Origin of the sequence: Christiangramia aquimixticola (assembly GCF_048285835.1) — a bacterium.
In the GTDB taxonomy this organism is placed as follows: domain Bacteria; phylum Bacteroidota; class Bacteroidia; order Flavobacteriales; family Flavobacteriaceae; genus Christiangramia; species Christiangramia aquimixticola.
Window position 1 is genome coordinate 18,268 of record NZ_JBLVTL010000004.1, and the last position, 46,828, is coordinate 65,095.

Annotated in this window: 37 protein-coding genes; 8 read left to right on the top strand and 29 right to left on the bottom strand. The window is 39.1% G+C overall.

Going from position 1 to position 46,828, the window contains the following annotated elements; translation table 11 throughout:
• Positions 1 to 50: 50 nt before the first annotated feature.
• Positions 51 to 500 (bottom strand): GatB/YqeY domain-containing protein, encoded by a 450-nt coding sequence (locus ACNKXV_RS09310; RefSeq protein WP_417907453.1) that lies wholly within the window; start codon positions 498 to 500, stop codon positions 51 to 53.
• Positions 501 to 625: 125 nt separating this feature from the next.
• On the opposite strand from ACNKXV_RS09310, the gene ACNKXV_RS09315 reads away from it, so the two are divergent.
• Positions 626 to 1,846, top strand: coding sequence for an Imm65 family immunity protein (locus ACNKXV_RS09315; protein ID WP_417907454.1), 1,221 nt, complete (start codon positions 626 to 628; stop codon positions 1,844 to 1,846).
• 133 nt (positions 1,847 to 1,979) lie between these two features.
• Here the strand turns inward: ACNKXV_RS09315 and bglX are convergent, their stop codons facing one another.
• From bglX to ACNKXV_RS09360, 9 genes are all read right to left on the bottom strand, one after another.
• Positions 1,980 to 4,247, bottom strand: coding sequence for a beta-glucosidase BglX (gene bglX / locus ACNKXV_RS09320; RefSeq protein ID WP_417907455.1), 2,268 nt, complete (start codon positions 4,245 to 4,247; stop codon positions 1,980 to 1,982).
• A 36-nt stretch (positions 4,248 to 4,283) separates the two neighbouring features.
• Positions 4,284 to 6,089: a family 43 glycosylhydrolase gene (locus tag ACNKXV_RS09325; protein ID WP_417907456.1), complete on the bottom strand. Its 1,806-nt coding sequence runs from the start codon at positions 6,087 to 6,089 to the stop codon at positions 4,284 to 4,286.
• Between the two features lie 57 nt (positions 6,090 to 6,146).
• Entirely contained in the window at positions 6,147 to 6,947 is an 801-nt protein-coding gene (locus ACNKXV_RS09330) for a carboxylesterase family protein (RefSeq protein ID WP_417907457.1), read from the bottom strand.
• The gene (locus ACNKXV_RS09335; RefSeq protein WP_417907458.1) at positions 6,937 to 8,316 is read right to left on the bottom strand and encodes a glucoamylase family protein; all 1,380 of its coding nucleotides are present in this window, start codon (positions 8,314 to 8,316) and stop codon (positions 6,937 to 6,939) included. The genes ACNKXV_RS09330 and ACNKXV_RS09335 overlap by 11 nt, the downstream gene beginning before the upstream one ends.
• Positions 8,317 to 8,341: 25 nt before the next feature.
• On the bottom strand, positions 8,342 to 9,685 hold the full coding sequence (locus ACNKXV_RS09340) for a glucoamylase family protein (RefSeq protein WP_417907459.1): 1,344 nt from the start codon (positions 9,683 to 9,685) through the stop codon (positions 8,342 to 8,344).
• Between the two features lie 117 nt (positions 9,686 to 9,802).
• The gene (locus ACNKXV_RS09345) at positions 9,803 to 11,512 is read right to left on the bottom strand and encodes a LamG-like jellyroll fold domain-containing protein (protein WP_417907460.1); all 1,710 of its coding nucleotides are present in this window, start codon (positions 11,510 to 11,512) and stop codon (positions 9,803 to 9,805) included.
• 32 nt (positions 11,513 to 11,544) lie between these two features.
• The gene (locus ACNKXV_RS09350) at positions 11,545 to 13,074 is read right to left on the bottom strand and encodes a RagB/SusD family nutrient uptake outer membrane protein (RefSeq protein WP_417907461.1); all 1,530 of its coding nucleotides are present in this window, start codon (positions 13,072 to 13,074) and stop codon (positions 11,545 to 11,547) included.
• 11 nt (positions 13,075 to 13,085) lie between these two features.
• A complete protein-coding gene (locus tag ACNKXV_RS09355) occupies positions 13,086 to 16,112 on the bottom strand; it encodes a SusC/RagA family TonB-linked outer membrane protein (protein WP_417907462.1) in 3,027 nt (1,008 codons plus the stop codon).
• Positions 16,113 to 16,338: 226 nt separating this feature from the next.
• The gene (locus ACNKXV_RS09360; protein ID WP_417907463.1) at positions 16,339 to 19,080 is read right to left on the bottom strand and encodes a helix-turn-helix and ligand-binding sensor domain-containing protein; all 2,742 of its coding nucleotides are present in this window, start codon (positions 19,078 to 19,080) and stop codon (positions 16,339 to 16,341) included.
• A 92-nt stretch (positions 19,081 to 19,172) separates the two neighbouring features.
• Between ACNKXV_RS09360 and ACNKXV_RS09365 the strand changes: the two genes are divergently transcribed.
• From ACNKXV_RS09365 to ACNKXV_RS09385, 5 genes are all read left to right on the top strand, one after another.
• Positions 19,173 to 20,843 carry a sulfatase family protein gene (locus ACNKXV_RS09365; RefSeq protein WP_417907464.1) on the top strand — a complete coding sequence of 557 codons (1,671 nt, stop codon included), beginning with the start codon at positions 19,173 to 19,175 and terminating at the stop codon, positions 20,841 to 20,843.
• Between the two features lie 116 nt (positions 20,844 to 20,959).
• Positions 20,960 to 22,219: a putative DNA modification/repair radical SAM protein gene (locus tag ACNKXV_RS09370; RefSeq protein WP_417907465.1), complete on the top strand. Its 1,260-nt coding sequence runs from the start codon at positions 20,960 to 20,962 to the stop codon at positions 22,217 to 22,219.
• On the top strand, positions 22,219 to 22,995 hold the full coding sequence (locus tag ACNKXV_RS09375; RefSeq protein WP_417907466.1) for a TIGR03915 family putative DNA repair protein: 777 nt from the start codon (positions 22,219 to 22,221) through the stop codon (positions 22,993 to 22,995). Before ACNKXV_RS09370 ends, ACNKXV_RS09375 begins: the two co-directional genes overlap by 1 nt.
• Before the next feature lie 47 nt (positions 22,996 to 23,042).
• Positions 23,043 to 23,291, top strand: a complete 249-nt coding sequence (locus ACNKXV_RS09380; RefSeq protein ID WP_417907467.1) for a hypothetical protein — start codon at positions 23,043 to 23,045, stop codon at positions 23,289 to 23,291.
• 70 nt (positions 23,292 to 23,361) lie between these two features.
• Positions 23,362 to 23,598 (top strand): hypothetical protein, encoded by a 237-nt coding sequence (locus ACNKXV_RS09385; protein WP_417907468.1) that lies wholly within the window; start codon positions 23,362 to 23,364, stop codon positions 23,596 to 23,598.
• 52 nt (positions 23,599 to 23,650) lie between these two features.
• Here the strand turns inward: ACNKXV_RS09385 and ACNKXV_RS09390 are convergent, their stop codons facing one another.
• The 14 genes from ACNKXV_RS09390 to ACNKXV_RS09455 all read right to left on the bottom strand — a co-directional run bounded on the left by ACNKXV_RS09390 (position 23,651) and on the right by ACNKXV_RS09455 (position 38,339).
• A complete protein-coding gene (locus ACNKXV_RS09390) occupies positions 23,651 to 24,628 on the bottom strand; it encodes a polyprenyl synthetase family protein (RefSeq protein ID WP_417907469.1) in 978 nt (325 codons plus the stop codon).
• Between the two features lie 47 nt (positions 24,629 to 24,675).
• Positions 24,676 to 25,719: a dual-specificity RNA methyltransferase RlmN gene (rlmN, locus tag ACNKXV_RS09395; RefSeq protein WP_417907470.1), complete on the bottom strand. Its 1,044-nt coding sequence runs from the start codon at positions 25,717 to 25,719 to the stop codon at positions 24,676 to 24,678.
• A 116-nt stretch (positions 25,720 to 25,835) separates the two neighbouring features.
• Positions 25,836 to 26,885, bottom strand: a complete 1,050-nt coding sequence (gene queA / locus ACNKXV_RS09400) for a tRNA preQ1(34) S-adenosylmethionine ribosyltransferase-isomerase QueA (RefSeq protein WP_417907747.1) — start codon at positions 26,883 to 26,885, stop codon at positions 25,836 to 25,838.
• A gap of 90 nt (positions 26,886 to 26,975) precedes the next feature.
• The gene (locus ACNKXV_RS09405; protein ID WP_417907471.1) at positions 26,976 to 28,193 is read right to left on the bottom strand and encodes a 3-phosphoshikimate 1-carboxyvinyltransferase; all 1,218 of its coding nucleotides are present in this window, start codon (positions 28,191 to 28,193) and stop codon (positions 26,976 to 26,978) included.
• Between the two features lie 26 nt (positions 28,194 to 28,219).
• On the bottom strand, positions 28,220 to 28,474 hold the full coding sequence (locus tag ACNKXV_RS09410; RefSeq protein ID WP_417907472.1) for a hypothetical protein: 255 nt from the start codon (positions 28,472 to 28,474) through the stop codon (positions 28,220 to 28,222).
• Complete coding sequence (locus ACNKXV_RS09415; protein ID WP_417907473.1) at positions 28,474 to 28,800, bottom strand: nucleotide pyrophosphohydrolase; 327 nt, start codon at positions 28,798 to 28,800, stop codon at positions 28,474 to 28,476. Before ACNKXV_RS09415 ends, ACNKXV_RS09410 begins: the two co-directional genes overlap by 1 nt.
• Complete coding sequence (locus ACNKXV_RS09420) at positions 28,766 to 30,814, bottom strand: DUF3857 domain-containing protein (RefSeq protein ID WP_417907474.1); 2,049 nt, start codon at positions 30,812 to 30,814, stop codon at positions 28,766 to 28,768. The genes ACNKXV_RS09415 and ACNKXV_RS09420 overlap by 35 nt, the downstream gene beginning before the upstream one ends.
• Positions 30,815 to 30,818: 4 nt before the next feature.
• Positions 30,819 to 32,735, bottom strand: coding sequence for a DUF3857 domain-containing protein (locus ACNKXV_RS09425; RefSeq protein WP_417907475.1), 1,917 nt, complete (start codon positions 32,733 to 32,735; stop codon positions 30,819 to 30,821).
• 48 nt (positions 32,736 to 32,783) lie between these two features.
• Complete coding sequence (dtd, locus tag ACNKXV_RS09430) at positions 32,784 to 33,236, bottom strand: D-aminoacyl-tRNA deacylase (protein ID WP_417907476.1); 453 nt, start codon at positions 33,234 to 33,236, stop codon at positions 32,784 to 32,786.
• Positions 33,236 to 34,183 (bottom strand): ribosome small subunit-dependent GTPase A, encoded by a 948-nt coding sequence (gene rsgA / locus ACNKXV_RS09435; protein WP_417907477.1) that lies wholly within the window; start codon positions 34,181 to 34,183, stop codon positions 33,236 to 33,238. The genes dtd and rsgA overlap by 1 nt, the downstream gene beginning before the upstream one ends.
• 230 nt (positions 34,184 to 34,413) lie before the next feature.
• A complete protein-coding gene (locus ACNKXV_RS09440) occupies positions 34,414 to 35,502 on the bottom strand; it encodes a chorismate mutase (RefSeq protein ID WP_417907478.1) in 1,089 nt (362 codons plus the stop codon).
• Complete coding sequence (locus ACNKXV_RS09445; RefSeq protein ID WP_417907479.1) at positions 35,492 to 36,376, bottom strand: prephenate dehydrogenase; 885 nt, start codon at positions 36,374 to 36,376, stop codon at positions 35,492 to 35,494. Before ACNKXV_RS09445 ends, ACNKXV_RS09440 begins: the two co-directional genes overlap by 11 nt.
• On the bottom strand, positions 36,373 to 37,518 hold the full coding sequence (locus tag ACNKXV_RS09450; RefSeq protein WP_417907480.1) for a pyridoxal phosphate-dependent aminotransferase: 1,146 nt from the start codon (positions 37,516 to 37,518) through the stop codon (positions 36,373 to 36,375). The genes ACNKXV_RS09445 and ACNKXV_RS09450 overlap by 4 nt, the downstream gene beginning before the upstream one ends.
• Positions 37,515 to 38,339: a prephenate dehydratase gene (locus ACNKXV_RS09455; RefSeq protein ID WP_417907481.1), complete on the bottom strand. Its 825-nt coding sequence runs from the start codon at positions 38,337 to 38,339 to the stop codon at positions 37,515 to 37,517. The genes ACNKXV_RS09450 and ACNKXV_RS09455 overlap by 4 nt, the downstream gene beginning before the upstream one ends.
• A gap of 344 nt (positions 38,340 to 38,683) precedes the next feature.
• On the opposite strand from ACNKXV_RS09455, the gene gldA reads away from it, so the two are divergent.
• Entirely contained in the window at positions 38,684 to 39,601 is a 918-nt protein-coding gene (gldA, locus tag ACNKXV_RS09460; RefSeq protein WP_417907482.1) for a gliding motility-associated ABC transporter ATP-binding subunit GldA, read from the top strand.
• Here the strand turns inward: gldA and ACNKXV_RS09465 are convergent.
• The 5 genes from ACNKXV_RS09465 to ACNKXV_RS09485 form a co-directional block, all read right to left on the bottom strand.
• Positions 39,598 to 40,350, bottom strand: coding sequence for a head GIN domain-containing protein (locus ACNKXV_RS09465; RefSeq protein ID WP_417907483.1), 753 nt, complete (start codon positions 40,348 to 40,350; stop codon positions 39,598 to 39,600). The two genes, gldA and ACNKXV_RS09465, sit on opposite strands and share 4 nt — an antisense overlap.
• Positions 40,347 to 41,450, bottom strand: coding sequence for an acyloxyacyl hydrolase (locus tag ACNKXV_RS09470; RefSeq protein WP_417907484.1), 1,104 nt, complete (start codon positions 41,448 to 41,450; stop codon positions 40,347 to 40,349). Before ACNKXV_RS09470 ends, ACNKXV_RS09465 begins: the two co-directional genes overlap by 4 nt.
• 25 nt (positions 41,451 to 41,475) lie before the next feature.
• Positions 41,476 to 41,898 carry an OsmC family protein gene (locus ACNKXV_RS09475; RefSeq protein WP_417907485.1) on the bottom strand — a complete coding sequence of 141 codons (423 nt, stop codon included), beginning with the start codon at positions 41,896 to 41,898 and terminating at the stop codon, positions 41,476 to 41,478.
• A gap of 47 nt (positions 41,899 to 41,945) precedes the next feature.
• Positions 41,946 to 43,004: an alpha/beta fold hydrolase gene (locus ACNKXV_RS09480; protein ID WP_417907486.1), complete on the bottom strand. Its 1,059-nt coding sequence runs from the start codon at positions 43,002 to 43,004 to the stop codon at positions 41,946 to 41,948.
• 61 nt (positions 43,005 to 43,065) lie between these two features.
• Positions 43,066 to 44,358 (bottom strand): O-acetylhomoserine aminocarboxypropyltransferase/cysteine synthase family protein, encoded by a 1,293-nt coding sequence (locus ACNKXV_RS09485; RefSeq protein WP_417907487.1) that lies wholly within the window; start codon positions 44,356 to 44,358, stop codon positions 43,066 to 43,068.
• A gap of 996 nt (positions 44,359 to 45,354) precedes the next feature.
• Here ACNKXV_RS09485 and metK point away from each other — a divergent pair.
• Positions 45,355 to 46,620 carry a methionine adenosyltransferase gene (metK, locus tag ACNKXV_RS09490; protein ID WP_417907488.1) on the top strand — a complete coding sequence of 422 codons (1,266 nt, stop codon included), beginning with the start codon at positions 45,355 to 45,357 and terminating at the stop codon, positions 46,618 to 46,620.
• Positions 46,621 to 46,828 lie beyond the last annotated feature (208 nt).

A 46,828-nucleotide genomic window follows, 5' to 3' on the forward strand; every position in this document is an offset into this window, starting at 1 on the left:
TTTATTTTAATGATTCACATTTCGACTGCGCTCAATGTGATTACTTTATATTAAGCCAATTTCTTTTTTACGATCATAGAAATGGTCTTTCCGTCTGCCTTCCCTGCAAGTTCTCCGGAAGCCATTCCCATTACTTTTCCCATATCCTGCATTACTGTAGCTCCGGTTTTCGCAATGATCTCTTCCACCTTAGCTTCGATCTCTGCTTCACTCATTTGCTCCGGCAAAAACTGTTCTATAACTGCTGCCTGTGCCAATTCCGGTTCAGCAAGATCTTCTCTCCCCTGTTCCTTATAGATCTGGGCACTGTCTTTACGTTGTTTTACAAGTTTTTGCAATAACTTCATTTCTTCCTCATCAGAAAGTCCGTCTTTGGAAGCTGACTCAGTATTGGCTAAAAGGATCGCGCTTTTTACTGCACGTAAAGCTTCTAACTTCACACTGTCTTTTGCCCGCATTGCCGCTTTCATTTCGGCCATTACATTTTCCTGTAAACTCATTGTTCCAATAATTATGCTGCGAAGATAAAATATTCTAAAGGAAAAAACCATATAATTTGCGCCTCAAAAATCAGATACTTTTCCGGGACCTAATAAAATTTTCAAAATTCAATTATCTTGGTAAAATGTTTAATATTCACCATCATTTTCAAATCACTGGAACACAGTTAAAAGCTCTTCTTCCTTTAACTTTTTGTCTGCTTATTTCAACTCTGGTTAATGGTCAGGAAATGAACTGGTATAAAGGAAATTTACATACCCACTCCTACTGGAGCGATGGGGATGAATTTCCTGAAATGATTATGGAATGGTATAAAGATCACGACTATCAGTTCGTCGCATTATCAGACCATAATATTATTGCTGAAGGTGTGAAAGCAAAGACAATTTCAGAAGAAGATCTTTATCAAAAGGCTTTTGAAAATTACCTCGCAAAATATGGAGAAGACTGGATCAACTATAGAAGGAATAAAAATGGATTGCAGGTGCAGTTGAAAACCCTGGAAGAATTCAGGCCGCTATTCGAAGAGCCAGAAAAGTTCATGATCTTCAAAGCCGAAGAGGTCACCTCTTATCTTGATGAAAAAGCCGTGCATATGGGGGCGATCAATGTTCAGCAGGTCATCCAGCCGGCTGACGGCAACAGTATCCCGGAGCTCATTCAGAATAACCTTGATGCGATCAAAGCTCAGGCTGAAGAGACTGGTGAACCTATCCTGCAACACCTCAATCATCCAAATTTCACCTATGCTATAACTGCCGAAGATATTATTGAGCTGGATGGAGAAAGATTTTTCGAAGTTTTTAATGGGCATCCTTATGTGAACAATTATGGGGATAGCATTCATGACAGTACCGAGCAAATGTGGGATCAGGTAAATATCGCCTATCATGCCATGAAAAAGCCACTCCTGCTTGGGATCGCTACAGATGACAGCCATCATTATCATAAATATGGCGCTAAATTCAGCAATGCCGGCCGTGGATGGGTGGAGGTGAGAGCTGCTGAACTTTCTCCCCGGGCGATCATTGAAGCTATGGAAGCCGGGGACTTTTATGCCAGTACCGGCGTGGAATTGAAGACTATTGAGTTTGAAAATGATGAGCTTTCGGTACTTGTTAAGCCGAAAAAGAATGTTCAATACAGTATTCAATTCATCGGCGTTAAAAAAGGTTCCACACAAAGCGAAGTACTAAAAGAGGTTGAGGGAAGTGAGGCTACCTATCATTTGTCTGATGACGTTCTGTTTGTAAGGGCTAAGATCATTTCAGATAAAATAAAGAAAAACCCATATCGCGAAGGGGATACCGAAGTCGCCTGGACTCAGCCAGTTTTAAAAAATTAATTTGACCAATAAATCTACTTAGATTCAGGCCAAGAGTGGTAAACCTGTACTTTCAGGAATTCGTCTGGAAAAACTATAAAAAAGCCCCGGAAACATTTCGTCCCCGGGGCCCACTACCTAACTCAAAATCTTATTATTTTAAAGTAAACGAGCCTTTAAATTCGGAATCTGAAGAACCTGCAATAAAGAATTCAAACTCTCCCGGTTCAAATACATGTTCCAATTGGGAATTATAGAATTTTAGATCTTCCGCAGTAACTTTAAAAGTTACGGTCTTAGACTCTCCTTTCTTCAGGCTTATCTTCTGGAATCCTTTTAATTCTTTTCCCGGAGGAGTCACGCTTCTAACTTTATCACGTATATATAGTTGCACTACTTCTTCCCCGTCAAAATTTCCAGTATTGGTAAGGGTGGCTGATAGTTCAATAGAACCATAGGCAGTAAATTCTGTTGAACTGGCCTTTACATCACTATATTCGAAAATTGTATAACTCAAGCCGTAACCAAATGGCAATAATGGGGAATTTGGAGCATCCAGATAATTGGTCTTAAACTTTGCGAATTCTGAAGTTGGAGCTGGTCTTCCGGTAATTTTCATGCTGTAATAAACCGGTACCTGTCCTACATTTCTTGGCCAGGTTGCCGTTAATTTTCCTGAAGGATTATAATCTCCAAAAACAACATCGGCCACCGCATTTCCAGCTTCTACACCCGGGTGCCATATCTGCAAAATACTTACTGGAAGCTGCATTTCTTCTGAAATATCCAAAGGTCTTCCACTCATTAATAGCAGTACCACCGGCTTCCCGGTTTTGGAAAGTTCTTTTATCAGTCTTTTCTGGCTGGCCGGGATTGTTATATCTGTTCTGCTGGCACCTTCTCCACTCATCTCGGTTGCTTCACCAACCACTGCAACGATTACATCTGAAGTTTTTGCTATATCCAGTGCTTCTTTTAAAAGAGCATCCGGTGACTTATCTGAAATCGCGATCCTCTCTCCAAACACATTCACTTTTTTAGCAAATGAAGTATCATTGGAAATATTGGCTCCTTTAGCGTATTGAATTTTTGCATTAGGAGCAACATTTTTAAAGCCTTCTAAAATTGGTACAGACAGATCCGGGTTCCCGGTTGGAGCCCAGGTACCCAGCATGTTATTCTTATTATTCGCCAAGGGTCCAATTAGAGCGATCTTCGCATTTTTAGCCAAAGGCAACGTATTATTATGTTTTTTAAGCAGAACAAAAGATCTTATAGCTGCTTTACGCGCAAGCGCTCTGTTCTCTTTAGTCAGGATATCTGCTTCGGGGCGATCATTATCAAGGTAACGGTAAGGATCTTCAAAAAGTCCCAATTTGTGCTTTGCTTCAAGTATCCTTCTGGCCGCAGTGGTAATTTCTTCCTCGCTTACTTTTCCTTCTTTTACAGATTTACTCAGGGTAGTTAAGAATCCTTCTCCTACCATATCCATATCCAGACCGGCTTTCAAAGATAAAGCTGAAACCGCCTGCAGGTCTCCAAGGCCGTGAGCGATCATTTCGTTCACAGAGGTATAATCTGATACTACAAAGCCGTCAAATCCCCATCTGTCTCGTAAAATATCGGTTAACAACCATTTATTTCCTGAAGCAGGAATCCCATCAACATCATTAAAAGAACTCATTACACTGGCAACATTTGCATCTATAGCCGCTTTATAAGGAGGAAAATATTCGTTGAACATTCTAAGACGACTCATATCAACCGTATTATAATCTCTCCCGGCTTCAGCAGCTCCATACAAGGCGAAGTGTTTAACTGTTGCCAGCATGGTTTCCGGTTTGGTGAGGTCGTCACCCTGATAACCTTTAACTACTGCTTTGGCAATTTGTGAACCCAGATATGGGTCCTCTCCTGCACCTTCAGCTATTCTTCCCCATCTTGGATCGCGGGCAATGTCTACCATTGGTGAAAAATTCCAATTGATCCCATCTGCCGTAGCTTCTTTCGCAGCCATCTGAGCCAGTTCTTTGGTAAGGTCCATATCCCAGCTTGAAGCTGTCCCCAATGGGATTGGATAGGTGGTCTTATAACCATGTATAACATCTGAACCTATTAATAACGGAATTCCCAAACGAGTGTCATTAACAGCAAATTCCTGAGCGATCCTGATTTTCTCGGGACCGGAAACTCCGAACAAACCACCAACGTTTCCGGCTTTGATCTTGGTTTCCACATCCTCACTCACTACAGCACCGGTGGCAATCCCGCCACCAGGAGTAAGCAGATTTAACTGTCCGATCTTTTCTTCCAGACTCATTTTTTTTAGCAACTCCTCTACTTCAGGGATACGTTCCTGAGCAGTCATTACTGAAGTCCCCAAACAGAACAGGAGTATAAACGATAGATAAATTTTTCTCATTTTCCTTCTACTTTATAATTGTTACTGAATTTTACTTTAATCAATTGGCAGGATCTCCGATCTTCCGGATATTCCATTTTCGTTAAATGCTTCAATACTGAAGTAATATTTGGTATCACGATCCAGGCTTCGCATAAAATGTTGGGTCTCGCCATATACTAACCAGGACTGATATAATTTGTCCGGAGCGATTCCCCACCGAATATTATAACCCTGAGCACCTTTTACCGGCTGCCATGAAAGCGCTACATCTCTGCGGTCTTCCTGCCGTTCTACTTTAAAACCATTTACTCGGGCAGGCTTTTTTCCAAATCCTTTTCCAAAAACCCTTATTTCTGATAAAGCCAGGTTATTCCCCGGTACTTTTACATTATTATAGCGAACGAATTCAGCTTTTACTGGCTGGTTTAAAGTGATGTATGCATTGGGAGCATCTTTATAACTATTACTTCTATCTACGACCGTTTTCCAGTTTTTCCCATCTTCTGAAATTTCCAGAGTAAAACGATGTCTTAAACCTTCAGTTCTGGTATAAATTCCGGCCTCGTGATCATGAAAATTCAACTGAAAAGCATAAATATTGCCCGGAGCCTTCATCTCAATTTCAACCCATTGCTTATCATCATTAGCTTCAGCAACCCAGAAGGATTTAGGGCTTTCATCTGTTAAGACTTCAGAAATAATCTCGCCCTGTTCATTCTTTTTCAGGGGCATTTCTGTGATCTCAAAATCCTTATCTGTAGAGGTACTTTTTTTGATCTGCATCTGCGATGAAGAAACTGTAACCTTTCCTTTATAAGAAAGCAACATCCAGCCGGTATGCTGACCTGCTTTAGTTGAGTGATCAGGTCCAAAAAGCGGATAATCGCCATAACTGGTGTTGGTATACATCAAACCATCCTCATCAAAATAAGTTGGAAACATGGCCAGCCGGCGTTCCCAATGAGAATTCGATGCCAGCGCCATCGTGGCAAAATGCCAGTATTGGCCGTTAGTTTGTTTCATCGTGATCCCATGACCCGCCCCGTTAGTAAAACCTCCGGGTTTAAAACTCATGGGGTTATTCTTCATATATTTAAACGGTCCCAGGGGAGAATCTCCCACATAAGCGGCATCTGCATACACATTAAACTGAGTCCCGGGAGCAGCATATTGTAAATAGTATTTACCATTGTGTTTGGTCATGGAAGCTCCTTCCATGTAGCCTTCCTTTAATGTTGGATGAAAATTATTTTCACCAAATCGTTCCCAGCCGTGTTCCTCTTCTACAAGATTGATTAATTCCTTTTGAACCCCGGTTTCAAGAAATCGGTCATCTTTATCCAGCATTTTTACCTTTAGCGGATAAAGATTGGAAGAGCCCCAATACAAATAAGTTTTACCATCGTCATCAATGAATAATTCGGAGTCCTGAATATTATTTGAGATGGAAGCCGTTGGGGTCCATTCGCCTTTTTTAGGATCATCGGTATAAAGGATACTTCCATAACCCGCAGGATCACCTGCAAAGTATACCAGGGAATCTTTATAATTGAAAGCTGTTGGCGCATTAGAGCCCTCAAAAAACCATTGTTTTGGTTTTATGAATTCCCAGTTGATAAGGTTTTTGGAATGCCAGTAACCAAAAGATCTAGTGACGAACATATAATATTCTCCCCTGTATTCGATCACCGCAGGATCGGCTCCTGAACGATACGAAATATTCTTGCTGGAATTATAAACCATATAGGTATAATCTATATCCAGGGGATTGCAATAAGTTTTGGGCACCACCTCCTGAGCCTTTAATATAAAGCTGAACAGGATGGCTATAGGAGTAATTATATATTTAAAATTCTTCATTTAGTATACTATAGATCGGTTCGTTACTCTTATTTATAAACCGAATGCTTTATTTCACTATTCTTTCTCCTGAGAAAATAACCAGGTTAAAAAATAAGGTTCCGCAAATGCCGAATCCCAGCTGTTATGATTATCATCGGGATATAGCGACAATTTCGCATTACCACCATAATGATTTATAGCTCGTGCCATTTCTTTGGAAAGTGCCGCAGGAACTATATCATCTTTTTCTCCATGAAAGATCCAGATAGGGAAGCCTTCCGGATAAACTGAAGCTATTTCGGGGTTTGCTCCGCCGCAAATCGCAAATGCGGCAGCGAACATTTCAGGTTTCTTATAGATGATCTCATAGGTCCCCATGCCACCCATAGACAATCCACCAACATATACCTGGTGGTTATTTATATATTTTTCAGAGACCAGTGAATCCATTAAATGCATTACCAATCTCAATGATTTGGTGGGAGCTTCTTCATTTTTAAATTCGAATTGATAAGGCATGGAATCGCGTTTCACCTCAACTTTTGCCCAGTAATCCCTCTGTGGAGCCTGCGGAAAAACAACTACTGCCGGGAAGTTTTTACGATTTTCATCTTTCAGGAACAAATCGCTGCCATGAACCAATTGAGATTCATTATTATCACCCCGTTCACCAGCCCCATGAAGCACAAGCACGAGGGGATATTTTTTTTCTTCTGAAAAATCTTCCGGATATAAAATCCGGTAATTTAGGGTATCAGTTTCAGTATAAAACTGAGCTTTTTCAAATTGATCCCTTGATTGAGCTACCACCGAAAATGAGACACTCAGTAGAACTGCCAGCAATAAAAAAACAAGATATTTCAGTCTATTTTTCATAAGTAAAGCCCAGATTTTTTAGTCCGTTTTGTACTTCCGGAGCCTGCATGAACAGATCCCAGATTAATCCGCTGCGATAATTCTCAATCATCACCACAATTGGTCCCTGATCTATTGCCAGATATTTTTTAGCAGCCCAGGCATCTCCTTCCAGACTAAAGGCATCATAAAAACCGGCCGGTCCCCATAGAAGGTCATTTTGTTCAGTAAAGAAATACTTCATCGCAGCCAGTGATTTTTCAGGAGTGTAAGGAATAGAGCTTAAAGCCGCCGTTGGAGAAACCACACCTTTGTCAGTATCCGGAGAATGGGCATTATATCCAATTCCGTCATCTGGATTTCGGGTATAACTTGCCGTCAAGCCCCAGGAATTTGGTTTATAGGTTTTAAAATTATTGGGATTTTCCTGAGCGTATTCATAATTGATCAAAGTGTGATTTACATTGAGATCCCAGTAATTCGCATATTTGTCTTTTAATCCTTTAGGATTCAATCCCAAATAGGAATAATGCGCCCAGAATAAAGGTCCACCTTTGCTACCGCTGGTATTATGTTTTAAGATCAGCGGGAGTCCATAAGCTTCTTCATTGGTGGTGATTTTCCCACTTCTGGCCCATCCATCATGATAAACTTCAGGATTTATAGCATGATCTGGTGAGGAAGCGGCAAGGACGTAAGTGATCAAACATTCGTTATAACCTTCGATCATAAAGTTCATTTCCCATTGATAATTTGGCGACCAGTGCCAGAAAATTCCGTATTTATTATTGGTATACCAGTCCCACTCTATTCCTTTCCATAGCTCATCATATTTATTGGCAACGATTTTTTCTTTTTCTGAACCATTTTTAAGGTATTCCCTAACCACAATAAAGCCCTGAGCCAGGAATGAAGTTTCTACTATATCGCCGCCATTATCCTTTTCACTGAACGCCTGAACCTTGCCTGTTTCACCATTCAGCCAATGTGACCAGGCTCCATGAAAACGCTGAGTTTTTGCCAGAAAATCGGCTATTTTTTCAAATCTAACTACTGCCAAATCTCTCGGAATAAAACCTCTTTCTACCCCTGCAACGATTGCCATTAATCCAAATCCCGTTCCTCCGGTTGTAACCACATGCGCATCATCCTTTGGATAAACACCATCAGGGTGAAATCTTTCCCGAGCCATCCCGCTGTTAGGTTCAGCAAAATCCCAGAAATATTTTAGGGTTTGCTTTTGTACGGTATCCAGTAATTCTTCTTCAGTCAATTCAACTGAATTCTCCTTATTTTCAACTGTATTTGCTGCTAATTCCTTCTTCTCATCTTTACATGATGTAAATATTAAGAAGGTAAAAATCAGCAGGAGATATTGGTTTTGTAACATTTTCAACTAATGGTTTGATTTACACTTAGTAGGAGAAATTTAATTTATCAAGGCCTGATCTCACTTCAGGAATATTCATAAAAAGCTCCCATAATAATCCGGTTCGATAATTTTCTATCATCCCAATGATCGGGCCCTGATCTATGGCCAGGTAACCATCGGCATACCAGTTATATTCTTCAGAAAAAGCATCATAGAAGCCATAAGGCCCCCAGAGTTTATTTCCTTTTTCTTCATAAAAATAGCGAAGTGCTGCCATGGATTCTTTTGGAGTATAAGGAAAAGAGGATAATGCGGCAGTAGGAGTTATTACTCCAAGATCATTGGTAGGGCTATGTGCCGCATATCCGTCTTTACTGTCTGAGGCGGTTAAACCCCAGGAATTTTCCCCGTAACCTGTAAAATTTTTAGGGTTACGTACGGCATATTCATAATTGATCTGAGCATGTGCCGTATTTTGTTGCCAGTAATTGGCATACTGGTCCTGAAGATTTCTAGGGTCAAGACCAATAAAAGAATAATGACTGAAGAAGAGCGGGCCACCATACGAAGGTCCCAGCGGCATATTTATCCCGTAATGTGACCTGCTTGTAATGATGTTTCCATTAGATGCCCATCCTTGGGTACAGACCTCTTTTTCAATTGGGTGTGTGGGAGACGAAGCAGCCAGCACATATACTATCAAAGATTCGTTCCAACCTTTGATCCTTAACCCAATTTGAAAATTAAATTCCGGAGACCAATGCCAATAAAGTACTTTATCTTCATTGGTGTACCAGTCCCACTCAACATTTCTCCAAATTCTGGTAATCCGGTTATCGAGTTCGTCATTATTAAAGTATTCTCTGCAAATTAAAAGTCCCTGAATAAGAAAAGCTGTTTCTACCAGATCTCCGCCGTTATCCAGCTGACTAAATGCTCTGGTTTGAGCAGTACTTCCTAAATACCAGTGTGAAAACGCGCCGTGATAGGTTGGAACTTTTTCCAGAAAGTCGAGGATTTTGGATAGCCTTTGTTCAGCTTCAGCTTCACTTATCCAACCACGTTCCACGGCTACCGGAAAGGCAGCCAGACCAAATCCTGTCCCTCCACTGGTTACAATATCTGCACCCTGACCTCCATAAGCCTCATCCTGCGATCTTTCTCTGGCCATTCCGCTATTAGGTTCGGCAAAATCCCAGAAGTACTTAAAGGTTTGTTCCTGCACCAAGCCCAGCAACTCATCGTCGCTAAGTTCAGGTGTTTCAGTTTGACCATCATCTGAAGGATCCGGAATGTAAGGTTCCTGATATCCGGGTCCTGTATCACCAGTACAGGCCACAAACATATTCAGAAGGATTAAAAAACCGGAAAGTTTCAATCTGGTCATATGAAATGATTTATCTGTAACCCGAAGCAATTTCTCTCTGGGATAATAAATTAATTTTAAATGGTAATTCGTTTAAGAATAAGCTCCGGATTGACCTCCGGAGCTCAACTAATATTTCTACTGAGCCATAATGGCTTCAATTTCATCTTCGGTAAGCACCTTGTTATAGAAAGTAAGCTCATCCATAAAACTCGCATCGGCAAGATGACCCCAACCGGTGAAACGTGGTGCTCCGGACATTACAGATACCATATCTGCACCGGTCCAATCTATTGGAGATGCCATACCGCCGGTATTTACAGCTTCCCCGTTAAGATAGATCGTAGATTCTGTTTCAGAAATTGTAAAGGCGACATGTACCCACTCTCCTGCAGCAACATCGATAACTCCACCATCATTCCAGCTCTCACCGTCTCCTGTACCAACATTTAATTTAATACGCTGTTCAGCTGCATTTCCTTCACGAAATAATCGGAATCCGCTCGTTCTTAAATTCTGAGCATCCGGATTCGCAGTATCTTCTGGTCCTATTACAATGATCCCTGCACGATCCGGGCTGGCATTAACCTTATACCAGAAAGTAGCACTGAATTTTTGAGAAAGCAATCCTTCTGAAGACATCGTTAAATATGAACCTTCAGCGCCTGAATAGGCATCAGATCCTTCTGCCGCTTCCCCGGCAAAACCCGGAGTACCAACCACATTTATAGAGCGATTTGAAACATTATCCTGATAATTTCCATCAAAGGAAAGTTCCAGAGTTTTTGAAGATGCATTTATCAGGTTCTGAATTTCTTCCTGGCTAAGTGCAGCATCAAAGATCCTTAATTCATCCATAGAGCTGCTATCATATCCATGACCCCAGTAACTAAAGGTTTCCCCTCCAGATCCTATGGTAAGTTTCTCAACTCCGGTCCAATCTATAGGTCCGGCAAGACTACCGGTATTCATTTGTTGACCGTTGATATAAATAATAGTTTGAGTTTGATCAACCGTAAAAGCTACATGCACCCATTCTCCGGCATTTACATCGATCACTCCACCGTCGTTCCAGGTTTCTCCCGAACCGGTACCAACATTTAATTTTATTCTTTGCTCATCTCCATTCCCTTCACGGAATAAACGGAATCCCTGAGTACGTTCTTCATTTGCTCCTGCTACCAGAATTCCAGCACGGTCTGGGCTTGAACTTACTTTATACCAGAAGGTAGCTGTAAAATTAGTACCTACATATCCATCGAAGGGGAAAGTAATGTATGAATCCTGTGCTCCGGTAAATGAATTGGAACCAAGGAAAGCCTCACCTGCGAAATCCAGATTACCGGTAATTTCAGAGCTTTTAAGAGTTATAAGGTCTATATAATCTCCATCAAAAGGCATATACAAATACTCATTTGCGAATTTAGGAGTATAAGGTGGCTCTTTGCTGAAGTTAACAGTTTTTGAAGTTACGTTTCCCTGAAGGTCAGTTGCCTTAACGGTTACCGTATGATCACCATTGGTCACATTATCATAGACAACCTCTCCATTAACAATTCGGTAATCTTTAAAATCGTTCATAGTTGCAACCATATTGCCATCTACCAGAACTTCGATAAGGGCAATCTCGATATCGTCAACTACTTTGAATTTAATATTTATAGAGGAAACCTCGTCCAGTACTTTGATGGTATTCCCATCAAGAGGAGAGCTAATGGTCACCTCTGGAGCACCGGCATCGGCACCCGGATCTACTTTTGTGATTGGGTCAATTCCATCAGGATCACATCCCGTTATAAAAAACAGAATAGAAAGAATACCCAGTAACTGTATTTTAAAATTTTTCATTCTTTTTACTTTTAATCAGTTTACTAATAGAATTAATCTCCCAATGGCAATGCATCTACCTGAGCCTGTGGATAAGGCAGATATTCATCTGCTGCAGAAAAGGTTCTGCCATCATAGCTTAGCTCATTGTAATTATCAAGTCTTATCATGTCGTAATAACGAATTCCCCACTCCATGGCCAGTTCGGCAAATTTCTCGTCCATCACATCTTCCAGCGTAACTCCGTTAAGCGGAGATAATCCGGCTCTGTTTCTTACGATATTCACTGCTTCATCTGCACTCATTCCCACTCCACTGGCTCCTCGTACTACGGCTTCAGCATACATCAACAGGATTTCAGAATATCTTATCACGATGTAATTCTTTCCAGCGCCATAATCGTTTCTTCCTTCGGTTAGCTGAATAGAAGGTAAATAATGCTTTCCACTGGCGAATAAGGCTCTTGAATAATCGTTGATCACATCACCTGAAGGGGTGGTTTTACTTACGTAAGCAGGAATTTCATAGCCATCGGCCTCTAATTCTGCAATTCCTCTATCTGTGAATAGCACACTGGTCACCAGTCTGTCTTCTTCATTTCTGTCCAGCATGAATTCAATGAACTTTAAACTTGGCTCAAAGAATCCCCAGCCGCCGGAAGCATTTTCTCTGGCTGGCTCCCATCCCTGTGGCCCAAATGGGGCATACAGGTGATAAAAACTATCCCCGGTAGAGCTGGCGAAATCTGAATATTGCAATTCAAAAAGACTTTCATCGCTTAACTCTCCCGGCTTTTTAAATAACTGGTAATAATCCGGATATAAAGAAAATTTCCCTGAACTGATTATTGCTCCAGTTGCTTCAGCTACTTTATCATAATTTTCAAGTTCAAGATTGGCAAGTGCTTTCAAGGCATATGCTGTATACTTGGTAACTCCTCCCGGTAAATCTGCACGCTGATTAGGTCTTTGATCAGGTAAATCCTGGATCGCCTCGTCCATTTGATCTGAGATATACTGCAATACTTCTTCTTTTGAAGAAATGCCATTTTCCTCGATCTCTGTTGCAGGTTCGTTGGTATTATATATGTAAACATCTCCCCAGGTACGGGTAATATTTAGATGCAACCAAGCTCTTAGAACTTTAATTTCTGCAATGTATTGATCGGCTCTGTTAACATCTGCACCATCCATAAACTCTCTGAAATTCTCAAGTTGAAGGATCGCAGTATTAAGGTCTATGATATCGCTGTAATGTCCATTCCATAAGGCATTGTACATCCAGTAATCTTTGTTATATACATACCTGTCTGTATCTGCAAATGGTTGCTGGTCTCCCAGACCTCCGGCGTTCACATCATCTCCTCTAACCGAAAGTAGAAGCGGTTCTTCCCAACCGCGGGTTCCCACTACATTATATGCGCCAATAAGGGCGCCTATCATCTGGCTGGGATCTGTATAATCCAGATTGGATGCAGATAATTGTCCTTCCCGAGTATCGAATTTATCGCTACAGGAAGAGAGCCCGAGCATTAGAACTGCAGAAAGGCAGCAATAAATTATATTCTTATTCAAATTCTTCATGGTGCAAATTTTTATATTTTAACATTTATACCAACAGTATAGATGGATGGTACAGGATACGTTTGTCTATCAACTCCGTTATTTACTTCCGGGTCAAAACCATTATAATCAAAGAAAGTAAATGGTCTTTCTGCTGTTAAGTACAATCTTGTGGTTGGCAGATTATCATTTTTAATGGTATAACCCACCTGGATATTCTGAATTCTAAAGAAGTCACCATCCTCAACCCAGAAGTCACTTAGCTGTTGATTCCATAGTTTACGCAATCCTGCAGAAGATGGGTAAGAATTACTTGTTCCTTCTCCATGCCATCTGTTAATCGCAAGATCTGCATCCATGTTGGTATCCTGTGTAAAGATGATCTCTCCTCTTTTACGGTTAAGGATCTTGTTACCAACCTGCCCGTAGAAACTCATTGAGAAATCAACTGCTTTATAATTGAAACCAAGGTTTCCTCCATAGGTAAAATCAGGTAGGAAAGAACCTAAAATTACACGGTCATCTGCATTGATAAAACCATCCCCGTTCTGATCTTTATAAATAAGATCTCCGGGCATTAAGTTAGCTTCCGGCTGATTAGCAGCGTATGGATCGGCATCTACCTGCGCCTGATTTTGATAAACTCCTTCTACCTCATAACCGTAGAATGCCAGTAATGGATCACCAATTCGGCTAATCTGTCTGAACTCTGCTGTTCCTCCATTTATAAAACCTTCCTTATTATTGATCTTGGTAATTTCGTTATGTACAGTAGCGAAATTTGCTCCAATATTATAACTGAAATCTTCAGAAAGATTATCAGACCATTGTGCGCTTAATTCCAATCCCTGGTTACGAATGGTTCCCGCATTTTGCTGCAGCACCACATTGATCACCGGGATGGTAATTGGCATGATAGCATCTTTGGTATCACGTATATAATAATCTGCAGTTAAATTAAGACGGTCGTCAAGCATATTGGCATCCAGTCCAAAGTTCTTTTCTTCCACTCTTTCCCAGGTATTGTCTGTAAAGACGCTGGTAGAAGTAAACCCATTATAGGCCTGTTCTCCAAAAGCAGTAAATACATTATTAATAGTATTTTGCCCGGAACTTGCTACAACATTATCATTCCCCAGTTGCCCGTAACTTGCTCTAAGTTTCAGGAAGGAAATAAAATCGACTTTTTCCATAAAGTCTTCTTCAGAAACTACCCATCCAAGTCCTACTGAAGGGAATAGACCCCATGGATCCTTGGTGAATTTTGAGGAACGCTCATATCTTAAAGTCCCGTAAGCAAGAAACTTATCTTTATAATCGTAGGCCAGTCTTCCGAAGAAAGATAAACCGTAGATCCTTGAGATGTTTTCACCAACATTATCTGCGAAAGACTGTGGATTAGCAAAATCTAAATACCAGCTGGAATCAAACCTTACCCCTCTAATTTCCTGACCTGTAGCACGGAAAAAGCTTCCGGCCTCGTCACGGTAGGAATGTCCCGCAAGCAATGTTATGTCATGATCTCCGAATTCGTCATTATAAGTAAGAGTATTATCCCAGTACTGATTTGAAAAATTATTCTGAGCTCTGGTAATAGACGATATTCTTTCAAAATTATTCCCTAGCGTGTATGGTAAATTCACATATCGCTCTTCGAATGCGGAATAATTATGGCTATAAGAAGTTTTGAAGGTTAATTTATCTTCAATGAGGTCTCCTTCAAAGAACAGATTCGCTAAAAGCTTGCGAACCTTTATCCTATTATTATTATAATTAAGGTCTGTGAAAGGGTTTTGCGTCCCTCTGTATCCAAGGTTTTGAGCGTTGGAATATCTATTAGGAGTAGCGGCAGTATTCATTGAATCTATAACCGGCATAATTGGCACTGCAAAATATGCTTTGAACCATGCTCCATTTTCAGGAGTGTATTGAGTGGCATTACTAAAAACCGCATTTACTCCGGTACGGAATCTGTCCGAAAGATCAACATCCATTTTGGAACGTATATTGAATCTTTCGTATTCATTTTTCATGTCCAGGATACCTTCCTGAGAAAAGTAGTTCGCTCCTAAAGCATAAGCCACTTCTTCTCCACCTCCGGAAACACCAATACTATGACTCTGCATGATCCCTCCTCTTAAAATCTCATCATACCAATCTGTATTTACATCAGGGATATTTGGATTTACACGGCTTCGACCATAACGCTGCATGGCATTAAGAATGTATTGCTGCTCTGCCTGTGAGCCGGATTCCTGAACCATGGTCACGAATTGCTCGGCGTTAGCCATTTTCACAACATTCTGAGCTTTTTGAATTCCGGTATAACCTTCATACTCGAATTGTGGTTTTTGATTTATTCTCCCTGATTTAGTCTCGATGATCACCACTCCGTTCGCTGCTCTTACTCCATAAATGGCTGCTGAAGAAGCATCTTTTAAGACATTTATAGATTTAATATCCTTTGTATTAAGGAAGTCTATATCATCATAAAAAGCACCATCTACAACATAAAGTACATTCGATGCTCCAGACCCTGTATTATAGGTACCTAAACCACGGATTCTAACGGTTGGTGAATCACCCGGACTCCCGGCTGAAACAATCTGAACTCCCGGTACTTTCCCCTGTAAGGATTGCATTACATTGGAAGTTGGTGTTTTTTCAATCTCTTCTGAACTTATGGATACGATAGATCCGGTAAGATCACGTTTCTTTTGAGTTCCATATCCCACTACAACTACTTCGTCCAGTTGACCAGGATCTTCCTGAAGACTTATATTATAGGTATCCTGGTTTGTGATCTCGGCTTCCTGAGAAGAAAAACCAAGGAAGGTTACTCTAAATTTGTCTCCAACTGCTACATCTTCTAATGTAAAGTTTCCGTCAAAATCTGTTATGCTGAAAATCGATTTTCCTATTACCTTAACTTCTGCCCCAGGTAAAGGAACTTGATTCTCATCTGTAACGATACCACTAATGGTTTTTGTTTGCTGTGCATTTATAATACCCGAAAAAACCAGGAAAAAGGCACAAGCCAAGAATAGTTTTACTTTCATACTCTTTGGTTGTTTTGCTTAATTGTACTTGAAAGATACGCTCGAACGCGTTTTTTACGCAAACGTTATAGTACACATCTACTACTTCATGTAAATTTAATTTTTATTTAACTGTTTTTCAAGTATTTAACAAGCTAATGAAGTAGAATCCAAGGGGTGTTTTAAGAGGATGATGTAGTAATGTAGTAGTGTTTTTAATACAATTTTATAGCTGATTTCTAAGATTTTAGAAATTCTTTATTAAAAATTTTGTGAGATTCACATCGCTGTCCAAATCCATTTTTTTTCGTAACCTATAACGATGCACTTCCACCCCGCGAACTGAAATTCCCATTAAAGGAGCAATCTCTTTGGAACTTAAATTCATTTTAAGGTAGGAGCATAATTTCAAGTCCTTACTAGTGAGTTTTGGATATTCTTTCAGAATATCTTTAAAGAAGTCCTCGTGCACTTCATTAAAGTTAGTTTCAAATAATTTCCATTCATCTTTGTTCTTGACCGCATTATTGATTTTGTTCATTATATGCTTCAACCGAAACTGATTTGAAAACTTGGTTTTATCCTTGTTCAATTCGGCCTGGATCTCCATAAGCACTTCATTCTTCTTCGCTGCCATCATGGTGGTATTAGCCAGTTCCTTTCTCTTAAGGTCGATCTCGTTCATCAATTTTTCCTTTTCCAGCTTATTTAATCGTTCCATGTGTTCCTTTTCAAACCTGGCTTCCAACTGCAACTGATGTTTTCTAAGTTTCATCTTATTTAACCAAATAATGAGAAAACCAATGGATATAACCATAAGTGCATAAACCATCTTCATAGGCATTGACAGATACCATGGAGGTGCAATACTAAACTTGAAGGTTTTGCTCGAGGCATTAATGAGTCCCCCACCAATGGTGCTTAATTGCAGTTCATAATCCCCTTGTTCCAGATTTCTGAAATTAATTACACCGGAGGCTATTTTTCCATTTAGATTATCTTCACCGGTTAGTTTATACTGAAGTCCGTGCGCCGAGGATTCCGGCAAGCCGGCTTTTAAGGTGATATTTTGAGATATTGCATAAGGAATTACCGGAGATTCATTTAACATAAAACGCCGGTCTCCGGCTGAAAATTCTTTAATAAAAGGTTCGCTCACCCAGGGATTTTTTAATTGTCTTTTAAGCTCCCTTAAATTAACCTGAACAAAACCGTCATTAAGAGTTATATTAAAAACAGAATCATTTTCCTGAATTATATTCTCATTTGCTTTTACTAATCTGGAATTTAAAAGTTCAGGGCCTATCACAACCTTGTCTTCTTGCAAATTAGTAAGCGTAAGGGCTCCGGTTTCTATATCGCAAAAAACATAATTTGGCTCCTCATTTAATATAAGGCCGGAGTTGGAATAAGCTTCAAACTCCTTAAATATTTCAAATTGGTCCTTAAAAGGATTGTATTTAAACCACTTCCCATTTATGAAGGATAATATCTGATTATTTATATTGTAAATTCGGGGATTGAAATTTTTAGTTTTCCCTAAAGATGAAATTTTTTCTACCTGAAGATTTTCAAATTCTTCATGGGTGATTTTATAGATCCCCTCATAAGGATGTGCGACCCACAGTCTGGAACTGTTTTCTATAACCAGATCTTTTACAGGAAATGATATCCCGCTGAGTTCCTTAACTTTTCCGGTTCGCTTATCATAAATGCTTAACCCGGTATAATCGGCAATCATCAGTTTCCCGGGTTGGGTTCCTATTTTTTTAATAGAGAAACTACCGGTCCGGGTGTCTACCGGAATAAACTTATTATTTTCGATCTTATAGGTTCCGGTATTATGGTTCGCATATAATGTGTTATCAATAACCTCCAGGTTCCAGGCATGATCACCGGCATCTTCAATTAACTTTAATTGGCCATCCATAAAGGTGTAAACCCCTGTGTTGGAAGCGAAATAATAGGTGCCATTAAAATTTTGCATATCATAAATCGCACCCAATTCACCCGTATTTTCTGTATAGAATTTGAATGGAGCTTTTAAGTCTATCATGTCCACTCCTTTATCCAGAGCCAGCCAGAGTTTTCCCCGGGAGTATGCCATACCCAAAACAGTATTGTTTTGCAATCCAGAGGATCTGCCATAAACTTTAAAATGATCCTCTTTTAAGTTGTACTGAACTATACCATCCTTAATAGTTCCAAGCACCAACTCATTTTCTGAAATAGAGATAATATGGTTTAATTCAGACCGGACTAATAAACTATTCAGGTTGCGATTTTTTATCCTGCTTAATTGTTGATCTTTGTAGATAAAAAGTTCTTCCTTCCCGGCAATAAAAAGCTCGTTACCCCTAGCTTTAATATCAATGATATTTATTCCATTTAATTCCCTCAAGTCTCCTTCTAATGCTTCACTTTCTCCATCTTCATTAAGATAGGCGAGTCCTTTAAGTCTTGGAGCATATATCAACCTATCCCTGTAATTCCCAAGGGCAGTAGAAACCTCATTTTTTATTTTTGTGATCTTATCACTTTCATATTTATATATAGCACCAAAAGATCTGAAGTAAATAGCATTATTGTAAGAAATGATCTCCCAGAATTCATCACTTTGCATTTCTAAATCCTGCATCAGGGGAGTCAAACTTGTGTAATGTAACCGACCATCATTAAGGGTTTCCCAAAAGCCAAATTCTTGGTATGATCCTGTGTAAATACGATCCTGATATGGGTAAACCGAGCGGATAATGGATTGATTCTCCAAACTGTATAATTCCCAGCTCAAACCATCAAAAACCAACAAACCCTGATTATTCGCTGCATAAACAACTCCTCTATCATCTAAAGCAATATCCCAATTCTGGCTTGCTGCACCATAATCTGCCGGTGAATAACTTTGTATAGGTGGAACTAATTCCTGCGAATAGGCATAATTTATAATTAACCCTATAAATATCAGACAGTTGAGGAAAATATTTTTCATCCTGTATATTGGTTTGTGCAGTATTTGTGCAGGTGAAAAGTAATAATTTCCAGCTAAAACTTTCGTATTTTTCCAATTCAAATTTCTTTCCAATGCAATTTTCCAGAGTATTTCCCGGGCTTCATTTTTCAGGCATTTTTATTATTTCCTTATTATTTATTGGTTGCGATCAGAGCAAGAAAAAAACGGAAAAGGAAGAAGATTCCAATACCAAACCAAATATTGTATATATTATGACAGATGATCATGCTGCACAAGCTATTAGTGCTTATGGTCATCCGGTAAGTCAGGTAGCTCCCACTCCAAATATTGATCGAATAGCGACCAATGGTGCAAAATTCCTGAATAACTTCTGCACCAATTCTATTTGTGGACCAAGCAGAGCTGTTATTCTAACAGGAAAATTTAGCCACCTAAATGGTTTTAGAATGAATGGGGAAACATTTGATGGCTCTCAACCCACCCTTCCAAAATATTTGAAAAAAGCAGGCTACCAGACAGCCATAGTTGGGAAATGGCATTTACATGGAAAACCTCAGGGATTTGATTACTGGAAGATCTTAAATGATCAGGGGAATTATTACAATCCCGAATTTATCCATGAAAACGACACCACGATCGTAAATGGTTATGCCACCGATATTATCACGGATATGGGTATCGATTGGATCAAAGAAAAAAGGGACAAAGACAAACCTTTCTTTTTAATGGTTCACCATAAAGCCCCCCATCGTAACTGGATGCCTCCATTAAGACATATTAATACTTATGACTCAGTTAATTTCCCATTACCTGAAACATATTTTTCTACCCATGAAGGACAGATCGCTGCGCAACAACAGCAACAAACCATTTATGAAGATATGTATGAAGGCCATGATCTAAAAATGACTGTCGCTAAAGGCAGTGATTCTTTAAAACATAATCCCTGGACCTCAGACTTCGACAGAATGACTCCTGAACAAAGAAAAGCATGGAATGCCGCCTATCGTCCAAAAAATGATGCCTTTCATGATGCTAATTTAAAGGGAAAAGATCTGGCCAATTGGAAGGGTCAGAGATATTTAAGAGATTACATGGGTACCGTAGCCGCCGTGGACGAAGGTGTGGGTAAAATTCTTGATTATCTTGAAGAGCAAGGCTTAACCGAAAATACAATTATTGTCTATACTACAGATCAGGGATTTTATCTGGGAGAGAAAGGATTTTTTGACAAACGTTTTATGTATGAAGAATCTCTGGCCATGCCACTGTTAATTCAATATCCAAAGCATATTGAAAAGGGAACTACTATAGATGCATTAACTCAAAATCTCGATTTCGCCCCTACCTTTTTAGATTTTGCAGGAGTGGAAATCCCCGGATCAATGCAAGGCCAATCTCTGTTACCTTTATTAACCAAAAGTGAAAATAGTAAAGATTTTAGAGATGCTGTTTATTATCACTATTATGATTTCCCGGCTTTCCATATGGTTAAACGTCATTACGGAATTAGAACCAAAAGGTATAAACTGATTCATTTTTATGATGATATCGATACCTGGGAGTTATATGACCTTAAGGAGGATCCCACAGAGAAACATAATCTTTATGGATCCCTGGAATATGAAAAAGTTCAGAAAAAACTTCATGCTGAATTAATAGAACTTCAGAAGAAATATGGCGTTACTCAGGACGAATTTAAAAAGACTCCCGCTGCAAAAGTTGAACAGGCCTATGAAAATTTTGCACGGTTAGCTGGTAAAGATCAAAAGGTGAAATAAGCAACTGCAACCATTTTACTTTTCGGTCAATTTCTATTCGAAATGCGTTAAAACTAAATTCAGGTAATTCCACTCTGAATTGGAATTTTTCCTAATTTTGGAGAAATTCCAATTTTATGGATTTCGACCGAATAAAAGAAAAGCTTAATATTCTCGCAGATGCTGCCAAATATGATGTTTCATGTTCCAGCAGTGGTTCTAAGCGAAAGAACACTACCAAAGGCCTGGGAGACTCATCCGGGATGGGCATCTGCCATTCCTATACCCAGGATGGGAGGTGTGTTTCCTTATTAAAAATACTACTCACCAATCATTGCATCTTTGACTGTGCTTATTGCGTAACGCGAAAAAGCAATGATATTAAACGGGCTGCTTTTAAGGTGCAGGAGGTTGTAGATCTTACTATTAGTTTTTACCGGCGTAATTACATCGAGGGACTTTTTCTTAGTTCGGGAATTTTTAAAAGTCCGGATCATACCATGGAGCGACTAATTCAGGTGGCGAAAAAATTAAGGAATGAAGAGAATTTCAATGGTTATATACATCTAAAAAGTATTCCTGGTGCGAGTGACGAATTAATGCGGGAAGCCGGTTTATATGCCGACAGGCTAAGTGTAAATATTGAAATTCCGACAAAATCCGGTCTTAAATTACTGGCACCGGATAAGAATCATGAGGATTTCATGAAACCGATGGAGAAAGTGAAGAATGAGATCATTCAGTATAAAAGCGAATCGAAATTAATTAAAAGCACTCCTAAATATGCACCCGCGGGCCAAAGCACTCAAATGATCGTGGGAGCAACCGGAGAAAGTGATCGGGATATCATGTATTCCTCAGCATTCTTTTATAAAAAATATAATATGAAGCGGGTATATTATTCAGGATATGTACCTATTAGCAACGATCCCAGATTACCTGCGCTCGGCTCGCAGGTTCCCATGATGAGAGAAAACAGACTCTACCAGACAGACTGGCTGATGCGGTTTTATGGCTTTGATATCAGGGAAATTCTAACCAATGATTTTCAGCATCTGGAAATGGATATAGATCCTAAACTAAGCTGGGCCCTGCGTAACCGTCATCTCTTTCCGGTTGATGTAAACAAAGCAGATAAACAAATGCTTTTAAGGATTCCGGGTGTGGGTTTAAAATCTGTAAGCAAGATTTTACAGGCCCGAAAATTCAGAAAACTTGGCTGGGATCACCTTATTAAGATCGGGATTTCCATGAATAGGGCGAAATTCTTTCTTACCTGCGATTCAAGAGAAAAGGAATTAAGAGACATGGATAGTGAGCGCCTGAAACAGCTTATTCTAAAAACCTCTTTTAGCAAATACAAGAAAGAATTCAGTGATCAACTAAGTTTATTCTAATGAAGGAAACGGTATTAATTTACGATGGAAGTTTCCAGGGGTTTCTAACCTGCGTATTTACCGCTTATGAGCAGAAGTTAAAGGTTATTGAAATAGTTCCCGCTGGAGAAGAGCAACAGAAGTTATTTTGTGAGACGGTTGATATAATAACAGATCATGTCAAAGCTCAACGGGTGATGAAGGGCTTAAAGGCAAAAACATCATCCAATACATTATTGCGATTACAATGGGCGTTTTTAAGCGAAGTTCCGGGGATTGAGGTGAAGATGTTCGATATGGTTCACTATATATTCTCTGCAAAAGCCAAGGTAGATCTGGATTATTCTCACCCCTCTGTCCTCTATATTGCCAATGTAGCCAAACAAGTAGGAAGAGAAAAACACCGGATGGAAGCATTTGTAAGATTCCGGCTTACTAAAGATGATCTGTATTTTGCCATTATCGAACCAGATTTTAATGTACTTCCTATTATTACCAAACATTTTAAAAGCAGGTATGCAGATCAAAAATGGCTGATCTATGATATTCGAAGAAAATTAGGAGTGCATTATGACCTCGAAAAAACGCAATACGTCTCCATGGAACTACCTGAAGACCTAGGCATTTCAGGCGGAAATCCCGATTACTTTGAAGCAGGTGAAATCTATTTTCAGCAATTATGGAAAGAATATTTTGACTCCACTAACATTAAAAGCCGAGTAAATATGCGCCTTCATGTACAACACGTACCTAAGCGCTACTGGAAATATTTAAGTGAAAAGAGTCCTTTTGCGTAAATAAAAATTGTTTAACTTTGTGTCTTCAACTAATTAAACATTTTACAATGAAAAAATTATTCTTACTATTTGCTGTTGCAACAATGTCTCTTTCTATCTACTCTTGTAGAGAAACTACTGAAGAAAAAACCGAAGAAGCTGTAGAAGCTATGGGTGAAGATATGGAAAACGCTGCTGATGAAGCAGGAAATGAAATTGAAGAAGCTGGTCAGGACGTAGAAAACGCTGCTGAGAACGCTGAAGCTGAAATGGAGCAAGAAGTAGAAGAGGAAATGCACGAAGATGACAACATGTAATCATCTTTTTTCTTAATAAAATTAAAGCCATTCATTGAATGGCTTTTTTTAATTATAAAAACCACGACTTATGAAAAAATCAATAATCTTAATCCTCGCCGTTAGTTTTAGTCTTTCATTTTACTCCTGCCGTGAAGCCACTCAGGAAAAAACCGAGGATGCTGTAAAAGCTATAGGAAAAGACATTGAATCTGGCGCCAAAGATGCCGGTGAAAAGATCAAAAAAGGAACTAAAAAAGTGAAAGAAGAAATTCATGAAGAGATTCATGAAACAGATGATATGAATCACGATAACCACGATCATTAATCCTTCTTCAACTGAAGTCATAAAAAAAGCGAAACCCTAAGTTTCGCTTTTTTTATTTTTTCCGTTCAATTACATAATTGACCATGAGTTCCAGACTGTCCCGGTATTCAGACTCAGGATAGGTTTGTAAAATCTGCAAAGCTTCATTCTGGAAATCCTTCATGCGTTTTACTGCATACTCCAGCCCTCCGTTATCTTTTACAAAGCTTATAACTTCCTTTACTCTGCCTTTATCCTTATTATGATTTTTTACCGAATTGATGAGCCATTTTCGATCCTTTTCAGATACATTATTCAGCGTATAGATCAACGGGAGGGTCATTTTCTGCTCTTTTATATCGATCCCGGTAGGTTTTCCAATTTTTTCTGAACCGTAATCAAACAGGTCATCTTTAATCTGAAAGGCCATCCCGATCAACTCCCCAAATTTTCTCATTTGGGACACCTCTTCGGAATCTGGTTTTACAGATGCCGCACCCAGGCTACAACAGGCAGCTATTAAAGTGGCGGTTTTTTGTCTAATAATATCGTAGTAAACATCTTCAGTTATGTCAAGGCGTCTGGCCTTCTCTATCTGTAGCAACTCACCTTCACTCATCTCCTTAACAGCAACCGAAATAATCTTCAGAAGGTCAAAATCGTTGTTGTCAATAGAAAGTAAAAGGCCCTTGGATAATAAATAATCTCCTACCAGCACCGCAATCTTATTCTTCCAAAGCGCATTAATGCTGAAAAAACCTCTACGGCGGTTGGAATCGTCCACTACATCATCATGAACCAAAGTAGCGGTATGAATCAATTCTATAACCGAAGCTCCCCGGTAAGTACGTTCGTTCACCTTCCCGCCGGAAACCATTTTGGCAACGAGAAATACGAACATGGGACGCATTTGCTTCCCTTTGCGGTTTACTATATAATGGGTGATCCTGTTTAAAAGAGCAACTTTAGAAGACATCGATTCAAAGAACTTTTTTTCAAAAAGCTCCATCTCCTGCTCTACGGGAAGTTTTATTTGGGAAATAACCTTCATAAAGACGGTAAATATACATATTTAAAAGGAAGCATTACCTTTTAAAATTAAGCCGACTTGTTAGCTAATTGACCACATGCTGCGTCTATATCCTTACCTCTGGAACGCCTAACGGTAACGGTAATTCCGTTTTTCTCCAGCATTTCCTGATACATGTTGGTAGCTTCTGAAGCTGCCTGCTGGAACACTCCGTCATCTATTGGATTGTACTCAATTAAATTGACCTTACAGGGAACATATTTGCAGAATTTCACAAGTGCTCTTGCGTCATCTCTGGTATCGTTAATTCCCTTCCAAACAATATACTCATAAGTGATCCTGCTTCCGGTTTTAGAATACCAGTATTGTAAAGCATCCCGAAGGTCATCAAGAGGAAAAGTTTCATTAAAAGGCATGATCTGGGTCCTAACCTCATCTATTGCTGAATGCAGGGAAACAGCAAGCTTGATCTTGGCCTCATCATCTGCCAATTTCTTGATCATTTTAGGTACTCCCGAGGTGGAAACGGTAATTCTCTTTGGAGACATCCCCAATCCTTCCGGCGAAGTGATTTTTTCTATAGCCTTCATTACATTATTGTAATTCATCAAAGGCTCCCCCATTCCCATAAAAACTATATTGGAAAGCGGTCGATCAAAATATAGTCTGCTCTCGTTATCTATAGCCACTACCTGATCGTAAATCTCATCAGGATTAAGGTTACGCATCCTTTTAAGTTTGGCAGTAGCACAAAATTTACAATCAAGACTGCAACCTACCTGTGAAGATACGCAGGCCGTAGTTCTGGACTTTGTTGGTATAAGAACAGATTCCACAGTAAGGGAATCATGAAGTTTAACCGCATTTTTAATGGTCCCGTCACTACTTCGCTGCATCCGGTCAACCCGAATATGGTTGATCACAAAGTTATCTTTCAGCATCTGGCGGGTCTCCTTTGAAATATTGGTCATATCATCAAAAGAGTGCGCCGCTTTATTCCAAAGCCACTCGTAAACCTGAGAGCCTCGGAATGACTTATCTCCTTCTGAAACAAAAAATTGTTGAAGTTGCTCTTTGGTTAATGCCCGGATATCTTTTTTCTTATTCTTCACGCTGCTAAATTACAAACTTAAAACTGAAAGCTTCAGTCTCTTATATTTCTTTTGCTTACAAAAAAGGCCATAAACCGAGAGTTCAGCTTATGGCCTTATAATTATTCAAAATCTTATTATAGGATCAACATTGCGTCCCCATAAGTATAGAATCTATACTTTTCTTTTACAGCCTCTTCATAAGCCTTTTTCATAAAATCATGACCTGCGAATGCAGAAACCATCATTAATAAAGTTGACTTTGGAGTATGGAAATTGGTGATCATACAGTTCGCAATATTGAAATCGTATGGAGGGAAAATGAACTTATTTGTCCATCCACCAAACTCATTCAATGTTTGATCTGAAGATACTGCGCTTTCAAGCACACGCATTACCGTGGTACCAACAGCACAAACCTTACGTTTATCAACTTTAGCTTTATTGATCACCTCTGTAGCATCTTTGGTGATATAAGCTTCTTCGCTATCCATTTTATGCTTGGAAAGGTCTTCTACCTCTACCGGGCTAAAAGTTCCCAATCCAACATGAAGGGTAACCTCAGCAAAATCGATTCCTTTTATCTCCAGTCTTTTTAATAAATGCTTTGAGAAGTGAAGTCCTGCAGTTGGTGCAGCTACCGCTCCTTCTTTTTTAGCATATATTGTCTGGTATCTTTCTTCATCTTCCGGCTCTACCTCTCTTTTGATATACTTTGGAAGTGGAGTTTGCCCAAGTTCCTTCAGTTTCATTCTAAAATCACTGTAAGAACCATCATAAAGAAATCTCAGAGTTCTTCCTCTGGAAGTAGTATTATCAATTACTTCAGCTACAAGACTTTCGTCCTCACCAAAATAAAGTTTATTTCCAATTCTTATTTTTCTGGCAGGATCTACCAGTACATCCCATAATTTTGTTTCGGGATTCAATTCACGAAGCAAGAAAACTTCGATTCTTGCCCCGGTTTTTTCTTTATTCCCATAAAGTCTGGCAGGAAAAACTTTGGTGTTATTAAGAACCATCACATCTTCCGGCTCAAAATAATCGATTATATCTTTAAATTTTTTATGTTCAATTGTCTGCTCCTTACGGTTAAGTACCATTAGCCTTGCTTCATCCCTGTTTTCACTTGGATATTCAGCCAAAAGTTCTTTAGGCAGTTCAAAATTGAAATTTGAAAGTTTCATTCCCATAGTTCCTATTTTAAAAGCTGCAAATATACAATCTCAAGACAGGGGTTGTCAAGTAAATGCATGTTTATTTGGAAATTAAATAATTTATTGCCCCTTAAAACCTAATTTTTTGAAATCTTCCCAAAAATCAGGGTAAGATTTTGATACCACATTGGCATCTTTTATTGTTATTTTCGTTTTGAGTGCGAGAGGAGCAAAAGCCATCGCCATACGATGATCATTATAAGTTTCTATTTCCACTCCTTCTTTCAGACTTTTACAGGGAAGCAAATGCAAACTATCATCTGTGATTTTTACCTGAGCCCCGAACTTCTCCATTTCATTCTTTAATGCCAGCAGCCTATCGGTTTCCTTGATCTTTAAGGTATGAAGACCGGTCAGGATACATTCCCTGCCCAATGCCAGGCAGGTCACTGCTATTGTTTGAGCGATATCCGGTGAGTTTCGCAAATCTTCCCTTAAACATCTGGAATAAGGTCCTTTTTCCTTAATTAATTCGATGCTGTTTTCAGAAAAAATAGTTTTGACACCAAATTGCCTGTAAATTTCAGCAAGACAGGAGTCGCCCTGTTTGCTTTCTTTCTTGTAGTTGGAAAGTTTGATGTTAGCCGATTCGGCTATAGCACAAATGCTATAAAAATAGGATGCTGAACTCCAGTCTGACTCTACAGGGATACTTACATTTTCAACATCCACCTTCGGTTCAATATAAATTCTGTTGTTTTTAAAAGATCCATTGAGCCCTGCCTGTTTCAAAATTTCCAGGGTCATCAAGATATAAGGTGTAGAGGTAACCTGCCCTTCCAAAATAATTTCTAGACCCTGCGGTAAAGAGGGTCCAATTAGCATTAACGCCGAAATATACTGGCTACTAACATTTGCCGCAAGTTTAACCGATGGTGCCTCCAGCTTTTTCCCTTTTATCTGCAATGGCGGACATCCCTCATTTTCCAAATATGAAATATCGGCTCCCATACTTTTTAAAGCATCCACCAGTAGCTTAATAGGTCTTTCCTTCATTCGGGCACTTCCCGTAAGAGTAACCTCGCAGCCTTCCTTACAGGAAAAATACGCCGTAAGAAATCTCATGGCGGTACCGGCGTGATGTATATCAATAAGTCCATTACCTTTCTCCAGGGCAGCTTTCATCACTACAGAATCGTCACTGTTGGAAAGATTGGATATTGAAATATTGGGATAAAGTGCCTGCAGGATCAACAGCCGGTTGGATTCACTTTTAGAACCGGTTATTTGAAGATTGGCTTCTAAGTTTTTTTCGGAATTCTCGAGAGAAAGATTCATTTTGTACAGATGCTTAATCAACTAATTTAGTCTTTCTTTCCCTTAGTACGAAACTGGCCAAAGGATAAAATAAAACCATACAGGAAGGAAGCCAGAAACTGTCCAATTATAAACCGTACTAACTTCCCATCTTTGGTTCGTTCTTCAAAAAAAGTTGAAACAGCAAATTCTCCATATTCAAAAAATATGGTGATGACATTATACAGAACCAGAAAAGAAAGACCTAACCAAAACACCGATTTCCAGAAAGCTCTGGTTGAAATAATTGCTTTAAAATTCATTATTTCAGTTTTTCGTTGTTCTTGTGGCGATCCTTGTCTCGTTTGGTCTTGATATCAAGTTTCCTGTCAAAAGCCTCCTGAAGGTCAACTCCAGTTTGATTAGCCAGACATAGCACTACAAATACCACATCTGCCAGCTCTTCACCAAGATCCTTGTTCTTATCGCTTTCCTTCTCACTTTGCTCCCCATATCTACGGGCAATGATCCGGGCTACCTCGCCTACTTCTTCAGTAAGCTGTGCCATATTTGTTAGTTCATTAAAGTAACGAACTCCATGTTCATTTATCCAGTTATCTACCGCTTTCTGCGCGTTCTTCAAGTCCATCTGTCGAAATTTTACTCAAAACTATGCTTTCATTTTGTTTTTCGATAATGTTGTTGAAAAACTTTTGAATGATCTCATAATCTGTCGAAGGATAAATGATCTGCGAAATATTTAACTGAGAATCTATTCTTATAAAGTTTTTATTGCTGGTTACAAGGAATCTAAATTCTCCGGAATTCTCTTTAAGTTTCAGAATAATGCTTTCCGGCAAACTGGAGATCTCATAACCATCAGGGATCATAATATTTACCAGATTATGCTTTTGAGAAGGGAAATCAAAATATACAGGATATATTCTCTTTTCAGCTTTAAACGGATTAACGGTAGTAGTTTGAAAAAATAAAGGTTTGAAATAGATCTTATCTCCTATCATGTCCTGCCCATTCGCAGTTTCGAAAGTATAGCTCCCGGTAATATCCTTCCCTATTTTTTCAAAATTCTTTAGTTCCACGCCAGAAGTATTATAGCCAGTGCTTCCTTTAGACAAGGCTTCAGTTGCACTTTCGGCAGTACCATGAGCAGTGCGATAATTCTTGGCGTACAGGCCATCTTTGGTATTGATATATTTTCCTTTGATGGCTGTTCCTGTCATTTGAACATTTAACCTTGTTCTATCAATTGAAAAATATTCCGGCTGAAGACTAACCCATTCTGAAGTTCCATCTTCCCGAACAAGTCTTCCCTGCCAGTTTCGGGCAATTTTAGGTAATTCTCCAGGGCCGGCAGCTGCATCTGTTGCATCCATCAAAAGTGTATTCCCATTAAATTTTACTGCAGCAACTAAATAATTGAAACCAGATTTGGTAGGATAAAGCGGGATTCCATTTCGCGCTGTGCTCACCAATACTGGATCGGCATCCAGCCCGGCGTATTTTAACATGGAAACCAAAAGCAGGTTAATATCTGCAGTATTCCCTGAACCTTCTTTGTAAGCCGCCTTAAGACCGTTTTCAGGAATAAATCCTATATAATCATTCCATTTTACCTTGCGTTTTACAAATTCAAAGATCCTGCTTAATTTTTCCATCGGATCTCCGGTGGTTCCCAATAACTGTTTAAGGTCATCTTCAAAAAATCCGGTACTCCTTAAATGTCTCTCAAAACCATTATCCTGATACAAGGATTTGGATACACCTTCCCAGGTCTGGGAATAATTTTCCATAGGGGAATTAGGGAAATTCACGAATTTTAGTTCCCAATCCAGGAAAGCTGCATAATTCTCCAGGTGATCGACGTGATTCTCTTCCTGTAACGATGGAATATTTTCCTGTTCTACTACATATGAAGTTTGCATAAATTCCACCCGGGTATTACGCGTCCCTGTTCTGGTAAGTCTTGAATCTGAATCATCTCTATATGTATTGGTGAAAGACTTGACAAAAGGTTTGTTTTCCATATCAACCTTTACATATATAGCTGCTTTAGGATTATTATAAACTCCAAAATTGAAATATTCCGGAATGGTTACCGAGATATCCAACTTGTTGATTGGAATGGTATGCTGCAGTGTAACCCTATCCAGGGAAGTTGTAATTTTATCGGAAGATTTTCGGTATTCAAATTCAATCACACTGCCTTCTTTCACCGCCGGCATGGTGAATTTGGTGATTTTTCTATATCGGCTAGCATCCTCTTTGTAAATATTATCACGGTCGAGTTTAGTTTCAACCAGCTTACCATTTTCAAGATTATAAGTAACTCCTTTTATACTGCTAACGTTTTCTTCAAGATTACCCTGTCTCGAGCTTATTTCTTTAGTTGCCCAATCAAATCCTTCTTTAGTGTAAATTTTGATCCTTTGATGGTATTCTGAAACCAGATTAAAACCTGTACTTTGATTGTATTCAAAAAAAGTTCGTTGATAAGAGTATAGAATAGCTGCACCTGCATTTTCTTCGAGAGGATGCTGTTTTTCTTTCACCTCTTCTTTAGATACTTTCCCATATTTAAAGTTCTGGGAAAACAACGAGGCTCCCATAAACAGGAAAATCAAGCAGGTAGTAGTTTTAAGCATAGGTTTAGGATTTTGCATTATTAACAATAACAGCTTTTAAGTTGTTGAGCTTATTTACCATTCTTATGAAAAGCTGAAATTCGATAAATCTGGAAGCCGGCCAGTCACCTTCATTTAATACAAGGAACCGGTCTACTTCTATCGCACCACTGCCTTCATCTTTAGCTGTAATATTGATAGAGAAATTTCCAAATTCAGATTTTATGGATTGACTTTCGGGAAGCGATTCTATTTCAAATCCTTCCGGTAAGTTGAAAACAAAATGATCTTTATAGGTTCTACCACGAGCCAGGTGTAGAGGCATCGTTCTCTTTTCCAGGAAAGAAACCGAAATGTTTTGCTGTTGAATAAAGTTAAGAGGAATCAAAAGCCGGTTTCCTGCCACGGTGGTCAATCGCTCACCGGTAAATTTCAAATTCTCTTTTAACTCAATCGCCTCCCGGTCGTTTTCCAGTGCAATATTTTCAAATTCAATATTCTGAATTGTACGCCAGGTTCCACGATAATATTCCCGAAGATCCTCTTGAGTTTCCTCTGCCAGGTAATAAGCATTACCATAGGGAACACCTGAAGTTGATCGGGAAAAATCGGCCTCAAAACCACCATCTGAATTTAACTGAATGTTACATTCAATTTGACGAATATTCTCTGCTTCGGAATATTTTTTAGTTTTAATAATTTCCCCGCCTTTATTGGATATCTTTAAGGCAAAACGATCATCTGTAAATCCGCCTATATAATCAAAAGGATTGGTTTGACTGGTACATTCCAGCCAGATATCGGTAGAATCCTCACGCGGGATATTAAGGATAACATGATTTCCTTCCATTTTGGTGAAATCGGGATTAATATCCCTCTTTGCTCCTCCGCCATAAATTACAGTGTAGTAAGATTCTATCCCCTGACTTTTTAACAAGGCATGAGTATAATTTGTAAGGGCTTTACAATCTCCATATCCCAATTGATCCACCGCCATTGCAGTAGCAGGCTCCCAGCCGCCTATCCCATATTGCACAGAGATATACCGTGTATTATCCTGTACATACTGATAAATAATTCTGGCTTTTTCTTCGAGAGTTTTAGCATCTTTGGTAAGCTCACTAACTTTTTTAATAGTAGTATCCGGTAATCGGTCACGACCGGCTACTAGATTATCATACATCCATTTCCCAAATTCGTTCCAGTTCTGAGTTTGACCTTCTACGCCTTCAAGAGAAAATTGATCCAGAGAAAAAACAACATGTGGGAAAATTTTAAGAAAAGAAGGACTTAATAATTCATTTTTCCTGGCCGGAATATGCTGCGTGCTATATTTAAAATTAAAATCGTCGGTTACGCGAACTACCTGCAGACTGTCGAGATTTTCTTCTTTGTACCGAATTGAAAGATTCATGGGATTTTCCAACTCATACACAGAATTTTCAACACTTACTCCATATGCTTCAAAAGGATACCAACCAGTTAGAAATACTGAATTTTCTTTAATGAACTCACTTGTATATTTTACGGTATATGGATAGGACCTTGGTGTATAATCCAGGTAACTAACTCTTGAGTCTGAAAATAAAGTGGAAGACCCATAAGCACTTTGGTCTTCAAAATCCTTTTTCTTGATCTTCTTCACCTCTTCACCGGCAGCATCAAAGATCAAAGCTTCCTGACTTTTAATCCGGTCGCCCTCGCCATAATACTGATAGGCATCCAGGTGTCTTTCCCCTTCTTCATTGAGAATGGTTACCACTCTGGTGACATAGGTCACCACATGGTCCAGGTCTTTAATAATTGTTTTTCTATGGGAATTCCTAATAACTGCATCGGCATTTACCAGGAGCTCAGGATCGATTTGAGAAACAGAATATTCCTGTGATCGCATCGAGCCAAGGCTGATCACGAAAAGGAACAACAATATATTCTTGCGCATTAAAAGATTAGGTTAGCTGTTGCGCAATATATAAAAAATTAACTCTTTTTAACGTTTTTCCTTAGAGTCTATTATAATTGTGACCGGTCCATCATTTAAAATCATAACTTTCATATCGGCTCCAAATACTCCTGTTCCTACCTTTTTTCCCAGATCAGCTTCAAATTTTTCGACAAATCTTTCATAAAGTGGTTCCGCGGTATCCGGTTTAGCTGCATTGATATAGCTTGGCCTGTTCCCTTTTTTGGTGCTGGCGTGCAGGGTAAATTGGCTAACGATAATTGCATCACCATCTACACTTAGCAAGGATTCATTCATTACCCCTTTATTATCATTAAAAATTCTCATATTAATGATCTTTCGGCACAACCATTCTATATCCTCATCTGTATCTTCTTCCTCAATCCCTAAAAGAATCAATAAGCCACCGTGAATAACCGAACATACTTTATGATCTACAGTGACAGAAGCTTCTGAAACTCTTTGAATTACTGCTCTCATTATTTCTGATATTGGTCTACGCGGTAATTTTCATCTTCTCCTTCCATGATCTGCAAGTAGCTCTTATAACGAGACCAGGCGATTTCCCCATCTTCAAGAGCATCTTTAATCGCACATTTTGGTTCTTCAATGTGCATGCAATTGTGAAATTTACAATCCTGCTTTCGCTCAAAAAATTCAGGAAAATAATCCCCTACTTCTTCCCGGTCCATATCCACAACTCCAAAACCTTTGATTCCAGGAGTGTCAATTATTCTTGCATCAAAGCTAAGATCAAACATTTCTGCAAAAGTGGTGGTGTGCTGTCCCTGACTGTGCTGTTTGGAAATTTCAGAAGTTTTAAGATCAAGGCTTGGTTCGATGGCATTTATCAATGTAGATTTTCCCGTTCCACTATGGCCGGAGATCATACTGGTCTTTCCAAGCATTTTATCATGAACCTTATCTACATTCTTCCCGGTTTTTGCTGAAATCCCAATACACTCGTAACCGGCACTCCGGTACATTTCTGCAAGGTATTTCACTTCAGCAAGTTCTTCTATGGAATAAGAATCTACTTTATTAAAAAGCAAAACAGCAGTTATTTCATAAGCCTCTGCAGTTACCAAAAACCTATCGATAAAAGTGGTAAGAGTTGGCGGATTATTCAGGGTTATAAGCAAAAATACCTGATCGATATTGGAGGCTATTATATGAGTTTGCTTGGACAGGTTAACCGATTTTCTAATAATATAATTCTCCCTTTCTGCGATCTTTTTTATCACTCCGGTATTTCCTTCCACCTCCTCTTCAGGATCAAAAGTCACTTTATCTCCAACCGCAACGGGGTTGGTGCTTTTAATTCCCTGAATCCGGAATTTCCCTTTTATACGGCACTCATAAAACTTCCCGTTATTGGCCTTGACATGATACCAGCTACCTGTAGATTTATAAACCGTTCCCTGCATTGAATTCTTTTAGAAAAATTATTCCTTCTGTTATGTTTTTTTTAAAACTATTTGACCTTCTTAATCATCAATCAAACACCTATTTGCAAATTTACTTTTTAATTATTTAAAGCCATGCTATTCTTCTTCAAATTGGATTTGACACAGGCCTCCAGCCTAAACCCCATTTTTCCGAAATAAATATTAGCTGAAACAAAAAATGCTGTCAATATTGATGACAGCATTTTTATTTATCTGATTCCGTCTAAAATCTTTTGCTGATGATTGATGGATTCCTGATGAATTGCCTTGAACATTCTAAGCACAAATTCTTCACTCAGGCCTTTCTCTTCGCCTTCCAGAACCATTTTTCCAAGGATCTCATTCCATCTTTTTGTTTGAAGAATGGCAACATTCTGCTCTTTTTTCACATGTCCTATCTCTTCTGCGATCTTCATTCTTTTGGAAAGAATTTCAAGGATCTGACTATCTGTAATATCGATTTTCGACCTCAAGGTAGATAGCTTATTCTGAAACTCTTCACTAACAGAAATTTCTTTTCTAACTTTTAAATCATCCATGATCTTAATAAGTGTTTCCGGGGTGATTTGTTGGGCAGCATCACTCCATGCTTTATCTGGAGTGTGATGTGTTTCCACCATAATTCCGTCATAATTTAGATCCAGCGCTGTTTGGCAAAGATCAAAGATAATATCCCTTCTCCCTGCAATATGGGAAGGATCCAGGATCAATGGAAGATCAGGAAATTTATTCTGAAGCTCTATAGGGATCTGCCATTCTGGATTGTTTCTGTATTTTGTTTTTTCGTAAGCTGAGAACCCACGATGGATCACTCCAAGATTATTAATATCTGCAGTGTGGAATCTTTCAACCGCACCAAGCCACAAACTAAGATCAGGGTTTACCGGGTTTTTAACCAGTACAATCTTATCTGTCCCTTTTAAAGCATCTGCGATCTCTTGAACAATGAATGGAGAAACTGTGGTTCGCGCCCCGATCCATAAAATATCCACATCGTGTTTTAATGCGAGATCAACGTGATTGGCATTGGCAACTTCAGTAGTGGTTAGCATCCCCGTCTCTTCTTTGGCTTTTTGCAACCATTTAAGACCAAGCGCTCCAACGCCTTCAAAATTCCCGGGTCTTGTTCTTGGTTTCCAAATTCCTGCACGCAATACCGTGGCATCACTATCCTTTAACTGATGGGCAATATTTAAAACCTGCTCTTCGGTTTCGGCGCTACAGGGACCTGCAATCACCAATGGATGGGATAATCCAAAATTATCCAACCATGTTCTGAGTTCTTTTTTATTTTCCATGATCCTCTACTTTTAATTCTTCGTTCTTATTAATTCCGTTCAATACTTCTTTTATATGATTGGTTCTTTGCATTTCCTCAAAGATCTCTTCAAAATTATCATTCTCCATCAAGCCTTTAAAATTCTGCAGATTCAGAATATAATCATCAAGAATTTCCATGATATTCTTCTTATTCTGTCTAAAAATTGGCGTCCACATCTCGGGCGAACTTTTAGCCAATCTCACGGTAGATGCAAATCCACTCCCTGCCAGATCAAAAATATCCCGTTCATTCTTCTCCTTTTCCAAAACCGTTTTCCCGAGCATAAAACTGCTTATATGCGATAAATGTGAAACGTAGGCAATATGGCGATCGTGAGATTCAGGATCCATATACCGAATATTCATCCCGATGGCTTTAAAAACTTCAAATGCTTTATCCTGAAGTTTAAAAGCAGTTTTTTCAACCTCACATACTATGTTCGTCTTATTTCTGAAGAGTCCGCGAATAGCAGCCTCTGGTCCTGAAAATTCGGTTCCCGCAATTGGATGCGCTGCCAGATAATTTCTTCTTTTTGGATGACCTTCCACCACTGCGCACAGATTCTTTTTGGTGGACCCGGCATCTATTACCACGCAATCATCATTAACCAGGTTTAAAACTTCCGGAAGAACTTTCAAGGCGGCATCCACCGGAATTGCCATAAAAACCAGATCGGCTTCATTTAACTGCTGAAGGGAAACTGCTTTATCAATAAAGCCCAGTTCAAGGGCGCGATTTAGATTATCCTCATTCTGGTCCATCCCGGCCAATTCAATATCATCAAATTTCTCCTTCAGGTCAAGAGCAAAAGAACCACCAATAAGTCCAACACCTATAATAACAATCTTCATGATCTTACTCTTTTTAATGCTTCTTCAATAGTTTCTTCATTGGCACAAAGGGACAATCTTATATAACCTTCTCCCTGTTTCCCGAATATAAATCCGGGAGTTATAAATATATTCTTCTCATATAGCAGGGAATCTACTATTTCTTCAGTAGAAATTCCATCGGGAGTTTTTGCCCAGACAAATAATCCTGCCTGGTCCTGTTTTGCATCACAACCAAGTTCTTCCACCAGCTCCATCACCTTAATTTTTCTTGCAGAATAAATGCTGTTCTGTTGCTTGAACCAGACATCTGAAAGTTTTAAAGCTTCCACTGCCCCCGCCTGAACGGGAAAGAACATCCCACTGTCCATATTCGATTTTACTTTTAAGACCGCATTGATATTTTTCTCACTTCCGGCAAGCATTCCAACGCGCCATCCCGCCATATTAAAGCTTTTGCTCAGGGAATTCAATTCCATTACATAATCACTTTTAACATCTGAAGCCAGGATACTTTTGGGGTCGTTATTTTGAATAAAACTATACGGGTTATCGTTAATTACAAGAATTCTATGTTTTTCAGCAAATTCGGTTAGCTTAACAAAAACCTCCCGCGATGCATTTGTGCCGGTTGGCATATGAGGGTAATTAACCCACATTATCTTCACCCTGCTTAAATCCTGATTTTCCAGACTTGAAAAATTAGGCAACCAGTTATCTTTTTCACTTAATTCATAAGTTTCCACTTCGGTCTCCAGTAATTGGCTAACCGCATTATAGGTGGGGTATCCGGGATCTGGTATTAAAACCTTATCTCCTTTATTTAAAAAAGCCATGGAAATATGCATGATGCCTTCCTTGCTTCCCATTAGCGGGAGAATTTGAGATTCCGGATCCAGGTTTACTTTGAATTTTTCCCGATAGAATTCACTCATCGCATTGCGTAAGGCTACTATCCCTTTATAAGGCTGATATTGATGAGCATTCGTGGTTAACAAAGCCGAATTTAAAGCAGCAATTACTTCAGCCGGTGGCGCAAGATCTGGACTACCAATTCCCAGATTGATAACCGGCTTCCCGCTCTCCCTTAATGCCGCAACCTCCCTTAATTTTTTGGAGAAATAGTATTCCTGAACAGATTCAAGTCTTTTTGCTGTAATCATGACAACTTGTTTTTATAAGTTCCGAAGATCTTTAGATCCTCTGTTATCAATTCGAGAATATCCATCGCTTTTTCAAAATCCTTTAGATCTTCAAAAACCACATCTATAAAAAATGAATATTTCCATGGTTCATCAATTATGGGAAGTGACTGGATTTTGGTTAAACTCAGATAGGAATCCCTTAAAATATTGAGCACAGAAACCAGACTCCCTCTTTCACTTTTTAGATCGAATTTAAGGCTGGCTTTATCCACCTCAACTTCAGAAGGCATTTGTTGTCCTGCATCCAGAATTAAAAACCTGGTGGCATTGCTTTTTATGGTATGAATCTCTTCAGCCAAAATCTCTAACCCATACATTTTTGCGGCGGCCGGGCTTGCCACTGCAGCAACTTTTAACTTTCCGGAATCTGCTATTCGTTTGGCAGCTTCAGCAGTATCGGCATCTTCGATTAGTTTTATATGGGGATGCTTTTTAAAGAACTCCTTGCATTGCAATAAAGCCATGGGGTGCGAATAAACCTTTTTGATCTCCTCTATTTCCTGACCGCCAATTGCCATTAAATTCATATTTACCGGCGTGTAATGCTCCCCAATAATCCTGAGGTCATATTCATCTATCAAGGCATAATTTGGTAAAATAGAACCTACAATACTGTTCTCAATTGCCATAACAGCCTGGCTGGACTCACCCATATTTAATTTACGGGCAAGTTCATGGAAAGAAAGATGTTCCAATACCTCCACGTTCTTGTGGTAATAATCCATTGCCACCAGATGGTGGAACGAACCTTTGATTCCCTGAATTCCTATTTTAGTCATATACCTGTAAATAAAAAAAGTCCCGATTTTAGATCGAGACTTTTATATAATTTAGTGTTTAATTAATCATATAGCATTCCCAATCCTATCTCTGTTATAGAAATAAAAATAATAGAATGCGTTCCAGCTAATTAAACCTTTCATTTTCAAAAAATATGAAAGACTAAAGTAGTACTAAATATTTATAAACAAAATAATAGCCTTAAAAAATTTTAAGTTTTCAAAATTTCAGAATTTAAGTCCCGTTTAATTATCATATGCGTTTTTAGGGACTTACATCTGCTGTTTATTTTGCGGAATATGTAAGCAGCAAGCAGCAGAATTATTATTAATTTTGAGACCATATGTCCATACACGTTTCTAACATATCAAAATCCTTCGGGACTCAACAGGCTTTAAACAATATTGGCTTTGAAATTAAGGCCGGAGAGATCGTAGGTTTTTTAGGTCCCAATGGTGCCGGAAAATCTACCCTGATGAAAATACTTACCGGTTATCTGGAAGCAGACTCCGGTGAAGTAAAGATTTGCGATTTAGACCTTAATGAACAAAAGGACGGAATTCAGCAAAAAATAGGGTATTTACCGGAGCACAATCCTCTTTATACTGAAATGTATGTAAGGGAATATTTAGCGTTTAACGCCTCTATATATAATATAGATAAAAAGCGAATTGAAGAAGTCATCAAACTAACCGGTTTAACTCCCGAAGCAAATAAGAAGATCGATCAGCTTTCTAAAGGTTACAGGCAGCGTGTGGGCTTGGCAGAAGCTTTACTGCATGATCCTGATGTTTTAATTCTGGATGAACCTACCACCGGTCTGGATCCCAATCAATTGGTAGAAATAAGATCTCTAATAAGAAATATTGGCAAAGCTCGAGCCGACGGGAAACCTGGAAAAACGGTATTTCTCTCCACCCATATCATGCAGGAGGTAGAAGCTATTTGCGATCGGGTTATCATTATTAATAAGGGTGAAGTAGTAGCCGATAAAAATTTAAAAGAACTGAGGGACGAAGATGAGCAGGTGATTGCTGTGGAGTTTGATTACCGCATCGAAGAAGTTGCTCTGCAAAAATTACCAAATCTGGTTACAGCTAAAAACATTGGTGGATTCCATTATGAGCTGGTTTTCGACACAAAAACAGATATGCGTCCGGCGGTTTTTGACTTTGCTCACGATAATGGTTTAAAAACCTTGCAGCTAAATCAAAAAACAAAAAATCTGGAAAGTCTTTTTTCTGAACTTACCTCAGCCTAATTTTCGAAGATCAATCTGCCTTTAAAATGCTCCTTAACATCTACCACAGGTGGGCGGTTAACAGATATGATATCACCATAACTAAAGATATCTCCTTTTAAACTTTGTTGTGGATTAACGATTAGCTTATTGGTTCCCCGGTGAAAAAGATCGCAATGTTGCACCATAAGGTCCCTGCCCTCCAGCCTTCCTTCTCCGGCAGCGAAAAAAGCGTCTAATTTTTCTGCTTCGCCTTTTAAAAAGAAGTGCGAATAATTATCGCTGGTTATCCGTAAAATCTTAACCTTCAATTCCAGATCAAAATCACCATTGGTGCGCACCTCGGGATCTTTTGCCTGATTTTCTGAAACCAGCCATAAATTATCCAGAACTAGAATTCCGTTACTTTTAATAGCCAGATTTCCCGAATTTCTTAGGTAATCAAGATTGGTTACAGTAACATGAACACTAGTAGTGTTATAATCGCGGAATAGGTTGCAGGAGTTCTCATTCTTCAGGATGAGCATACCGTCTTTAACCTCAGCCTTAATTTCATTCAGTAAATTTTTACCGGTTTGAATCATCACTTTTTGCTGATCCCCCTGAGTAATCACCAGATTTATCCTTTCAAAAACTTCAATTTTAGAGAAAGGTTCAACCTCAACCTGAATTTCTACCAGGTCTCCTTCGGTTTGAAAACAGTTTCCTGCGTCTTCGCTGTTGCACCCTAAAATTACGAGCAGGCCGAAAAATATCATGAGTTTTTTCATAATCTGTAACCTATTGAAAGTTCAACTGCTTCAGCATTCGCACCGTGAGCACGAACGGTAAAAGAAGCCCAGAGATTCTCGTTAAATTTTCTTTGCAAACCAACCCGGTTATAAATTTGCTCGACATAATCTGTATACGGGTAATACACATAAAAACCCAGCTGAGTGATCAAGGACATTCTATTAAAGGTCAACTGATGACCTGCAAAAATACCAACGCGTTTTGCATCTTCATCGCCGGTAGTTCCTTTCTGCGGAAACGCTACTGCCTGATAGTTTATAAATTCTTCAACCGATCTTGAAAAAAACAGCTCGGTTCCGGCCTGCAAAGTACTTTTCCTGTTCAGCACCTTATCTGCATAAACTGAAAAGGTAAGAAACGGAAGCGTGGGAGAGCCAACCACTCCTGTAGTATTAACGCCACTGCGTACCGCGAAATTAAAATGTACAGGTTCTGTATATTTTCCCTCCTCCTTATTTTCAATATAGGATGGTTGACCTTCGTGATCTATTAAATAATTGAGCCCTACATTAAAAGTTAGCGTATTGGTACTATGATTGGGGGAACCTGTATCTGCATTGGAATAATGAATTAAGGTTATTCCGGCATTTACTCCTAAACCTTTAAAAATATTTTCCTTTTTTAGATTCCCCATCAAGTAGGTAGAACTCATTAAACGTGTCCCGTAGGCATTGTTATCAAAATTAGTATCAGGATCGTAAGGATTAGTGGTATAAACCACTCCCTGCCCTATGCGGAACATCAGTAATCTTTGTAGCGTATAAAAACTGTAATGAGCGTATAAAGAATAATTTTCGCCTAAAGAGGTATTCTTCATATCCTGATAAATGAAGGAATACCCTATATCCGGAAAATTATACCGGCTTTCCCATTCTTCCAACCCATAGGTTTTACGGTTAAAACTTAGAATAACACCGGTAGGATGCCCGGTAATTAAATGGGCGATATCCGGATTATGCTCCATGATGCTCCCATAATAATATCCGGCATCTACAGAGAAATATTTGTTCAGTTTTTCTCCCTGACCATAACTCAGAATACTGAAAAGAAATAAAAAATAAGGAGCAATTTTATTCATATAAGCCAGGAAAAAGTGCACTGCTTTAATCTACTTTTTCACCATTAAGGTTCACCTCATAGGTTATCTCTGCAGCCTTTTCCAGCATTTTTGAAACCGAACAATATTTATCCATGGATAATTTTACTGCTCTCATTGCTTTAGCCGAAGGCACCTCTCCTTTAAGCTTAAAATAAAGATGTATTTTTTTAAAAACATTAGGAATAGCACCATCTTCCCGAAATCCTTCTACTTCTACCTGAAGGTCTTCCAGTTCATATTTTTGCTTTTTAAGGATCATCACCACATCAATACTGCTACAACCTGCAATACCTCTTAAAATAAGATCCATAGGGCTGGACCCTTTTGGCTCGTCTTCAGATTTATTATCAAGAAGAACTACATCTCCCCTTTCATTTTTAGTTTCAAAAAGATAATTGCTATTTAAACGTTTTAAATTTACTTTCATAATTCATCATTTCGAGCAAAGATAAGAATTCTACCTGCTGATGAATTTTAAGATTCGATTTTATGTAAAGTTGTATATCCTGCCTTATCTTCATTAAAATTCACCTCTGAAGAAGGCTGAGATTTTGGGTTATAGTGGGTTGGGTTAATTTTCGATTCAAAAACAGGTTTTAGAAAATCAGTTAACTGCTCTGTTTCTATTAAAAACGCATCATGCCCGTGAATGGAATTGATCTCGTGTAAATACACATTCTGTTTTATTGCAACCAATTCACGGTAGGTTTTCCTGTTCTCTTCCGCCAAAAAGAAAAGATCTGAGTTTACGGTAACTATATGGATCTCACCTTGGATCCTGCTGGCGGCTTCTAAATATTCTCCACTGCCATTACTAATATCGATGGTGGTTAGCAGATGATTCAATAGTTTATATGCCCTCAGGGTAAATCTGTTTTTGAGTTTTTCACCATGGTGCAGCAACCAGTTTTCCACTTCAAAACTCCGGTTTTGGGAGTTGCGCTTCCCCTGGAACTTTTGGGAAAGGGATTGAGGAGTTCTGTAAAAGGTCATAGCATGCATTCTGGCATCGCTTACAGGATTTATGGAATTATTTAAAATATGATCCTGGATCCGGCAATTCGCGACCAGCCAGTCAGTAGATTTATAATCTGAAGCTACAGGAATCACATGCTCTGCCAGTTCTGGTCTTAAGACCGCAAGTTCCCAGGCCAGGGCACCTCCAATAGAACCACCTATAATGGCAAATAATTTATTGATCCCGATTTCATCCAGCCCTAACGCCTGAATCCTAGCGATATCCTTAAGTTTGAAATGTTTGTAATTTTCAAAATACTGACCGTTATATCCATTCCCCGGAATATTAAATGCAAGGACACAAAATTTCCTAAGATCAATACATTTATCTTCTCCAATCAAATCTTTCCACCATCCATTTTTCCCGGTAACTATTGAGTTTCCCGTTAGCGCATGATTTACCAAAATCACGGGTGCTTCCTCCGGTTTTCTACCGTAGAACTGATAACTTAAACGAATGTCGACAGAATTTCCTGCCGAATTCGAAAAATTCTTTATCAATATGGTTTTAGCCATTGCCTATAATTTAAACCGGGAAAACGAACCTTGTTTTCCCGGATGTTTTTATTATTAAAGTTTAAACTTTAGCCACCTTTTTAATAGCTGCAAACGCATTTTTAAGATCCACCTTAAGATCTTCCACATCTTCCAGCCCTACAGATAATCTAATAAGGTCCTGAGTCACCCCGGTGGAGATTTGTTCCTGCTCCTTTAATTGCTGATGAGTGGTACTTGCCGGGTGTATGATCAATGATTTTGTATCGCCAATATTGGCCAGTAAGGAAAATACCTTAGCCGAATCCACCACAGTTTTTGCTGCATCATAACCTCCTTTTACTCCAAAGGTTACCAGTCCGCTTTTGCCCTCCGGTAAATACTGTTTAGCCAGTGCATTATAATTGCTGCTCTCAAGGCCGGGGTAATTCACCCACTCTACTTCTTCCTGCTGCTGAAGCCATTGTGCAAGTTCCAGGGCATTTTTACTGTGTTCTTTGATTCGAAGTTTGAGCGTCTCAAGTCCCTGAATGATCTGGAATGCATTAAATGGGCTCAAAGCTGCGCCATGATCTCTCAAACCTTCAATTCTAACTTTCGCGATAAATGCCGCTTCCTGAAGTGCGTCGTGATAAACAAGCCCATGATAACCCGGTGATGGCTCTGTAAACTCCGGGAATTTGCCATTCGCCCAATCAAATCTACCGGCGTCTATGATCACTCCTCCAAGGGCTGTTCCGTTTCCATTAATGTATTTGGTAAGTGAATGGATCACAATATCGGCTCCATGCTCGATTGGATTCAATAAATATGGTGTGGCGACCGTATTATCAACAATAAAAGGCACTTTAAAAGCTTTTGCTTCTTTTGAAATAGCTTTTAGATCCAACACATCGAGTTTTGGATTCCCCAATGATTCTGCAAAGAATACCCTCGTATTCTCTTTGGCCGCTTTGGTGAAATTCTCAGGATTCGCCGGATCCACGAAGGTGGTTGTGATTCCCAGTCTGGGCAGGGTATTTTTAAAAAGATTATAAGTTCCGCCATACAAACTATTGGAAGCAACAATGTGATCACCGGCTCTAAGTAAAGTCAAAAGCGCGGTATTGATAGCTGCGGTCCCGGAAGCTGTAACCACCGCTGCTATCCCTCCTTCTAATGCTGCCAGGCGCTGCTCCAGAATATCCAATGTAGGATTATTAATCCTGGTATAGATGAATCCGGGTTCGGCCAGCGAAAAGAGATCGGCGGCATGATCTGAATTCTTAAAGACGTATGAAGTGGTTTGATAAAGTGGCACCGCTCTGGTTCCTGCATGTTGGGTTACATCGTGTCCTGCGTGAAGTGCTTTGGTTGAAAAATTTTGAGTACTCATGATAATTTTATTTTTAATGTTGAAATTCTATAAATGAAAAAGTCCCCCTGATTTGCTATTACCAGGGGGACCTTTTGAATTGAACTTTTTTCTAAGATTCTAAATTCTCAAGTTTTGGCAATAGCTAAGCATGCGACACATACACATCACAGACATTTTCATACTTTTCATTCTTGTTGCTATTCCCTGATCTTTCATTTTTTCCTTTTTAAAACACCTCGACTACTCTCAGTGTAACATTCCAATTCCTTCTTTCACATCATCCTGAACTTTGTTCAGGATCTCTTTCCCTTAGACACTTCGACTTCGCTCAGTGTGACGTGTTATTATTAAACTTTACAATTTTAGGCACAAAAAAAGCCGCTGCGGGTGGCAGCGGCTTTTTGCAATTATATCTTTTCAGTTTTATGCAATAGAGTACGCTGCGGAGGAATCCGGCATCATACACATCATATTGCAAAAAGTTCTGATCATTATTTCTATTTGTTTCGTTTACAAAGATAACGACGGACTTTTTTAATTTCCAAGCATTTAGCGAAGAATTACAGAAAATAGATTTTTGAGTCCGTTTTCTGATCATTCCGAAATTAATCTATCATTTTTTTGATTTATCTGAAATTTATTTCGCGTTAGGGATTGAGCGGTGTGTTTAAGCTCTCCCGGTTTTTGGAACCGGGAAGCGAGCCGCGAAAGCCCGGCGCAAGCCTTTGATGGCGCAGCGCAACGCCCAAAAACCTTATAGAAAACATATGTTATCCTTCCACAATTCCTATAAAAACGTCAAATGGAATAAATTGACGTTAAATCAATTTGTGGTGATATGAATTTTTATACATTTGTAGCCAACATATTGAAAGGGATAGATTTGACTGATTGCAACCCTATTATATTGCCGGATGGTAATATTTTAAAATGCTAAAGCAGAATGTTTTTTACACTCCAATTAGCTCTTCACGTCAAATTTTTCCATTCTTAATAATTTAAAAAAGTAATTGAATGGCTTATTTATTTACTTCAGAAAGTGTATCTGAAGGGCACCCCGATAAAATTGCAGACCAGATTAGTGATACCTTATTAGATAATTTTCTTGCGTTCGACGAGGAATCCAAAGTAGCTTGTGAAACGCTGGTTACTACCGGCCAGGTGGTACTTGCAGGTGAGGTAAAGAGCAACACTTATCTTGACGTACAAAATATTGCCAGAGATGTGATCAACGATATTGGATACACCAAAGGCGCATATAAATTCAGCGGGGATTCCTGTGGCGTGATCTCCTTGATCCACGAACAATCTCAGGATATTAATCAGGGAGTAGATCGTGGCAAAAAAGAGGAACAGGGAGCCGGTGACCAGGGAATGATGTTTGGTTATGCTACCAATGAGACCGAAAATTATATGCCACTCGCTCTGGATATCTCTCATAAGATCCTTATTGAATTGGCGAAACTTAGACGTGAAGGAAAGGATATTGAGTATTTACGACCAGATTCCAAAAGCCAGGTGACTATTGAATACAGCGATGATAATGTTCCGCAAAGGATCGTGGCCATCGTGATCTCCACACAGCACGATGATTTTGATGCGGATGATAAAAGGATGCTGGACAAGATTAAAAAAGACATGCTGGAGATCCTTATCCCAAGAGTGAAGAAACAACTTCCGGAATATGTTCAGGCATTGTTCAATGATGATATTGTATATCACATTAACCCTACCGGGAAATTCGTGATTGGCGGGCCACACGGAGATGCCGGTCTTACGGGAAGAAAGATCATCGTAGATACTTATGGTGGAAAAGGTGCTCACGGTGGTGGTGCATTCTCTGGAAAAGATCCTTCTAAAGTAGACCGCTCTGCCGCCTATGCTTCCAGACATATTGCAAAAAATCTTGTAGCTGCAGGCGTGGCTCCGGAAATTCTGGTGCAGGTATCCTATGCTATTGGGGTGGTAGAACCAACTTCAATTTCAGTCTATACCTACGGAAAGAAAAATACAGATCTAAGCGACGGGCAAATTGCTGAAAAGGTGAAAGAGATCTTTGATATGCGTCCGGCTGAAATTGAAAAGCGTTTAGGTTTGAGAAATCCTATTTACAGAGAAACTGCCGCTTATGGACATATGGGGAAAGAACCACGAAAGATCACCAAGGTTTTTGAAAGCCCCTACAACGGAAAGATCTCACGTGAAGTTGAATTATTCACCTGGGAAAAACTTAATTATGTAGATAAAGTAAAAGCTGCAATTCCCCTCAACGAAAATTAAAAGTATCAAAGCTGCCCACGGGCGGCTTTTTTTATCATTTCTTCGGAAAACCTTAACAGCGGCGAGCTTTTTTAATTCCTACTTTTAAAACTCACCAAGAGGTTTTCCAATGTCTTTATTTAAAAAAGTAAGAAACACCATCAACCTGCTAAAGTCGGTTGACATGGATCAATTGGCCAAAATCAATCAAAAGATAGATCTGGCCGAT

Coding starts and splice junctions, on each gene's coding strand:
- ACNKXV_RS09355 (WP_417907462.1), bottom strand. CDS start 16,112: ATGAAAGTAAAACTATTCTTGGCTTGTGCCTTTTTCCTGGTTTTTTCG.
- metK (WP_417907488.1), top strand. CDS start 45,355: ATGGCTTATTTATTTACTTCAGAAAGTGTATCTGAAGGGCACCCCGAT.
- ACNKXV_RS09385 (WP_417907468.1), top strand. CDS start 23,362: ATGAAAAAATCAATAATCTTAATCCTCGCCGTTAGTTTTAGTCTTTCA.
- ACNKXV_RS09445 (WP_417907479.1), bottom strand. CDS start 36,376: ATGAAGATTGTTATTATAGGTGTTGGACTTATTGGTGGTTCTTTTGCT.
- ACNKXV_RS09475 (WP_417907485.1), bottom strand. CDS start 41,898: ATGAAAGTAAATTTAAAACGTTTAAATAGCAATTATCTTTTTGAAACT.
- ACNKXV_RS09350 (WP_417907461.1), bottom strand. CDS start 13,074: ATGAAGAATTTGAATAAGAATATAATTTATTGCTGCCTTTCTGCAGTT.
- ACNKXV_RS09410 (WP_417907472.1), bottom strand. CDS start 28,474: ATGAATTTTAAAGCAATTATTTCAACCAGAGCTTTCTGGAAATCGGTG.
- ACNKXV_RS09360 (WP_417907463.1), bottom strand. CDS start 19,080: ATGAAAAATATTTTCCTCAACTGTCTGATATTTATAGGGTTAATTATA.
- ACNKXV_RS09415 (WP_417907473.1), bottom strand. CDS start 28,800: ATGGACTTGAAGAACGCGCAGAAAGCGGTAGATAACTGGATAAATGAA.
- ACNKXV_RS09380 (WP_417907467.1), top strand. CDS start 23,043: ATGAAAAAATTATTCTTACTATTTGCTGTTGCAACAATGTCTCTTTCT.
- ACNKXV_RS09465 (WP_417907483.1), bottom strand. CDS start 40,350: ATGAAAAAACTCATGATATTTTTCGGCCTGCTCGTAATTTTAGGGTGC.
- ACNKXV_RS09315 (WP_417907454.1), top strand. CDS start 626: ATGTTTAATATTCACCATCATTTTCAAATCACTGGAACACAGTTAAAA.
- ACNKXV_RS09345 (WP_417907460.1), bottom strand. CDS start 11,512: ATGAAAAATTTTAAAATACAGTTACTGGGTATTCTTTCTATTCTGTTT.
- queA (WP_417907747.1), bottom strand. CDS start 26,885: ATGAAACTTTCAAATTTCAATTTTGAACTGCCTAAAGAACTTTTGGCT.
- ACNKXV_RS09470 (WP_417907484.1), bottom strand. CDS start 41,450: ATGAATAAAATTGCTCCTTATTTTTTATTTCTTTTCAGTATTCTGAGT.
- ACNKXV_RS09405 (WP_417907471.1), bottom strand. CDS start 28,193: ATGAATCTTTCTCTCGAGAATTCCGAAAAAAACTTAGAAGCCAATCTT.
- bglX (WP_417907455.1), bottom strand. CDS start 4,247: ATGAGAAAAATTTATCTATCGTTTATACTCCTGTTCTGTTTGGGGACT.
- ACNKXV_RS09340 (WP_417907459.1), bottom strand. CDS start 9,685: ATGACCAGATTGAAACTTTCCGGTTTTTTAATCCTTCTGAATATGTTT.
- ACNKXV_RS09330 (WP_417907457.1), bottom strand. CDS start 6,947: ATGAAAAATAGACTGAAATATCTTGTTTTTTTATTGCTGGCAGTTCTA.
- ACNKXV_RS09390 (WP_417907469.1), bottom strand. CDS start 24,628: ATGAAGGTTATTTCCCAAATAAAACTTCCCGTAGAGCAGGAGATGGAG.
- ACNKXV_RS09335 (WP_417907458.1), bottom strand. CDS start 8,316: ATGTTACAAAACCAATATCTCCTGCTGATTTTTACCTTCTTAATATTT.
- ACNKXV_RS09310 (WP_417907453.1), bottom strand. CDS start 500: ATGAGTTTACAGGAAAATGTAATGGCCGAAATGAAAGCGGCAATGCGG.
- dtd (WP_417907476.1), bottom strand. CDS start 33,236: ATGAGAGCAGTAATTCAAAGAGTTTCAGAAGCTTCTGTCACTGTAGAT.
- ACNKXV_RS09365 (WP_417907464.1), top strand. CDS start 19,173: ATGCAATTTTCCAGAGTATTTCCCGGGCTTCATTTTTCAGGCATTTTT.
- ACNKXV_RS09450 (WP_417907480.1), bottom strand. CDS start 37,518: ATGATTACAGCAAAAAGACTTGAATCTGTTCAGGAATACTATTTCTCC.
- ACNKXV_RS09485 (WP_417907487.1), bottom strand. CDS start 44,358: ATGAGTACTCAAAATTTTTCAACCAAAGCACTTCACGCAGGACACGAT.
- ACNKXV_RS09325 (WP_417907456.1), bottom strand. CDS start 6,089: ATGAAGAATTTTAAATATATAATTACTCCTATAGCCATCCTGTTCAGC.
- ACNKXV_RS09480 (WP_417907486.1), bottom strand. CDS start 43,004: ATGGCTAAAACCATATTGATAAAGAATTTTTCGAATTCGGCAGGAAAT.
- ACNKXV_RS09420 (WP_417907474.1), bottom strand. CDS start 30,814: ATGCTTAAAACTACTACCTGCTTGATTTTCCTGTTTATGGGAGCCTCG.
- ACNKXV_RS09370 (WP_417907465.1), top strand. CDS start 20,960: ATGGATTTCGACCGAATAAAAGAAAAGCTTAATATTCTCGCAGATGCT.
- ACNKXV_RS09440 (WP_417907478.1), bottom strand. CDS start 35,502: ATGGAAAATAAAAAAGAACTCAGAACATGGTTGGATAATTTTGGATTA.
- rsgA (WP_417907477.1), bottom strand. CDS start 34,183: ATGCAGGGAACGGTTTATAAATCTACAGGTAGCTGGTATCATGTCAAG.
- ACNKXV_RS09455 (WP_417907481.1), bottom strand. CDS start 38,339: ATGACTAAAATAGGAATTCAGGGAATCAAAGGTTCGTTCCACCATCTG.
- ACNKXV_RS09375 (WP_417907466.1), top strand. CDS start 22,219: ATGAAGGAAACGGTATTAATTTACGATGGAAGTTTCCAGGGGTTTCTA.
- ACNKXV_RS09425 (WP_417907475.1), bottom strand. CDS start 32,735: ATGCGCAAGAATATATTGTTGTTCCTTTTCGTGATCAGCCTTGGCTCG.
- gldA (WP_417907482.1), top strand. CDS start 38,684: ATGTCCATACACGTTTCTAACATATCAAAATCCTTCGGGACTCAACAG.